This is a genomic window from Cupriavidus sp. FW306-01-F10A (assembly GCF_058782785.1).
The window spans coordinates 1-56,158 of sequence record NZ_JBYSYA010000029.1; the positions used below are offsets into that span (position 1 = coordinate 1).

At 67.1% G+C, this 56,158-nt stretch carries 53 protein-coding genes (1 of these 53 cut by a window edge); 24 read left to right on the forward strand and 29 right to left on the reverse strand.

Features of this window, described 5'->3' with window-relative positions; genetic code table 11:
• The 7 genes from AC3WLF_RS27765 to AC3WLF_RS27795 form a co-directional block, all read right to left on the reverse strand.
• On the reverse strand, positions 1-675 hold a 675-nt coding region (locus AC3WLF_RS27765), incomplete at its 3' end, for a Tle-like phospholipase domain-containing protein (protein ID WP_492359071.1).
• A gap of 48 nt (positions 676-723) precedes the next feature.
• Positions 724-1,497, reverse strand: a complete 774-nt coding sequence (locus AC3WLF_RS27770) for a hypothetical protein (protein ID WP_492359072.1) — start codon at positions 1,495-1,497, stop codon at positions 724-726.
• Between the two features lie 110 nt (positions 1,498-1,607).
• Complete coding sequence (locus AC3WLF_RS27775) at positions 1,608-2,444, reverse strand: hypothetical protein (RefSeq protein ID WP_492353104.1); 837 nt, start codon at positions 2,442-2,444, stop codon at positions 1,608-1,610.
• Positions 2,422-3,204 carry a hypothetical protein gene (locus tag AC3WLF_RS27780; protein WP_492359073.1) on the reverse strand — a complete coding sequence of 261 codons (783 nt, stop codon included), beginning with the start codon at positions 3,202-3,204 and terminating at the stop codon, positions 2,422-2,424. The genes AC3WLF_RS27775 and AC3WLF_RS27780 overlap by 23 nt, the downstream gene beginning before the upstream one ends.
• 684 nt (positions 3,205-3,888) lie before the next feature.
• A complete protein-coding gene (locus AC3WLF_RS27785; protein ID WP_492359074.1) occupies positions 3,889-4,500 on the reverse strand; it encodes a hypothetical protein in 612 nt (203 codons plus the stop codon).
• Entirely contained in the window at positions 4,497-5,360 is an 864-nt protein-coding gene (locus AC3WLF_RS27790) for a hypothetical protein (protein WP_492359075.1), read from the reverse strand. Before AC3WLF_RS27790 ends, AC3WLF_RS27785 begins: the two co-directional genes overlap by 4 nt.
• A 1,102-nt stretch (positions 5,361-6,462) precedes the next feature.
• Complete coding sequence (locus AC3WLF_RS27795) at positions 6,463-7,239, reverse strand: NAD(P)H-dependent oxidoreductase (RefSeq protein WP_492359076.1); 777 nt, start codon at positions 7,237-7,239, stop codon at positions 6,463-6,465.
• An 87-nt stretch (positions 7,240-7,326) separates the two neighbouring features.
• Here AC3WLF_RS27795 and AC3WLF_RS27800 point away from each other — a divergent pair, with 87 nt between their 5' ends.
• Together AC3WLF_RS27800 and AC3WLF_RS27805 are read left to right on the forward strand one after the other, a co-directional pair.
• The gene (locus tag AC3WLF_RS27800) at positions 7,327-8,220 is read left to right on the forward strand and encodes a LysR family transcriptional regulator (RefSeq protein ID WP_492359077.1); all 894 of its coding nucleotides are present in this window, start codon (positions 7,327-7,329) and stop codon (positions 8,218-8,220) included.
• 105 nt (positions 8,221-8,325) lie between these two features.
• Positions 8,326-8,712, forward strand: a complete 387-nt coding sequence (locus tag AC3WLF_RS27805; RefSeq protein WP_010810825.1) for a nuclear transport factor 2 family protein — start codon at positions 8,326-8,328, stop codon at positions 8,710-8,712.
• Between the two features lie 165 nt (positions 8,713-8,877).
• Here AC3WLF_RS27805 and AC3WLF_RS27810 read toward each other — a convergent pair whose 3' ends face one another.
• Positions 8,878-9,303, reverse strand: a complete 426-nt coding sequence (locus tag AC3WLF_RS27810; protein ID WP_018315435.1) for a RidA family protein — start codon at positions 9,301-9,303, stop codon at positions 8,878-8,880.
• Positions 9,304-9,503: 200 nt separating this feature from the next.
• Between AC3WLF_RS27810 and soxR the strand changes: the two genes are divergently transcribed.
• Positions 9,504-10,019 carry a redox-sensitive transcriptional activator SoxR gene (gene soxR / locus AC3WLF_RS27815; protein ID WP_492318354.1) on the forward strand — a complete coding sequence of 172 codons (516 nt, stop codon included), beginning with the start codon at positions 9,504-9,506 and terminating at the stop codon, positions 10,017-10,019.
• Here the strand turns inward: soxR and AC3WLF_RS27820 are convergent.
• The gene (locus AC3WLF_RS27820) at positions 9,982-10,362 is read right to left on the reverse strand and encodes a c-type cytochrome (RefSeq protein WP_492318353.1); all 381 of its coding nucleotides are present in this window, start codon (positions 10,360-10,362) and stop codon (positions 9,982-9,984) included. The genes soxR and AC3WLF_RS27820 overlap by 38 nt on opposite strands.
• A 178-nt stretch (positions 10,363-10,540) precedes the next feature.
• Here AC3WLF_RS27820 and AC3WLF_RS27825 point away from each other — a divergent pair, with 178 nt between their 5' ends.
• Both AC3WLF_RS27825 and AC3WLF_RS27830 read left to right on the forward strand, forming a co-directional pair.
• A complete protein-coding gene (locus AC3WLF_RS27825) occupies positions 10,541-10,954 on the forward strand; it encodes a hypothetical protein (RefSeq protein ID WP_492318352.1) in 414 nt (137 codons plus the stop codon).
• 131 nt (positions 10,955-11,085) lie between these two features.
• Positions 11,086-11,745, forward strand: a complete 660-nt coding sequence (locus AC3WLF_RS27830; RefSeq protein WP_492318351.1) for a DsbA family oxidoreductase — start codon at positions 11,086-11,088, stop codon at positions 11,743-11,745.
• Between the two features lie 78 nt (positions 11,746-11,823).
• On the opposite strand, the gene AC3WLF_RS27835 is transcribed toward AC3WLF_RS27830, so the two are convergent.
• Both AC3WLF_RS27835 and ytfE read right to left on the reverse strand, forming a co-directional pair.
• Positions 11,824-14,112, reverse strand: a complete 2,289-nt coding sequence (locus AC3WLF_RS27835) for a nitric-oxide reductase large subunit (protein ID WP_492359078.1) — start codon at positions 14,110-14,112, stop codon at positions 11,824-11,826.
• A 34-nt stretch (positions 14,113-14,146) separates the two neighbouring features.
• Positions 14,147-14,860 (reverse strand): iron-sulfur cluster repair protein YtfE, encoded by a 714-nt coding sequence (gene ytfE / locus AC3WLF_RS27840; RefSeq protein WP_492318349.1) that lies wholly within the window; start codon positions 14,858-14,860, stop codon positions 14,147-14,149.
• 151 nt (positions 14,861-15,011) lie between these two features.
• Here ytfE and norR point away from each other — a divergent pair, with 151 nt between their 5' ends.
• The 3 genes from norR (at position 15,012) to AC3WLF_RS27855 (ending at position 18,942) form a co-directional block, all read left to right on the forward strand.
• Positions 15,012-16,577 carry a nitric oxide reductase transcriptional regulator NorR gene (gene norR, locus AC3WLF_RS27845; RefSeq protein ID WP_492318348.1) on the forward strand — a complete coding sequence of 522 codons (1,566 nt, stop codon included), beginning with the start codon at positions 15,012-15,014 and terminating at the stop codon, positions 16,575-16,577.
• Positions 16,578-16,729: 152 nt separating this feature from the next.
• Complete coding sequence (locus tag AC3WLF_RS27850; RefSeq protein WP_492318454.1) at positions 16,730-17,158, forward strand: polyhydroxyalkanoate granule-associated phasin; 429 nt, start codon at positions 16,730-16,732, stop codon at positions 17,156-17,158.
• 209 nt (positions 17,159-17,367) lie between these two features.
• Positions 17,368-18,942 carry a histidine kinase N-terminal 7TM domain-containing protein gene (locus AC3WLF_RS27855; RefSeq protein ID WP_492359079.1) on the forward strand — a complete coding sequence of 525 codons (1,575 nt, stop codon included), beginning with the start codon at positions 17,368-17,370 and terminating at the stop codon, positions 18,940-18,942.
• A gap of 9 nt (positions 18,943-18,951) precedes the next feature.
• Here AC3WLF_RS27855 and ubiT read toward each other — a convergent pair whose 3' ends face one another.
• Genes ubiT through ubiU form a run of 3 tightly spaced genes read right to left on the reverse strand, consistent with a single transcriptional unit; the run spans position 18,952 to position 21,439 of the window.
• Complete coding sequence (gene ubiT, locus AC3WLF_RS27860) at positions 18,952-19,416, reverse strand: ubiquinone anaerobic biosynthesis accessory factor UbiT (protein ID WP_492359080.1); 465 nt, start codon at positions 19,414-19,416, stop codon at positions 18,952-18,954.
• The gene (locus AC3WLF_RS27865) at positions 19,413-20,345 is read right to left on the reverse strand and encodes a U32 family peptidase (protein ID WP_492318346.1); all 933 of its coding nucleotides are present in this window, start codon (positions 20,343-20,345) and stop codon (positions 19,413-19,415) included. Before AC3WLF_RS27865 ends, ubiT begins: the two co-directional genes overlap by 4 nt.
• Positions 20,346-20,392: 47 nt before the next feature.
• Entirely contained in the window at positions 20,393-21,439 is a 1,047-nt protein-coding gene (gene ubiU / locus AC3WLF_RS27870; protein ID WP_492318345.1) for a ubiquinone anaerobic biosynthesis protein UbiU, read from the reverse strand.
• 267 nt (positions 21,440-21,706) lie between these two features.
• Here ubiU and AC3WLF_RS27875 point away from each other — a divergent pair, with 267 nt between their 5' ends.
• Positions 21,707-22,876, forward strand: a complete 1,170-nt coding sequence (locus AC3WLF_RS27875) for an NAD(P)H-dependent flavin oxidoreductase (protein ID WP_492318344.1) — start codon at positions 21,707-21,709, stop codon at positions 22,874-22,876.
• A 94-nt stretch (positions 22,877-22,970) separates the two neighbouring features.
• On the opposite strand, the gene AC3WLF_RS27880 is transcribed toward AC3WLF_RS27875, so the two are convergent.
• Positions 22,971-24,365: a hypothetical protein gene (locus AC3WLF_RS27880; RefSeq protein ID WP_492359081.1), complete on the reverse strand. Its 1,395-nt coding sequence runs from the start codon at positions 24,363-24,365 to the stop codon at positions 22,971-22,973.
• Positions 24,366-24,730: 365 nt separating this feature from the next.
• On the opposite strand from AC3WLF_RS27880, the gene AC3WLF_RS27885 reads away from it, so the two are divergent.
• The 4 genes from AC3WLF_RS27885 (at position 24,731) to AC3WLF_RS27900 (ending at position 28,116) form a co-directional block, all read left to right on the forward strand.
• Complete coding sequence (locus AC3WLF_RS27885; protein ID WP_492359082.1) at positions 24,731-26,755, forward strand: type IV pili methyl-accepting chemotaxis transducer N-terminal domain-containing protein; 2,025 nt, start codon at positions 24,731-24,733, stop codon at positions 26,753-26,755.
• Positions 26,752-27,408, forward strand: coding sequence for a response regulator (locus AC3WLF_RS27890; RefSeq protein ID WP_114134071.1), 657 nt, complete (start codon positions 26,752-26,754; stop codon positions 27,406-27,408). The genes AC3WLF_RS27885 and AC3WLF_RS27890 overlap by 4 nt, the downstream gene beginning before the upstream one ends.
• A gap of 201 nt (positions 27,409-27,609) precedes the next feature.
• Complete coding sequence (locus AC3WLF_RS27895) at positions 27,610-27,768, forward strand: DUF3309 family protein (RefSeq protein ID WP_010810653.1); 159 nt, start codon at positions 27,610-27,612, stop codon at positions 27,766-27,768.
• A 159-nt stretch (positions 27,769-27,927) separates the two neighbouring features.
• Positions 27,928-28,116, forward strand: a complete 189-nt coding sequence (locus AC3WLF_RS27900) for a DUF3008 family protein (protein ID WP_010810654.1) — start codon at positions 27,928-27,930, stop codon at positions 28,114-28,116.
• Positions 28,117-28,207: 91 nt separating this feature from the next.
• Here the strand turns inward: AC3WLF_RS27900 and AC3WLF_RS27905 are convergent, their stop codons facing one another.
• From AC3WLF_RS27905 to AC3WLF_RS27915, 3 genes are all read right to left on the reverse strand, one after another.
• Complete coding sequence (locus tag AC3WLF_RS27905) at positions 28,208-28,927, reverse strand: ParB-like protein (RefSeq protein WP_492359083.1); 720 nt, start codon at positions 28,925-28,927, stop codon at positions 28,208-28,210.
• Positions 28,911-29,345, reverse strand: a complete 435-nt coding sequence (locus AC3WLF_RS27910) for a hypothetical protein (RefSeq protein ID WP_492353438.1) — start codon at positions 29,343-29,345, stop codon at positions 28,911-28,913. The genes AC3WLF_RS27905 and AC3WLF_RS27910 overlap by 17 nt, the downstream gene beginning before the upstream one ends.
• Before the next feature lie 172 nt (positions 29,346-29,517).
• Entirely contained in the window at positions 29,518-30,375 is an 858-nt protein-coding gene (locus AC3WLF_RS27915) for an SDR family oxidoreductase (protein ID WP_058697358.1), read from the reverse strand.
• 340 nt (positions 30,376-30,715) lie between these two features.
• On the opposite strand from AC3WLF_RS27915, the gene AC3WLF_RS27920 reads away from it, so the two are divergent.
• Together AC3WLF_RS27920 and AC3WLF_RS27925 are read left to right on the forward strand one after the other, a co-directional pair.
• Positions 30,716-31,783: a BON domain-containing protein gene (locus tag AC3WLF_RS27920; RefSeq protein ID WP_492359084.1), complete on the forward strand. Its 1,068-nt coding sequence runs from the start codon at positions 30,716-30,718 to the stop codon at positions 31,781-31,783.
• Between the two features lie 7 nt (positions 31,784-31,790).
• Positions 31,791-32,426 (forward strand): ParB-like protein, encoded by a 636-nt coding sequence (locus AC3WLF_RS27925; RefSeq protein WP_492359085.1) that lies wholly within the window; start codon positions 31,791-31,793, stop codon positions 32,424-32,426.
• A gap of 49 nt (positions 32,427-32,475) precedes the next feature.
• Here AC3WLF_RS27925 and AC3WLF_RS27930 read toward each other — a convergent pair whose 3' ends face one another.
• From AC3WLF_RS27930 to AC3WLF_RS27960, 7 genes are all read right to left on the reverse strand, one after another.
• A complete protein-coding gene (locus AC3WLF_RS27930) occupies positions 32,476-33,342 on the reverse strand; it encodes an alpha/beta hydrolase family protein (protein WP_492353434.1) in 867 nt (288 codons plus the stop codon).
• Positions 33,329-34,522, reverse strand: a complete 1,194-nt coding sequence (locus tag AC3WLF_RS27935; RefSeq protein ID WP_492353433.1) for a DUF3182 family protein — start codon at positions 34,520-34,522, stop codon at positions 33,329-33,331. Before AC3WLF_RS27935 ends, AC3WLF_RS27930 begins: the two co-directional genes overlap by 14 nt.
• A gap of 54 nt (positions 34,523-34,576) precedes the next feature.
• On the reverse strand, positions 34,577-35,143 hold the full coding sequence (locus AC3WLF_RS27940; protein WP_492359086.1) for a low affinity iron permease family protein: 567 nt from the start codon (positions 35,141-35,143) through the stop codon (positions 34,577-34,579).
• A gap of 766 nt (positions 35,144-35,909) precedes the next feature.
• Positions 35,910-36,383 (reverse strand): PRC-barrel domain-containing protein, encoded by a 474-nt coding sequence (locus AC3WLF_RS27945; protein WP_010810663.1) that lies wholly within the window; start codon positions 36,381-36,383, stop codon positions 35,910-35,912.
• An 86-nt stretch (positions 36,384-36,469) separates the two neighbouring features.
• The gene (locus AC3WLF_RS27950; RefSeq protein ID WP_492318334.1) at positions 36,470-36,844 is read right to left on the reverse strand and encodes a hypothetical protein; all 375 of its coding nucleotides are present in this window, start codon (positions 36,842-36,844) and stop codon (positions 36,470-36,472) included.
• 201 nt (positions 36,845-37,045) lie between these two features.
• A complete protein-coding gene (locus tag AC3WLF_RS27955; RefSeq protein ID WP_492318333.1) occupies positions 37,046-37,852 on the reverse strand; it encodes a sensor histidine kinase in 807 nt (268 codons plus the stop codon).
• Positions 37,853-37,991: 139 nt separating this feature from the next.
• Positions 37,992-39,392, reverse strand: coding sequence for a sigma-54-dependent transcriptional regulator (locus AC3WLF_RS27960; RefSeq protein WP_492318332.1), 1,401 nt, complete (start codon positions 39,390-39,392; stop codon positions 37,992-37,994).
• A gap of 356 nt (positions 39,393-39,748) precedes the next feature.
• On the opposite strand from AC3WLF_RS27960, the gene AC3WLF_RS27965 reads away from it, so the two are divergent.
• A complete protein-coding gene (locus AC3WLF_RS27965; protein WP_492318331.1) occupies positions 39,749-40,810 on the forward strand; it encodes a sigma-54 interaction domain-containing protein in 1,062 nt (353 codons plus the stop codon).
• Here AC3WLF_RS27965 and AC3WLF_RS27970 read toward each other — a convergent pair.
• Entirely contained in the window at positions 40,795-42,801 is a 2,007-nt protein-coding gene (locus AC3WLF_RS27970) for a hybrid sensor histidine kinase/response regulator (protein ID WP_492359087.1), read from the reverse strand. The genes AC3WLF_RS27965 and AC3WLF_RS27970 overlap by 16 nt on opposite strands.
• A 160-nt stretch (positions 42,802-42,961) precedes the next feature.
• On the reverse strand, positions 42,962-43,969 hold the full coding sequence (locus tag AC3WLF_RS27975) for an SDR family oxidoreductase (RefSeq protein ID WP_492350783.1): 1,008 nt from the start codon (positions 43,967-43,969) through the stop codon (positions 42,962-42,964).
• A 255-nt stretch (positions 43,970-44,224) separates the two neighbouring features.
• Between AC3WLF_RS27975 and ligD the strand changes: the two genes are divergently transcribed.
• From ligD to ku, 4 genes are all read left to right on the forward strand, one after another.
• Entirely contained in the window at positions 44,225-46,957 is a 2,733-nt protein-coding gene (ligD, locus tag AC3WLF_RS27980) for a DNA ligase D (protein ID WP_492359088.1), read from the forward strand.
• A gap of 141 nt (positions 46,958-47,098) precedes the next feature.
• Entirely contained in the window at positions 47,099-47,494 is a 396-nt protein-coding gene (locus AC3WLF_RS27985; protein WP_492318327.1) for a hypothetical protein, read from the forward strand.
• Positions 47,495-47,793: 299 nt separating this feature from the next.
• A complete protein-coding gene (locus tag AC3WLF_RS27990; protein WP_492359089.1) occupies positions 47,794-49,803 on the forward strand; it encodes a response regulator in 2,010 nt (669 codons plus the stop codon).
• Positions 49,804-50,017: 214 nt separating this feature from the next.
• A complete protein-coding gene (gene ku / locus AC3WLF_RS27995) occupies positions 50,018-51,037 on the forward strand; it encodes a non-homologous end joining protein Ku (RefSeq protein ID WP_492359090.1) in 1,020 nt (339 codons plus the stop codon).
• Positions 51,038-51,119: 82 nt separating this feature from the next.
• Here ku and AC3WLF_RS28000 read toward each other — a convergent pair whose 3' ends face one another.
• Together AC3WLF_RS28000 and AC3WLF_RS28005 are read right to left on the reverse strand one after the other, a co-directional pair.
• On the reverse strand, positions 51,120-51,560 hold the full coding sequence (locus tag AC3WLF_RS28000; RefSeq protein ID WP_492359091.1) for a BON domain-containing protein: 441 nt from the start codon (positions 51,558-51,560) through the stop codon (positions 51,120-51,122).
• A gap of 287 nt (positions 51,561-51,847) precedes the next feature.
• A complete protein-coding gene (locus AC3WLF_RS28005) occupies positions 51,848-52,186 on the reverse strand; it encodes a hypothetical protein (RefSeq protein ID WP_492350788.1) in 339 nt (112 codons plus the stop codon).
• 158 nt (positions 52,187-52,344) lie between these two features.
• On the opposite strand from AC3WLF_RS28005, the gene AC3WLF_RS28010 reads away from it, so the two are divergent.
• The 4 genes from AC3WLF_RS28010 to AC3WLF_RS28025 all read left to right on the forward strand — a co-directional run.
• A complete protein-coding gene (locus tag AC3WLF_RS28010; protein WP_492359092.1) occupies positions 52,345-53,301 on the forward strand; it encodes an oxygenase MpaB family protein in 957 nt (318 codons plus the stop codon).
• Positions 53,302-54,051: 750 nt separating this feature from the next.
• Positions 54,052-54,378: an RNA chaperone Hfq gene (locus AC3WLF_RS28015; protein ID WP_492350790.1), complete on the forward strand. Its 327-nt coding sequence runs from the start codon at positions 54,052-54,054 to the stop codon at positions 54,376-54,378.
• Positions 54,379-54,593: 215 nt separating this feature from the next.
• Positions 54,594-55,871 carry a FliC/FljB family flagellin gene (locus tag AC3WLF_RS28020; protein ID WP_492350791.1) on the forward strand — a complete coding sequence of 426 codons (1,278 nt, stop codon included), beginning with the start codon at positions 54,594-54,596 and terminating at the stop codon, positions 55,869-55,871.
• Between the two features lie 128 nt (positions 55,872-55,999).
• Positions 56,000-56,158 carry the 5' end (the start) of a flagellar protein FlaG gene (locus tag AC3WLF_RS28025; protein WP_492359093.1) on the forward strand. 207 nt of this gene lie beyond the right edge of the window, so 159 of the gene's 366 nt are visible here — the first part of the coding sequence; its start codon is at positions 56,000-56,002; its stop codon lies beyond the right edge, outside the window.

A 56,158-nucleotide genomic window follows, 5' to 3' on the forward strand; every position in this document is an offset into this window, starting at 1 on the left:
TGCTCCCGCAAGCAGAATGGTCTTGAACGCTTCGGGCATAAATGTGCCCGGTAACATCGTGACTTGTTGATCAGTCAGCTCTGAAAGATAGACACCGGCGGAATCCCGACTGTAGTAGAAGGTTGCAATATCGTTCGGCGTACGAATATCTTGTACGTTGTGTCCAGCGGCAACATATCGCGCCAAAGCCGCCTCATAGCCGCCAACGCCAAAATAGTCGCCATTGATCGTCGCCGATGGGATTGGAAGACTGTTGTAGACCTGTGTATCGAGATTGTTTTTTAGCGCAAACGTCTGCGCCATTCCGCCGCCTAAGCTATGGCCGGTAGTCGAGATCGAATATCCGTCATATGCAGGATTCTCCAAGATGGCATCAAGCGCTTTCTGCGCCTGTGTTTGAATCTTAAAGAATTCACTAGACCCATTATTTAGGACATCAGATGTCCAATTTGATAATGCATCAGAACCTTTGAACGAGAATGTAATTTCTTGTTTGGTCGGATTTACGAATATCTCGAATCGATTCTCTAGGACTCCACTGCTGTTTCGTTGCTCATTCCATCCATCTGTGAACTGAGCTCCGCTAGGTCCGGCGATCCTCGACGGCGCCATCGGAGTCCAACCTGCGGTTAACTCTGCACGGCTGTCCGGATACGCCAGACTCGCGAGGACCATTCCATCTGCTTGATTCGGCATTGTCATGGTAAGGAGCGGAGTCTATATTCAGTTCATTTGGCAATCGCGCTTTGTTCGCTGGACTTCAGCCGCGACATTACACATGGCATCTTTTGTGTGCCAATAATCTTCAAGCTCTTTGTTCTTCTCGATTATCGGCACATACTTGCCATTCGAATCTCTTTTATATCTGCCATCTCTAAAGTCTGGCCAAATCCATACCGCAGGCGATCGATATACCAAGCACTGCGACCCAGGAGAGGAGATGGCAAGATATAGAGGTTGCGCATAGAAACATCGGATTTTCATCCCTCGCTCTATCCATTCCAGTCCTTTCTTCCAGTTTTGTTGCTCGTAGGGCAGGTAGACCCCTTTGGTGTATTGGGGTGCACCACGACCATCGAAAAGCATTAAACCGAGAGCGATCATTGCGTCGCTCGACCCCTTTCCGGCAGCCTTCTCGTAAAGGTTTTTTATTGCCACGGGGTCGCTAATACGATCTTCCCCGATCCACCCTTCCGCATTGGCGAGTGCAAATAGATAATCACCCATCGGATCACCTTTAGCTTGCAGGGCTCGGATCTGTTCAATCTGCTGCGCGCGCAGCTTTGTAATGCGTTCGCGAGTGAGAGCTTGATCAACGCTATTCGCCGTTGAAATAGTGCCACTTACAAATGCTCCACATCCCGCTAGAAATAAGGAGCTGACCATGAATACTTGGCGCACCAGTCGGAAGATGGAAAGGCGACTCCAAGTGCCGATATATGATTTCCAAAATGGAAAGGGCGTTTGCCTGCGTCGGCGCGAACTCGTGAGAAGCATTTACACCCCCGTCTCGAAGGTGGGCACCAAAGAGTCAGCGGCTTCGGTCTTGACGGTGACGATCGATGAGGTAAACCTCGTAGTGAGGCTTGCACGAAAAATGATGTTGCTCATACTGCAAAACTCCTGCTTCGTTCTTGTTTTTGCCAGGGGAGTCTGTCAAAACCCTCGTCACGTTGTTCGCACTGCGCAGAAATGCTGTTACAGCAATGGCGTGGCGCGGCTGCGCGACGTCGATATTGGGCGATTCCCGGGACGCCAATCTGCTCGGCAATTCCATTTGTGTAGCGCTCCCAATAGGTCGTGTTGCGGGAAAGGACACCGGCGCCGTGCTCGGCAAAGTAGTTGTCCAAGGCACCGCCTCGGAGGCCTTGTGCATAGCCATTGGCCTCGACCTTGAGCAGTTGCCGGTCGCTGGCACTCAGGAGCATCTGGTAGCGCTCGGGAATCGGCGCGTCGGGTGCAATGCCATAGGCCGCGCGCAGCGCCTGAAACTCCGCGCGGGCACCCATTACCTCAGTCTGCATGCGCAGCTCGATGTAGCCACTCAAGCGATCTATAGGAGATCGGGACGGGTCGTTCAGGATCTCCATTGACTTCTGGAGTTGCCCAACGCGGGTGTAATGGTCGAGTTCGTGGCTGACGGTTAGGGTGGCCGTCGATGGGAACTTGGCGTTCGGGCCGATGAACCAGTTCGGGTTCAGGGCGATCTCGAACTTACCGTCGTCGTTCGGTATCGGTTTAAAAAATGCCCCGTCCCTCGCGGTGGACACCTCTTGATCGCTTTTTACTCGAACAACTAGATCCGAACCAATGCGGGAGAAATACCCATTAAGTACGGGGTTGCTATTTACTTGCGCAACAAATCCGTCGAGAGCTACCCGGTTAATTCCCTCCGAACGTGCCAGGGTCAAGAATACTGGGTCACCGCTTGAAAACTTCTTCATTCGACACCTTCTTGTTTTCAAACCTCGCGCCAGCACCAATTGCGGCTAGGCAACCATCAGCGAACCACATGGTTACCCCAGCGGTTGACGAGGCAGGGCTGCGAGCAATGAGTCCGCCGCCGGTGCCAATGCCGTGACGGTCCCAACGCTCGCGCGGAACGGGATTCAGTGGCGGCCAAAGTCCCGGGTCGATCGGCAGATCGATGTATCCCTCCACGGCACGACTATCGATGCATTCCAGCTTCCGATCGAGTTCAACCTCGATGCGAGCTCCCCATCTTTCCCTGGGGATATCGTTATCAAAACCCTGATAGACGTAGTAGCCACGCCAGTATCCCCTATCGAACAGTCCGCCTGCTCGGAAGTACTCCTTAAAACTCTGATCTATAGAACCATCGCTCATCCTCGTCCGAAACTCATCGCGCTTCACCGATTTGACGTGAAGGAGATTCAATACTTCTTTGGGATGCGCTAGCAACGCTGGCTCGTAGTAGATTCTCCGCAGAAGATCCAGCAACTCCCTCACCTCCGGCCTTAACCGCTTTGCGCTCTCCTCCTTCGAATAGCCGAGTTTGGTACCCGGAATGACCTCAGGTGGAAGATTCTTGTAGTTCTTTACCCAGGCTGGCGGATAGCCAGGATGAAACTCGACGGTGCTCTTTGCCTGTGGCGCTGGAGGGGATGATGTCGGCTTGGTGGATAATTCGCTGCAACCACCGTTCATGCCGACGGCCACAAGCGTCAATGCTGCGTAAGCCAAGACAGGGAATTTCTGGCAGCTTCCGCTTACCCGCCGTCTCAACCAAGTGCTGGTCCTTTCCCGGGTTGGAAATCGCATGTTTGCATAGTTCCCTATTTTTTCTTCGCTCGCGCGAGCGAAACGCTCTCGGGAACTGACTCCGATGGGTGATGGTTGCGCAGACCAAACAGCAATGCGCCAACGGTTTTGCTGAGCAACATGATCTATGGAATTGGCAAATAGAGGCTTACGCCCCCTTCCTGACGCATGCATCATACCAAATCCACTTTCCGGACCATGTGGGAATATTCCCCAAGAACCATCCGGAGATTCGGAATAAAAATTGTAAGATCAGAAATTAAATTTTTTAATATCGATCAGGGATCGCGTCGGGTGCTGGGCCACAGCAGGATATTGCGGGCGATTGGCCTACTCCCTTATTTATGACAATTTTTTGCATTTGCCCGTGAGATGTACTGCGGCGACGGGCTCCGGAGCACCAGCAGCCCGCAATCGGGGGATGGTCGTTCAGCTTGATGTCGGCCTCGCCCTCGAATGTAGTCGTCGCCGATCCGGTACAGTCGGTACCGGGAATGGAGTTATCTAGGGCGAGTTGCTCGCCAGCATGACGATCCCTATTGGTACCCGGCAAATGGCTTCACCCGGCTCCATGACGCCGCCCTTGCCTTGCCCCCAAGAATTCTTCTAGGGCCTTCTCTGCGCGGGATTCACTGCTCTGCCCGCGTTGAACAGAACTTTGCCAGTCACGGCACCCACTAGGCTATTGAAGCCCTCCACACAAGCAAGCTGATTCGTAGCGTTGCTTGGCGTAATCCATTCGAGACCGGCCGAAAACACCGACTTGCCACTATCGATGGCGGAACCCAGTATCCCTCGTGCGGTACCGGTATCCCACTCTGTGTGGCCGTTGTCGTAATAGATCTTGCCGTCCAGCTTCACCGGATTCGCAGACTGGGGGAACAGCTTGTTGTCGATTGTAAATTGCTGGAACTCGCCGGCTCGCGCATTCAGCGCATCGCGGGTGATCTCCAGTTGGTGACGTTCCAGCGCAGACAGATTGGGCTCGTTACGCAGACGCGCTTCGTACTGCGTCGCCTTTGCATAGTCCTGCTTGGCGTTATTAAGGAAGTCGTTGTATTGCTTGACGGCAGCGAGCTCATTGAGGCGCGCTTGGGATATTCGCTCTGGTGGCGCCTTATGATCCACCAAATCTTGTGCCGTCGCATTCCATCTGGACACGGCGTCCTGTAACTGATTTGCTTGTGCTTTCCACTGTGTCTGGAGTGCTCCCATCATTCATCTCCAAGCCCAAGTGCAACACATTCATTCAAGGACGGGGACCATTTGGCTAGCTGTTCTGCCAATGCCACATTGTGTGAACTGGGGTTCTTAAGCGGATTGGTAAGCTGAAATATCACCGTGTTGAATTCTGAATAAACTACGTATTTTGAAGCCAACTGCTGCCAGCAATAGAGTCGCTGCCAGTCAGCATCATTGATGATTGGCTTGCGCGCGAGATAAATAGCTATAGACGCGGCGCCACCGTAGCCTTCTCGCTCCGATCGAATTTCCGCATCGAACCCTTCAGCAACATTCCGCGGAAATCCATAAATTCCTCTCAGAAAAAAGGAACCCACATTCCGCAAACAGGCGGGATGGCCGAGTTCAGCCCCTCTTCGTAGATAGGCAAAGCCCGTATCAATGTACTTTGCTTCTTTGCCGTTGGGGTCTGTGTCAATCAAGCTCAGGTATAAGCACATAGCCCCCGTATCTCCGCCAGCAGACAATTCGGTAAGTCGCGTCAGTGGGTCCTTAACGGAGTAGCGGATACCGGTGGACGGCTGGAGAACCTGTAACGTGATATACGCCAGTTCGTAGCCGTCATCTGCCATGGCCATCCAGGCGGCCTCGCGCCGGTTGGTTCCATCCTTGCCCATGTACTTTGGCGAGCCCGTGTTCCAGGCGTACAGCTCGTTGAACAGGTCCCGTTCATACCCCGCTCTCCTTTCTCGCGAAAGCTGCTTCGCCTTCTTGTAGTCAAATGGTGGCAGGTCGTGGCGCTCTTGGGCGTGGGCCCAGAGCACGACCGAGGCAAGAAGCATTGCGCCAGCAAGCAACACCGCATCAAGCAACCGACGATTCTTGACGAGTCTCATTGGTGAGCAACCAAACATTCTGCATTGCCCCTTCGATTATCTTTCGTTACTGCAACAACCGCCTTTCATGGATGCACGAGTGCCCCCGCCCACGGCAGACCGGGTCATCGTTGGCTGGCAACCTTCGTTGCTTCTCCACAGCGAAATCGAGTCGACATTCTTGCTCTCCTAGCTTGAGTGAACGCACTCATCCAAGGCCTCCAGCGATCCGAAACTAGGGTGGAGCGCTAGAACACACCTCCGAGAATCCGGGCGCACACATCATACCAAGCCCACTTTCCGGACCATGCAGGAATATTCCCCAAGAACCATCAGAAAATTCGGAATATAAATACTAAAATCAGAATTTAAATTCTCTAATATCGACCAGGGATCGGGTCCGGCGCTGGGCCACAGCAGGATATCGCGGCCGATTTGGCCTACTCCCTTGTTTATGGCAATTTTTCACATTTTCGCGTGAGATGTTCTGCGGCGACTGGCTCTGGAACACCAGCAGCACGCAATCGAGGGGTGGTCATTCAGCTTGATGTCGGCCTCGCCCTCGAATGGGGTCGTCGCCGAGCCGGTACAGTCGGTACCAGGAATGGAGTAGTCGAGGGCGAGTTGCTCGCTAGCATGCGATCCCTATTGGTACCCGGCAAATGGCGTCACCCGGCTTCATGACGCCGCCCTTGCCTTGCCCCCAGACTTCTTCTAGTGCCTTCTCTGCGGCGGGATCCACTGCTCTCCCCGGGTTGGACAGAATTTTCCGGTCACGGAAATTGTTTACATTTTTCTCATGAGATAGCCTGCGGAGGGTTCTGGAACGAACCCCAGCAACTCGCAGTCGCGATGATTGTCGTTCGGCTCGATAGCAGCACCGGCCTCAAAAGTAACGTTGCCGGGCCGGTGCAGTTGATACTGGGATGGCGCTGTCGAGGGCGAACTGCGCGTCAGGAACCTAGGTGCGCGTGTCGATCTAGCGCAAACTCCGGCCAGGGGAAATCGCGCGGCGGTGATGGGGCGGGTAGGTAGGGGATTTGCCCGAGACGCGCACGGTGGCGGCGCGGGCGGATATTCGGGCGGAGAAAGTCCGGCATGGGTGCGGCGAGCGGCCTGCCGCCTATTCCACATGCGCCCCGAACCCCACCGTCCCCGGGGCAACCTCCTCACGCAGCGTCAACTGTGGAATCTGATAGTCCCCCGCGTTCTGCCGCCGGAACGGAATCGGTGCGGTCGTCCCCAGCGCATCCAGCCGCTCGCCCAACTCCTCGCGAATCCGGGCAAAGCGGGCCTCATCAACCTTGCTGGTCCGATACACCAGGTACGGCGGCAGCACGTCAAACCCGGGGTAGTACAGGATGCCGTGGTGGATCGGGAACAAGATGTCGTCGATCGGGCCATTGATCCCGCGCGGGCTGTAGTGCGATTCCCAGCCGCCGGTCGTGACGATCAGCATGGCACGCTTGCCGGCGAGCATGCCCTCGCCATAGCGGTCGCCCCAGCGCTCATCGGAGTGCTCGCCGACGCCGTAGGCAAAACCATAGGCATAGACGCGCTCGACCCAGCCCTTCAGGATGGCCGGCATCGAGAACCACCACAGCGGGAACTGCAGGATGACGGCGTCGGCCCAGCGCAGCTTTTCCTGCTCATGCGCGATGTCATCGCTCTGCAGCCCGTTCTCGAAGGCGTGCTTGGAATCCAGTGACGGATGGAACGGCGTGTCGCCGGGCCGGGCCTTGGTGTCGGCAGCGTCGAGCTGGGACTTCCACTGCATCGCATACAGGTCCGAGACCTGGACCTGGTGCCCGGCATCGCGCAAGCGTTGCACGGCAAAGTCGCGGATCGCACCGTTGAGCGACCTCGGTTCCGGGTGGGCATAGACAAGCAATACGTTCATGACAGCGGCTTCCAATGATTGAGTGAAGCCAGAATAGGCCGTCGTCCGCTATATTAGAAATGAATATCCAATATTCCAGGTATTGTCATGACTAATCTCAGGCGGCTGGACCTGAACCTGCTGGTGACGCTGGATGTGCTGCTGTCCGAGCACAACGTGACCCGCGCGGCCCAGCGGCTGCACCTGTCGCAGCCTTCGGTCAGCGTGCACCTGTCCAGGCTGCGCGATTACTTCGGCGACCCGTTGCTGTTGCCGGGCCCGCGCGGCATGCGTCCCACCGCCAAGGCCGAATCGCTGCGCGGGCCGTTGCGCGAAGCGCTGGGCGCGCTGGAGCATGCGGTTTCGTCCGATAGTCCGTTCGATCCCGCTGCCTCGACCCACACCTGGCGCGTGGCCGCGACGGATTACGGCGAATCGACCATCGTGCTGCCGGCGCTGCAGGCGCTGCGCATGGCGGCGCCCGGCGCGCGCCTGGCCGTGGTCGAGATGGTGCCGCCGCGCATCGCCCGGCAGGCCGAGCGTGCGGAACTGGACCTGGCCTTACACACCACCGATGGCTCGCCGCCGGGCCTGCACCGGCGTGCGCTGTTCACCGAGCGCTATGTGTTGGCGGGCCGCGCCGGCCATCCGCGGCTGAAGCGGCGGCCCACGCTGGCGCAGTTCTGCGCGCTCGACCACGTGATCGTGTCTCCGGACGGCGGCGGCTTTTACGGCGTCACCGACGAGGCGCTAGCACTGACCGGCATGCAGCGGCGGGTGGTGCTTTCGGTGCCCCACTTCCTGTTTGTCACGTCGGCCGTTGCCAGCACCGATCTGGTGGCGATGCTGCCCGAGCGGTTGGTGCGCGGCGTGCCGGGACTGAAGGTGGTGGAACCGCCTGTCGAAGTGCCGGGCTATGAGATGTCGATGTTGTGGCCAGAGCGCGTGCATCGCGATCCGGCGCACCGCTGGCTACGTGAACTCATCGCCACATCGGTCTAAGCGGCGGCGTCCTGCACGTTTGCATACAAAACTGGAATACAATCAGCGCTTTCAACGTGCGGCATGAGGTGGTAACCCGGTGCCGCCCCAGTTTTGGAGGAGACCATGACGTATTCAGAAACGGGCCTGACTTCCCGCCACGTGGCCGCGCTCGCGCCAATCGAGGATTACCTGCAGGGCCATATCACCGGCAAGGCCGAGTTCATGTACAAGGCGTTTGCCGCCGATGCGCGCATCGTCTCGTTCCGTGATGGCAAGCTGCATTCGCTGACGGTCGAGGAATTCGCCTCGGCGCGCTGCCCCGGCCATCCCGCGGCGGACGAGGCGCAGCGCAAGCGCTTTATCACGCAGTTCGATGTGGTGGGCAATGCCGGCGTGGCCAAGGTGGTGCTGGAGTATCCGGGCGTGACCTTCACCGACTACATGACGCTGCTGGAGATCGACGGCGTCTGGAAGATCGTCAACAAGACTTTCAGCGCCGCACCGCGCTGAAGATGGGACAGCCGCTGCGGCAAAGCGCCGCAGCGGTGCAGCCCAGGCCTGCTTTGCGGCTGCAGGCAATCCTGCCTTTGGCATCGGCCCGAAGAACATTGCCTTCATCCGCCCGCGCCCGACCACGCGCGCCACTTCGGCGATCACGCAGTCGTTGAGTTGCGGTCAGCCCGGCAGCACCGCGGTCGCTTCGATCTCGAACAACATGTTGTCCAGCGCCAGCCGCGGCACCGGGATCAGCGTGCAGGCCGGCGTCGGCTTGTCGCCCCACATCTCGCGCAGCGCCGCGCCGAAGGTGCGCAGGCGGTCGTGCGAGTGGTCGACCACCAGCACCGTGAGCTTGGCCACATCGCCCACGTCGGCGCCTGCCGCTTGCAGCGCGATGCGCAGGTTCTGCATGGCGCGTGCCACCTGGCGCGGAAAATCGAGCGGCAGGCAGCCGGCCGCGTCCTCACCGCCCTGCCCCGCGATATAGACGATGCGGGCCGGGCCTTCCACCATGGCCACATGCGAATAGCCGTTGGGCCGCGGGTCGTACAGGCCCTCGGGATTGATGAGGCTCAGCGAGGGATTGGGGCGGGCAACCGGCATGGTGGGCATTGAAGGCAGCGCGGGCATAGCGGGGGAACGCAAGGATGAGGGCGAGAACGGGAACATGGTCATCAGCTCTGTATTTGAGGCGTGGCGAACAGTGGAGTCGCAAGTATCAAACCTCAACCTAGCTTTAGGTCAAGCGCAGCCTTGGTGGTAGCATGGACATTCCTCCGTTCCACTGGTGTCTTCCACTGCCGATGGCTTCCGCGAACAACCTCCCCTCACCGCGCCGACGCCGTGCCGCGCCTTCAGAAGAACTGCTCTCCATCGGCGAAGTCGCCGCGCGCACCGGCATTGCCGTATCCGCCCTGCATTTCTATGAATCGCGCGGCCTGATCGCCAGCACCCGCAGCGGCGGCAACCAGCGCCGCTATGCGCGTGCCGTGCTGCGGCGCCTGGCCGTGATCCGCGTGGCGCAGCGCATGGGGCTGCCGCTGGCGGTGATCTCCGATGCCATGCAGAAGCTGCCGGACGGGCGTGCGCCCACTGCGGCCGACTGGCGCCGGCTGTCGGCCAGCTGGCGCGATGACCTGGATGAACGGATCCGCACGCTCACGCAATTGCGTGACCAGCTGGATGGGTGTATCGGGTGCGGGTGTCTGTCGTTGAAGGATTGCCCGTTGCGGAATCCGCATGACGCGCTGGCCGGGGAAGGGCCAGGGCCGCATTTCCCGCCTACTGCAATGTCTGCAGGTAAGCCAGCAGATCGCTGATCTGCTTGTCGTCGCTGAGACCCCAGAAGCGCATCTTCGTGCCAGGCACGACCTTGCCGGGCGAATGGATGAAGGCACGCAGCGTGTCATGCGACCACACCACCTTTGAAGCGCGCATCGCTTCCGAATACTGGAAATCACTGGTGCCGCCCGCGGCACGGCCGAAGATGCCGTTCAGCTGCGGGCCAAAGCCTGCGCGCGCGTTGCGGCCGACGTGGTGGCACGAGGCGCAGCGCGTGGCGAACAACGCCTTGCCGGCCTGGATATCGGCGGCGGCAGTGGCTGCGGTGGGGATGACGGTGAAGGCGGTCAGGGCCAGCAGGACAAAGGCGGTACGGCGCATGGAGCAGCTAGGGAAGGGAAGAGCTTCGGCAACGGGGTTGCATGATACAGGCGTAGCCAAGAGGTCCCGGCCCTGCAGCAGGGTTACACCACGTCACACTTGCAACATTTCGCGCGCCCCATATTACAGGCCCGCCCCCTACAGTGAGCCCATGTCCAACGCCCCTTGGGAGGCAACCATGAAACGAATCATCGCAATGGCGGTAGCAGGTGGTGCAATGCTGGTGGCCAGCGCCGGGGCGTACGCCGGTGTGAATATCGATATCGGCATCGGCGTGCCGGGCGTGGTGGTGGCCCAGCCGGCGCCGGTCTATCGTCCAGCCCCGGTCTATGCCCCTGCGCCGGTGTATGCGCCGGCTCCGGTTGCCTATGCGCCCAGCCCGGTAGTGGTGGCACCGCGCCCCGTCGTGGTGGCGCCGGTCCCGGTACGCTATGACTATGACCGCGGCTATCGCAGGGACTACCACCGTGGCTACTACCGGGAAGGCTACCGCGAAGGCTATCGGGACCACCGCCGCGACTGGCGCGAGCGCGAATGGGCACACCGTCATGGCGACAATGACGGCCACGGCCACGGGCGCCGCTGGGACTGACGGGTACTGATGGGGCGGGCGCGCGGCCACGGCCGCGGTGCCCGCCTGCAAGGATTCGCCAGTCAGGCTACCCTGTCGGCAGTTTCCAGATCCGGACCGGGGCCATGCCCCTGCCCACGCCAGGAGTAGCCATGCCCCAACCCATCAAGATCGACTTCGTCTCCGACATTGCCTGCCCCTGGTGCGCCATCGGCCTGTCTTCGCTGCAACTCGCGCTGCAGCGCCTTGGCGATGCGGTGGATGCCGAAATCGTCGTGCATCCGTTTGAACTCAACCCGGGGATGCGCCCGGAGGGCGAGGCGATCGTCGATTATCTCGGCAGGAAGTACGGGCGCACCCCGGCGCAGATCGCAGAGACCCAGGCCATGATCCGCGAGCGCGGCGCCGGCGTGGGCTTTCCGTTTGGCGAGCGCACCCATGTCTACAACACCTTCGATGCCCACCGGCTGCTGCACTGGGCGGGCCTGGAAGGCAAGCAGCTGCCGCTGAAGCTGGCGCTGCTGCGCGCTTACCATGCCGACAGCAAGGACCCGAGCAATCACGAGGTGCTGGTCGAAGCCGCGCAGGCCGTTGGCCTGGATGCCGCGGCGGCGCGCAAGGTGCTGGACAGCGATGACTATGCCGATGCGGTGCGCGCGGAAATCCAGGAGTACCAGCGCATGGGCATCCAGTCGGTGCCATCGATCATCTTCAACAACCGCTACCTGGTCACCGGCGGGCAGCCGGTGGAGGCTTTCGAGCAGGCCATCCGGGAAATCGTAGCCGAGGCGCAGCAGGCGGGGAACAGTTGAGCCGCCACGCATCGGCAGGATAAAAAAAGCCCGCCCGGAACCCCGGGCGGGCAAGCACTGCCTCTCGCTCCCTGTCTTTCAACGTGCCGCCGTCTTCATCCGCGCCGGCACCGCATCCGCCGCCACCGGCGTACGATTCGCCAGCCCCAGCACCACCTGCCAGGCAAACGACACCGCGCCGACGATAAACACCACATCGCCGAAGGTGCGCACCCAGCGCAGGGTCTGCAGGATGGGCTGCTGCATGAAAGCCTCGCTGCGCGCATACCAGGTGCCATGCTCGACGCTGGCCAGGAACTGGATGATGCCGATCGGCAGCAGGCTGGTGCCGATCATCAGCACCAGGCCGAGGTTCAGTCCCCAGAAGGCGGTCTTCATCAGCGTTGGGCTGAGCCGGTAGGCCGGACGCACGTAGCGCAGCACCAGCAGCGTGAAGCCCAGCGCCAGGAACCCGTACACCCCGAACAGCGCGGCATGGGCGTGCACTGGCGTGGTGTTCTGCCCCTGGATGTAGTACAGCGCGATCGGCGGGTTGATCATGAAGCCGAACACCCCGGCGCCCAGCATGTTCCAGAACGCCACCGCGACAAAGCACATCAGCGGCCACTTCAGGTCTGCCATCCATGGCGCGCGCCGCTTCAGGCTCCAGTTCTCCCAGGCCTCATGGCCCAGCACGATCAGCGGCACCACTTCCAGCGCGCTGAAGGCGGCGCCCACTGCCATCACGGGCGTGGTGGTGCCGGCAAAGTACAGGTGGTGGAAGGTGCCGGGAATCCCGCCCAGCATGAACAGCGAGGCCGAGGCCAGGCTGGCGGCCGTTGCCATCGGGCGCGACACCAGGCCCAGCGTGGAGAAGATGAAGGCCAGCGCGGTGGTGGCAAAGACTTCGAAGAACCCTTCCACCCACAGGTGCACCACCCACCAGCGCCAGTACTCCATCACCGTCAGGCTGGTGCGCTCGCCGTAGGCCAGGCCCGCGCCGTAGAACAGGCCGATTGCCACTACCGACGAGGTCAGCAGCGCCAGCAGGTTGCGGTCGGTGCCGCGCGCGCGCAGCGCCGGCAGGATGCCGCGCATCATCAGCACCAGCCAGATCAGAATGCCGGCGAACTTGCCGATCTGCCACAGGCGGCCCAGGTCGACATACTCATAGCCCTGGTGGCCCAGCCAGAAGTTCAGGTGGGCCGGCAGCTTCTGCGCGATCGCCAGGTAGTTGCCGGTGAACGAGCCCACCACCACGACCACCAGTGCCCAGAACAGGATGTCCACGCCCAGGCGCTGGTACTTCGGGTCCTTGCCGCCGTTGATCAGCGGCGCGAGGAACAGGCCCGCGGCCAGGAAGCCGGTGGCGATCCAGAACAGCGCGCTCTGGATATGCCAGGTGCGCACCAGTGCGTACGGGAACCACTGCGACACATCGATGCCGTAGAACTTCTGGCCCTCGACGGTGTAGTGCGCGGTAAAGCCGCCCAGCAACACCTGGAATACGAACAGCGCGACCACCAGGAACAGGTACTTGCCGAGCGCGCGCTGCGACGGCGTCAGCGCCACGGCCAGCAGCGGGTCGCGCGCCGGCGCCTGCGGCGGCGCTTCTTCCTTGCCGCGCAGGAAGGCCCACGCCCACACCAGGAAGCCGACACCAGCCAGCAGCACCACCACGCTGATCACCGACCACACCACATTCTCGCTGGTGGGCTGGTTGCCGATCAGCGGCTCGTGCGGCCAGTTGTTGGTATAGGTGGCCTCATGCCCCAGGCGCGCGGTCGAAGCGGCCCACGCGGTCCAGAAGAAGAACTGTGTCAGTTGCTCGCGCCGTTCGGCGCTAGGCAGCGTGTTCTCCTTCATCGCATAGTGCTCGCGCGTGGTGTGCAGCGCCGGCGCGTCGGAGAAGAGCTGGTCGTAGTAGGCCGCGGTATTGGCGATGGCCTGCGCGCGGCGCTTGGACACGGTCAGCACGTTGGTGTCCGGATCCGTGGCATTGCCGCGATATTCGGTGCGCAGCTGTTCGCGCAGCGCGCCTTGCTCCGGCGCGGTGAGCTTGGCGAAAGGACGGCCGTAGGCGTCCTGTGCGGCCAGGTCCAGCCACGCAGTCAGCTCGCGGTGCAGCCAGTCGGCGGTCCAGTCCGGCGCCTGGTAGGCGCCATGGCCCCAGATCGAGCCGAGCTGCATGCCGCCCACGGACTGCCATGCGGTCTGGCCGTCGAGGATGTCGTCGCCGCTGAAGAGCGTGCGCCCGTCGCCCACGACAACCTTGGCCGGAATTGGCGGGGCCTGCCGGTACACCTCGACGCCGTAGTAGCCGAGCAGGGAGAACGTGACCGCCAGCACGGCGATCAGCAGGAACCAGAGTCTGCGGTAGGAACCCATGATGCGAAGTCGTTGGTTATGGTGGCGGGAGAGCTCAGGCGTGCGTCGAGCAACCGCAGCCAGTGGCTTGCGCGGCGGCGGGCGCCGTGGCGATCTCGAACAGCACGTTGTTTTCCAGGTGGATGTGTTCCATCAGGTCTTCGCGCAGCGTGCGCAGGCCCAGGTAGAGCGCGCGCCAGGTATTGCAGGCCGCGCGCGGCAGCGTGATGTCGTTGGTCAGCGCCGCCAGCCGCTGCAAGGCCACGCCGTGGTCGTCATGCTCGGCCCGCATCACCGTGATCGGCCGGCCCGCGGCAGCATGCAGGCCGCGCGACAACATCGGGAACAGCACCTGCTCTTCCTTCTGCATATGCGTTTCCAGCTCGCCCAGCATCTCGCTCAGGTGATCGGCCAGGCCAAGCGGGCAATCGGGCCGGTCACCGTGCACCTGCTCGACGCGCCGCGCCAGGCGGATCAGCTCGGGCAACTGCTCGCGATGGCGCGCATGGAAGCGCGTGAGGATATGGTCGATCAGCTCGGCCGGCACCGCCGTGTTCCAGTCCTGCGCCGACGGCCCTTCGTCCTGCAGCGCGCGCAGTTGGGCGTCGATGGTGCCGACGGCAACCGCATCGAGACCCTTTTGCTGCGCGGCGTCGCGCAGGGTCTGCTTGCCCCCGCAGCAGAAGTCCAGCCCGTAGTCGTGGAAGATCCGGGTGGCACCAGGGATCAGGCGGGCCAGTTGGCCAAGCGAGTGGTCCTGCAAAGTCATGATGGTTGCTCCATGTGTAAGTTATGCCTGCACGACTTACGCGAGGAGCGTGCCTGAAAAAAATCTATCCGGATCAATGGGTTGAAACACTGACGGTAACTAATACCCTATACTTCTCGCGGTACTTATCACCCTGACGGTATTTTTAACCATGCTACCGAGCGCGATGTATCCCGAGTTGCTGGCCGACCTTGTCACCGACCTGCCGCATGCGGTGCGCCTGCAGCGGCTGGTCAGCATGCTGCGCACGCATTTCCGCTGTGGCGCGGTGGCGCTGCTGCGGCTGGAAGAAGACCACCTGCGCCCGGTTGCGGTCGATGGCCTGGTGCGCGATGCGCTGGGCCGGCGCTTTGCGGTCGGCCTGCACCCGCGCCTGGCCGCGATCCTGGCGCGGCGCGGGGTGACCTGCTTCCATCACGACAGCATGCTGCCCGACCCATACGACGGCCTGATCGACGAGCACGTCGGCGAGCCGCTGCCGGTGCACGACTGCATGGGCACCAGCCTGGCCGTGGACGGCCAGCCCTGGGGCGCGCTGACGCTGGATGCGCTGGCGATCGGCACCTTCGATGCCGCGGCCCAGGCCGAGCTGCAGCGGCTGACGGTGATCGTGGAAGCGGCCATCCGCACCACCCGGCTGGAAGGCGAGATCCGCGCACTGCAGCTGGCACGCGGCACGCCCGAGGCCGACGAAGGCACGGCCCAGCATGGCGACATCGGCGGCGAGATCATCGGCCAGAGCGAGGCCATCGCCAACCTGCTGCATGAGCTCGAAGTGGTGGCCGATACCGACCTGCCGGTGCTGCTGCTGGGCGAAACCGGCGTGGGCAAGGAGCTGTTCGCGCACCGGCTGCACCGCCAGTCGCGCCGGCGCGCGCAGCCGCTGGTGCATGTCAACTGCGCGGCGCTGCCGGAGTCGCTGGCTGAAAGCGAGCTGTTCGGCCACGCGCGCGGCGCGTTCTCGGGCGCGACCGGCGAGCGCCCGGGACGCTTCGAGGCCGCCGACGGCGGCACCCTCTTCCTCGATGAAGTCGGCGAACTGCCGCTGGCGATCCAGGCCAAGCTGCTGCGCACGCTGCAGAACGGCGAGATCCAGCGGCTGGGCTCGGACCGCCCGCGCCGCGTCAACGTGCGCGTGATTGCCGCGACCAACCGCAACCTGCGCGAGCATGTGCGCGACGGCTCCTTCCGCGCCGACCTGTACCACCGCCTGTCGGTCTACCCGATCCCGATCCCGCCGCTGCGCGAGCGCGGCAACGACGTGCTGCTGCTGGCCGGGCGCTTCCTGGAGCTGAACCGCGCGCGCCTGGGGCTGCGCAGCCTGCGGCTGTCAGGCGGTGCGCAGGCTGCGCTGCGCAGCTACCGCTGGCCCGGCAACGTGCGCGAGCTGGAACACGTGATCAGCCGCGCGGCGCTGCGTGCCGTCAGCCGCGGCGCGGGCCGCAATGACATCGTGACGCTGGAGCCTGAACTGCTCGACCTCGACGGACTGGAAGTGCCCGCGGCACACCATGCCGGCGCCGGCATGGCCAGCGCGTTCGCCGCCCCGGCGCTTGCCGCAGGCATCACCCTGCGCGACGCGGTCGAGCAAACCCAGCGCGCCTGCATCGAACAGGCATTGAAGGACCAGGGCGGCAATTGGGCGCAGGCAGCGCGCCAGCTGGGTATCGATGCCAGCAACCTGCATAAGCTGGCCAGGCGGCTGGGGTGCAAGTAATTGACACACTAGGGTGCCAGGATGCCGGCATGGCGATGCGCGCCGTTACCGCATAAGCTAGTCCGGGTGTGCCGCCGCCCGTATCGCGGTATCGCCGTGTGCAGCAACTGCCGCCCCGCTGCGCGCACGCCCCACCACCGGAGATCCCCGTGATGATGACCGCAACGCAAGTCTTCTGGCCGCTCGGCTTCTGGCCGTTTCCCACCTTCTTCTCCGGCGCGCACCAGGTCGAGGCCATGCAGGCCGACTTGGCGGACAACTGGCGCCGCATGGCCGAGCTCAACCTGGAGTTCGCCCGCACCATGTATGAAGAATTGCAGTTCGATGCCATGGGCTCGATCCTCGCGCCGCAGCCAGAGGCCTTCTACGCGCGCGAGATTGCCTGCGAGCTGCCGCTGATCGGCGGCCCGCTGCACTATGCGTCGGCCATGCTGGAACTGTACGCGCGGACCCAGCAGAAGTGGATCGATGGCTGGGGCCACCTGCTGACGCGGGGCCTGATGCCTGACTGGCAAGGCATGCAAAAGGACGTCACCGACGTCCCCTTCTGGCTGGTCCGCGAAACCCCGCGGCCGGCATGACCCGGCCGCCCCCGCCTTGCGCCGTCGCGGCGATCATCCCGATCGGTTCGCCCGGCGCCAGGTAGTGGCGCGCGCGCGCCCCTTGCCTGCCACCTGTTGCATCGGCGCACCCACTGCCAAGCCAGCCGCGCAGCCCGGTATCATGCTGGCTGACGAGATCGCGGATCGCCGGAACCAACGCCCGGGTCTCGGGACGCGCTCCGCCTTCAATGCCCTCATATTCCCTGGTTCTCCTGCTTACCGTCGCCGTGGTCGCCTGCATCGGCATGGCCATCGCCACCTGGCCGCGGCGCGACGATCCGACCGTCCAGGCGTTCCTGGTGCTGGCATTCGGCGCGGCGACCTGGAGCGGCGGCCGCCTGCTCGAGATCAGCTCCACGGACCTGGAAGGGCGCATCCTGTGGGCCAAGATCCAGTACCTCGGGATCGTCGCCGTGCCGATCGGCTGGCTGGTGGCGATGGTGCACCTGAGCCGCCCGCGCTATGTGGTGCCCTGGTCCAGGCTGTGGCTGCCCGTGCTGGTGGCGGTGGTCACTGTGGTGATGGTCTTCACCAACGAGCGCCACCGGCTGATCTGGCCGCGCATCACGCTGATGCCTCCCGGGGTATTGCCGGGCGCGGTGTTCGACCACGGCATCGGCTATGCCGCGGTGGCGGCCTGGTCGTACCTGCTGCTGGGGGTGAGCCTGTATTTCCTGGTGACGGCTGAAGTGCCCAATGGGGCCTTGTCGCGGCGGGGCCGCGCCATCCTGGCGTCGGGCCTGGCCCTGCCCCTGGTTGCCAATGTCGCCTACCTCAACCGCTGGACCGGGCCGCTGGGCGGGGACCTGACGCCGGCGACGTTCTCGCTGATGGCGGTGCTGGTCTGGTTCTGCGCGCTGCGCACGCACCTTGACGATATCGGCCACTACGCCCGCCTGCGGGTGTTCGATGCCCTCAGCGAGGGCTGCGTGATCGTCGACAGCCACGGCGTCATCGTCGAATTCAACCCGGCCGCCGCGCAGCTTTGGCCGGCCCTGCGCCGCGGCGACCCCCTGCCCTCCGGCTGGGAAGCCGCGCTGCAGCACTCGCCTGCCGAGACTGCCAGCCTCGCGGCCACGCCCTTCGTGCCGCCGGGCGCGCCCTTCGAGCTCACCGTGGAGCGTGTCGCCCGCCTGGACGGCAGGCAGATCGGCAGCCTGCTGTTTTTGCGCGACATCAGCCGCTTCCAGTCGCGCGAGCTGGCCCTGACCGCGCGGCTCGGCCAGACCGAGGAGCAGTTGTGGCAGGTGCAGGCCGACCTGGACATCGACGCCCTGACCGGCATCCGCAACCGGCGCTACTTCCAGCGCGAGTCGATCGCGGCCGTGACCCGGGCGTGCGAGCGCAACCAGGCGCTGGGCCTGCTGATCCTGGATGTGGACCAGTTCAAGCAATACAACGACCTGCATGGCCACGTGGCCGGCGACGACTGCCTGCGGCAGATTGCCGGCGCCCTGGCCCGCACGCTGTCCGGCGAGCAGTTCTGCGCCCGTCTGGGCGGCGAGGAATTCGCGGCGGTGCTGCCCGGCGCCACGCGTGAAGAGACCCGTGACGTGGCGCGCCGCATGGTGGCCGTTGTGCGCGATCTCGGCATCGCGCACAACGGCACGCCGGTGCAGCCGGTGGTCACCATCAGCGTGGGCGCGGTCTGGACCGTGCCGGAAGCGCCGCGGCTGGAGCCGCTGCTGCACCGCGCCGACAGCGCGATGTACCGGGCCAAGCGCGCGGGACGCAACCGCTTCATGCTGGACGGCGACGCCTGAGCGGTACGGCTACGACGCCGCACCTGCCCGCCCCACGGTGGCGCCGTGCAAGGCCACCAGCCGCGCCGCCGCCTGGCTGACCCATGCGGGCCGCGGCGCGGCGTCGAGCCAGTACTTGACCTCCAGGCCCAGCGCGGTATCGCCGCTGATCACCAGCCGGCGCTGGAAGAACAGCGTGTCGGTATCGGCCTCGCCGCCCAGCAGGCGCAGGTAGTCGACCGCGCAGGCGCGCAGCGTCAGCTCAGGCTCGGCGTCCGCTGCCGCGGCACGAAAGCGCCCGCCTTCGCAGCGGAACGGCACGGCCAGCCCAAGGTCCTGCACCGTCAGCAGGAAGGCGTGTCCGTCCAGTGCGGCCGGTGGCTCCAGCCATCCCGCCCGGCGCGCCAGCTCCAGCGCCGCCATCAGCGGCAGCGCCCTGGCACGGGCGGGCATGCGCCGGTGCACGCCCGCGATCAGCTTGTGCAGCGCGCTCATGCCCGGGCCTCCCAGGCGATGCCCGCGCTGCCGTGCCAGTAGCCGTTGCAGGGCTGGGCGCCGGCCGGGGTGATGCCGCTGCCAGCGGGTGCCTGTTCACCAGCACGAATCGCCGCGAGCTGTTGCACCACCTGCAGCGTGCCGGATGAGTGCGGACTCACACGCAGCATCCCCACGCCCATGCGCGCCATCGCCAACGCCTCTGCGCACAGGTCCAGGCAGGTGGCGCTCTGCGTCTGCACGCCGTTGAGCGTGAAGAACGCCTGCCCCTCGCCGGTGGCGGCCACCAGGCCGTCGGGATAATCCATGCAGCGGAACTCGCAACTGTCCTTGCGCAGGCGATGGTGGCGCGCCGTAAAGCAGCGCGCCGAGAACGCCAGCGGCAGCCGGCCCCAGACAAAGGCTTCCAGGCGCATGCCGGTGGGGCGCGCCGCTGCCAGCGCGGCCAGCGTTCCGCCATCCATCTCCACCGGCGCGACGCAGCCGGCCGCGCCCAGCCCGGCCAGCCACGCCAGCGTATCGGCGTGGTAGACATTGAGGTGGGGGCCGCCGACAAAGGGCCGCCCTGCCATGCAGCGCACCGCGCCCAGATCGTTGGCCTCGACCAGGTAGTCGTCCTGCGCGCAGGCGCGCCGCATCCAGGCGATATCGGTGTCGGACTCCACCAGCACCGGCGTCGACAGCACCACCTCCTTGCCGGCATCGCGCAGCATCTGCGCAATCTCCAGCCATTGCGCATGGCGGACTTCATGGCGGCGCGTACAGACGGTCTCGCCGAGATAGACGCGGTCGACCGGCGCATCGGCGACCGACGCATAGAACTGCATCACGGCCTCGCGCGGCCAGTAGTACAGCAGTGGGCCCAGGGCGATGCCGAAGTCGGGCATCGCTATGGTTTGCGGCATCGCGGCCGCGGCAATCTCTGGCATGGGAAGCTCCGTCATGGCCGGTTCAAGGCAGATCGATGTCATGGGTGTCACCGCCACGGCCGGTCGTAGGCGCCTTGCGTGACCTGGTCGCCTTCGGCATGGCGCCCCAGCGTGCTCTGCCACTCTTGCCGCGGCACGAAGCGCGCCGGATCGGCGCAGGCCGCGTCGATGGCCGCGCGCAGCACGCCGACCACATCGCCCACATAGCGCGGGCTGCGCTGCCGGCCTTCGATTTTGATGGCAGCGATGCCCATGTCGATCAGCGCCGGCAGCAGCGACAGCGCATTGAGGCTGGTGGGCTCTTCCAGCACGTAGCCGCGCTCGCCCTCCACCTCGAAGCGGCCCTTGCACAGCGTGGGATAGCCGGCCGGCTCGCCCGGCGCATAGCTGTCGATCAGGATGCCCGACAGCCGCGCCTGCATGGTCCCGTCCTGCTCGGTCCAGCGCACCGCGTGCGCGGGCGAGCAGACGCCCTTGTTGTTGGGCGAGTCGCCGGTGGCGTAGGAGGACAGCAGGCAGCGCCCCTCGGCCATCACGCACAGGCTGCCGAAGCCGAACACCTCCAGCTCCACGCTGGTCTGGCGCGCCAGCTTGCCGATCTGCGCCAGCGACAGCACGCGCGGCAGCACCACGCGGCGGATATGGAAGCGCTCGCGCATCAGCTCGATGGCGTCGGCATGCGTGGCCGAACCCTGCACCGACAGGTGCAGCCGCAACCCCGGATGGCGCTCGCAGGCATAGCCCATCAGGCCGGCGTCGGCCATGATGACCGCGTCGGCGCCAAGGTCCGCCGCCGCATCGACCGCGCGCTGCCATTGGGCCACCGCGCCCATCTGGGCAAAGGTGTTGATCGCGAACAGCACCTCGGCGCCGCGCGCGTGGGCTTCGGCCACGCCGGTGCGGATGTCGGCCTCGGTAAAGTTCAGGCCGCCGAAGTTGCGCGCGTTGGTGGCATCACGCAGGCCCAGGTAGACCGCGTCGGCGCCGTGCTGCAGCGCCATGCGCAGGGCCGCCAGCGAACCGGCGGGCGCAACGAGCTGGGGCCGGCGCGGCACGTTCGCCGCGGTGGATGGGGCTGGGGAGGCAGGGGTCATCGGTGATGGCGCCGGCGGCGGCGCGAAGATGAAGACAGCGGCCGATGCTAGCCAAGCGCTTGCAGCAGGGGCTTGACCGCGCGCAAACCCACGCCAACGGCACACCGCCCGCGTTGGCCTATGCCGGTTGGCGTAGGCCGATGGCAGGCCACCACCGCGCGCTTGACCTGCGGCAAACGCCGGCCCGTGCCGCTGTGCCACGCTTGCCCGGTCATCCACGCGGCTGGCCGCACGCCGGCCCCGCGCCCATCCTCTTCCGGAGATTTTATGAATCAACCCTGGCTCAAGCTGGCCGGCCGCCGCCTGCTGCCCATCGTGCAGGGCGGCATGGGCATCGGCATCTCGGCCCACCGGCTGGCCGGCGCCGTCGCGCGCGAGAACGGCGTCGGCACCATCGCCAGCATCGACCTGCGCCACCACCACCCCGACCTGATGGAACGCACCCGCGGCAGCCGTGACAAGCCCGCCATCGAAGCCGCCAACCTCGAAGCGCTGGATCGCGAGATCCGTGCCGCGCGCACGGCATCCGAGGGCCGCGGGCTGATCGCCGTCAACGTGATGAAGGCGGTGGGCTCGCACGCCGCGCTGGTGCGGCAATCCTGTGAAAGCGGCGCCGATGCCATCGTCATGGGCGCCGGCCTGCCGCTGGACCTGCCCGAGCTGACCGCCAGCCACCCCAGGGTGGCGCTGATCCCGATCCTGTCCGAGGCGCGCGGCATCGGCCTGGTGCTGCGCCGCTGGATGAAGAAGGGCCGCCTGCCCGATGCCATCGTGGTCGAGCATCCGGCGCATGCCGGCGGCCACCTGGGCGCGGCCACCATCCAGGACCTGTCAGAGCCGCGCTTCTCGTTTTCGCGCGTGCTGGCCGAATGCCGCGAGCTGTTTGCGCAGCTCGGGCTGGCCTGGGACAGCATTCCGCTGATCCTGGCCGGCGGCATCGACAGCCATGCCAAGGTGCGCCACTGGCTGGGCGAGGGCGCCGCCGCGGTGCAGCTGGGCACGGCCTTCGCCGTGACCGAGGAATGCGATGCCCACCCGGCCTTCAAGCAGGTGCTGGCCACGGCGCGGCCCGAGACCCTGCGCGAGTTCACCAGCGTGGCCGGGCTGCCCGCGCGCGCGGTGCTGACGCCGTGGCTGTCGCGCTACCTGTCGAGCGAGTCGCGGTTGCAGCGCCGCGCCAAGCCGCGTGAGTGCCTGGAAGGCTTCGACTGCCTGCAGGCGTGCGGGCTGCGCGACGGCATTGCCCGCATCGGCCAGTTCTGCATCGACCTGAAGCTGGCGCAGGCCGTGCGCGGCGACGTGGAGCGCGGCCTGTTCTTCCGCGGCCGGGGTGCGTTGCCCTTCGGCGAGGCGATCCGGCCGGTGGCGGAGCTGATGCATTACCTGTTGACGGGGGAAAAGCCTGCGGGGCTGACCCAAGCCCCGACACCAGCCTGACGCATGCCTGTTGTGCGTGCCGTAGCCAACGCCGCGCGAACAAGGCTCCCCTCGCCCGCTTGCGGGAGAGGGGTGGGGGAGAAGGCCGGAGTGTCTACGAAGTGAGGCGCGTCGGTATGCCGGCGCCTGCTCTCTCCCCCGGCCCCTCTCCCGCAGGCGGGAGAGGGGAGCAAACCGGCGGCATGGGAACCTTGTCAGCAATGCGCGGCGGTAATCCGCCGCGCTTCCTCATCTCCCGCATGCATCGCAACGCTCCCAGCAGTTGCCACCCCAGCCACGCATTGGCCCCCGCCAGCAGCACGCCGCCAGCGCGGGCCAGCGGCGCCGGCGCCAGCGGCACCGCCAGCAGCAGGACGTAGGCAGCCAGCAGCAGCCATGCCTGCCGCCGTTGCCGGCCCGGCACGATGATGGCCTGCATGGCCGGCACCCGCGCGCGCGGCGGCAGCAGCCGGCGCAGGTGCAGCCAGGCCAGGAACGGCACGATCTTGCCGAGCATGGCCGTGACCGGCAGCACGCCCACGCCGACCAGCGCCATGGTGCCGGCCCACCATGCCAGCGGCAGCCCGGTGGCGGGCAGCACCACGGCCGCGGCCCCCAGCAGCGCTGCGCCTGCCATGCTGGCGCATGCCACCGGCCAGAGCAGCCACAGCGGATCATGGCGCCGCCGCGCGCACAGCGTGCCGGCCAGCCCGCATGCGCCCACCACCGCCACGAACGCCAGCCACACGAGCAGCACGCCATGCGCCAGTGCCCGGTGATCCGGCCACAGCATTGCCGCGGCGCTGAACAGCGCCAGCGGCAACCAGTGCGCCATGGGCAGCCAGCGCCCGATCGCCGCCGGCAGGCGCGGCGTCTGCCAGAACATCGGCAGCACAGTGGTGGCCACGCCGGTCACCAGCGCGGCCAGCCAGCCGCCCAGCGCCCACGCCATATGCAGGCCGAGCCAGCGCGCCACCGGCACGCGCCACCAGCCGCCGAAGGCGCCGGCCAGCACCATGCCGCACAGCACCGCGACCATCAGCGGCGCGCCGATGCCGGCAAGGGTGCGCGTGGTGGCATCCACTGCGGCCACGCGCCGGCCCGCAGCCAGCAGAATGGCGCCGGCCAGCAACAGGATCACCGCCACGGCCGCCGCCGCCTGCATCGCCACAGGTTCGCCGCCGAGCAGGCCGATGGCCAGGGCGGTGGCCACGCCCGCGCCGGCCGCGGCCATGAACGGCGCAAGCAGCCCCGCACCCGGCACGGCCACGCCGGCCACCACCGGCATCATCTGGAACAGCGCGCCCACCATGACCGGCAGCAGCATGCCCAGCGCCAGCACATGGACCGCCACCAGCGCCAGTGGCGCAAAGCGGTCCGGCAAGCCGCCGGGGGGACCGGCAGCAAGCAATACCCCGGCCGCGGCGCCAAGCCACGGCGCCGGCATCAGGCAGCCGAACACCGCTGCCAGGCGCGGGGCGCGTTCGTAGTCGAAACTGGCTGCCTTCAAGCGCTTCTCCCATCCATGTTGACCGGATGCTCGTGTCCTGTTCTGCGGAACAGGACACTACGCCAGGCCAGGTGGTGGGGATTTGACCGCAGCCAAGTCCGACGATGTATCCCCGCGCCATGCGGTGGGAGCGATATGTCACGACGTGACAGGCCTGGTGTGTGGGCGGCATTCCCCGCAATTGACAAGCCGATGCGCCGCCGGCCGCACATGCCAGACGCCGAAGCCGGGTTTTCTTGATCTTGCGCAGGAAGCCCCGCGTGCTGCGCAGGGAAAATTGCCCTCGATGCCAGCGCGCAGCCATGCACGCGCCGGCCGCCGGGCCACCACCCGGCTTCCCCCGACTGGTAGCCCCCGATACCGCCATGTTCCGAACCGATCCTCCAGCCGCCAGCGCCGCGGCGGACTCCCGCGCTGCCGGCCTGCCGGCGCTGCGCGACCGCCTCTCCACCCGCATCATCTCGCTCTCGCTGGCCGTGCTGCTGGTGGTGCTGGGCATGATTGCCGGCACGCTGTGGCTGTCATGGAAGCTGGAAGGCGCGGGGGCCGCCATCAATGACGCCGGCAGCCTGCGCATGCGCGCCAACCGCGTGGCGATCGAACTGACGCTGGCACAGGCAGGCCAGGACAATGCACTGGCCGAGCAGGTGCAGGCGCTGGACGCCACGCTGGCCCTGCTCAGGAAAGGCGACGCGGCGCGCCCGCTGTTCCTGCCGGACGAACCCGCCATCCATGCCCAGATGACCCGCGTCACGCAGGGCTGGCAACAACGGCTGCGCCCGCTGGCGGTAGCCGGAACGGGCGACGCCGCCGTCCCGGCACGCTATATCGCCGCACTGCCCGGCTTCGTCGCGCAGGCCGATCGCCTGGTCGGCATGATCGAGCATGACAGCGCGCGCAAGACCGACTGGCTGCGCTTGTCGCAGATCGCGCTGGCGGCAATGGCCTGCGTCGGCACCGTGGCCGTGATCTACCTGCTCTACCTGTGGATCATCCTGCCGGTGCTGCGGCTGCAGGACGGCCTGCGGCGCATGGCCGCGCGCGAGTTCTCGCTGCGCCTGCCGGTGGAAAGCCGCGACGAGTTCGGCACCCTCAGCGAAGGCTTCAACCGCATGGCCGGCGAACTGCAGGGGCTGTACCACGACCTGGAGACGCGCGTGGCGCAGAAGACCGCCGAGCTGGAACGCCAGAACCGCGACCTGGAGACGCTCTACGACATGGCCGCCTTCCTGAACCAGGCCGCCGATGCCGAGGCCATGGCGCGCGGCTTCCTGGAACGCGTGATGCGCCAGTTCGATGCCGATGGCGGCAGCGTGCGCGTGCTGGACAGCCGCCACGGCAGGATGCACCTGCTGGCAGCCGCCGGCCTGCCGGCGGCGCTGGCCGAATCCGAATCCTGCGCGGCGGCCAACGCCTGCCATTGCGGCGACGCCACGCGCGAGGCCGTGGTCGCCATCGTCGACCTGCGCGCGGCGCAGCGCCAGGGCGCCGCCGGGGATGTCACGCCCTGCAGCCGCAACGGCTTCCAGTCGCTGGCGGCCTTCCGCATCGAAAGCCAGCGCGGCGCCACGGGCGTGTTCGCGCTGCACTTCCGCACGCCACGCGCGCTGCCCCCGTCAGACCGCCAGATGCTGGAAACACTGGGCCAGCACCTTGGCACCGCGCTGGAACACCTGCGCCTGTCCGCGACCGCGCGCCAGCTGGCGGTGGTGGAAGAGCGCAACCTGGTGGCGCAGGGCCTGCACGACAGCATTGCCCAGGGCCTGAACTACCTGAACCTGCAGGTGCAGCTGCTCGACGCCGCGGTCGAGCGCGACGACCTGGCCGAGACCCGCGAGATCGTGCCGATGCTGCGCCACGGCGTGGAAGAGAGCTACCAGGATGTGCGCGAACTGCTGAACAACTTCCGCTCGCGGCTCGGCACCGGCGAGCTGCGACCGGCGGTGGAAGAGACCGTGGGCCGCTTCCGGCGCCAGTGCCGCACCGAGGCCACGCTCGCCATTGACGAGAGCGGCGGCGCCTGGCCGCTGGCGCCGGAGCAGCAGCTGCAGGTGCTGTTCATCCTGCAGGAGGCGCTCTCCAATGTGCGCAAGCACGCCATGGCGGAGCACGTGGCGGTGGCGCTCAGCCACGGCCGCGATTTCCGGCTGGTGGTGCAGGACGACGGCGAGGGCTTCGATCCGGAGCAAATCGCCACGCGCGCCGAAGCGCATATCGGCCTGAACATCATGCGCGAGCGCGCGGCGCGGCTGGGGGCGCAGCTGCACGTGCAGGCCCGCCCCGGCCACGGCGTGCGCATCGAACTGGTGCTGCCCGCCGGCCGCTCTTCCGGCGCCCTCGAGTTCGCCGACACCCGCCCCGCCCCCACGACCACCGAGACCCAGCCATGACCATCCGCATCCTGCTGATCGACGACCACACCCTGTTCCGCTCGGGCATCCGTGCGCTGCTGCAGCGGCAGGCCGACTTCGAGATCGTCGACGAAGCCGCCGACGGCGTGGAAGGCATCAAGCGCGCCAAGCAGCACCGTCCCGACGTGATCCTGCTGGACCTGAACATGCCCGGCCTGTCCGGCCTGGAAGCCCTGCAGCTGCTGGTGGAAGACCTGCCGCAGACCGCCGTGATCGTGCTGACCGTGTCCGAGGAAGCCGAGGAACTGGCCGCCGCGCTGCGCGGCGGCGCGCGCGGCTACCTGATCAAGAATATCGAGACCGAGGCGCTGATCGCCGGCATCCGCCGTGCCGCGGCCGGCGAACCGGTCATCTCCGACAGCATGACCGCCAAGCTGGTGGCCCAGTTCCGCGCTCCGGCACCGGTGGCCGCGGCGCGCCAGGACGAAGCGCCGCGGCTGACCGCGCGCGAGCGCGAGATCGTGCAGGGCCTGGCGCGCGGCGAAAGCAACAAGGAGATCGCGCGCGACCTGGGCGTGGCGGAAAGCACGGTGAAGATCCACGTGCAGAACATCCTGAAGAAGCTGAACCTGGCCAGCCGCGTGCAGGTGGCCGTCTATGCCGTCGAGCACGGGCTGAACGCAGCGTGCTGAACGCGGCGCAGTGTCCGCCACGACAGCCCTGCATGTTGCACGCCCGACACCCCAACGTCGTCCGATTCCTACAGCGATTTCAGCCCTAGTCCGGGGGGACGCCGGCGCCCCCTGATCTAGGCTGAACTGTAAGCAGTTGGCTCTCCGAGGCCACCCCGGTCCGGAAGCCCGGCTTGCCAGATCCACAACAAGGAGCACGCCATGGGAATCGGCACCATTCTCCTGATCATCCTGATCCTGCTGCTGATCGGCGCACTGCCGGCCTGGCCCTACAGTTCCGGCTGGGGCTACTGGCCTAGCGGCGGCCTGGGCCTGATCGTCCTGATCGTGGTGCTGCTCGTGGTGCTTGGCCGGATCTAGCGTTCCTGGCCAGCCTGCGGGCAACGCACGCCGGCTGGCGCACGCAGCGGCGCCAGCGCGGGGCTACCCTTGTCGCTGCCGCGCCGGCGCCCTATAACGAAGCGCGGGCGTGTGCCACCGCATCGCCCGGTTCCTTCCCCCATTTGCAAGGAGACCCAGATGCCAGCCAAATCCAAGGCGCAACAGCAGGCCGCGGGAGCGGCGCTCTCCGCAAAGCGCGGCGAAAAGAAGGCCGGATCGCTCAAGGGACCTTCCCGCTCGATGTATAAATCGATGAGCGAAAAGGAACTCGACAAGATGGCTTCGACCAAGACCAAGGGCATGCCGAAGCACAAGTCAGACAGTTGATCCGGGACCAGCGTCAGCGATGCTGTCGGGTTGCTCCCCTCTCCCACCTGCGGGAGAGGAGAGCAACCAAGCGGTCTGCCAGGCTGCCTGCCTATCTGGCACCGCCCTTCTTTCCCCCGACCCTCCCCCTCACCGGCCCGCCGCAATAGCCGGGCAAACGTCTTGCGCGGGCGCTGCGCGCCAGCCGGATCGACTCCGCCAGCGCCAGCCCGAATCCCGCAACGCTGCCCAGGTCCTGTTCCACCCGCTCGCGCAGGAAGGCGGCCCAGGAGAAATCGCCGGCAGCGCTGCCAGGCTTGCGGCAGGCCCCGGCCTCGCGCGCAAAGGCAGCCAGGCTGCGATAGGGATCGTCGCGCATGCCCCGCACAGTGGGCGGCAGCGCCTTCGGGCCCAGCAGCTCGCCGTGCTCGTCATAGGGATGGACATGGCCGAGACGGCGCATCCGTTTCCAGAACGCCGACGGGCTCAGGCGGCTGAAGTCATGCAGCACGCGCACGGGTGCCTGCTCGTAGCCGAGATCCAGCCACGCCCGCGCCCAGTGATGGTGATCGATGATATAGAGGCTGCCGCCCGGCCCGGCCACGGTCTTGACGCGATGGCGGCGCATGAAGCGCCGCAGCGCCGCGTGGTCCTCCGGGTTCGCGTGGCGCTGCGTGACATCCATCTTGTAGCTGACGTGGGCATAACCCAGCGTCAGCTGGGTCGGGCGCAGGCGAGCCAGTTCGGCAACGGCGTTGCCTCGCGCGCTGCGCGGCGTGCCTGGTTCAGCGCTGCCGGCCGCGGCGGCGCGGCGCTCAGTCGTTCTCGGCACGCTTCTGGTCGACGAAGTGCTCAAGCTCGCTGCCCGGGTCTTCGTTGCCGGTGCTCTCTTCGGCAACCGCCTCGCGTGCGAGCGGGCGTGGCCAGTACTCACCCTCGCCGCCGCGTATGGGCTCGCCGTGGCGGGCGGGATTGAAATCCGTCCACTGGCCGCATTCCCAGTTGCCTTGCGCGCATTCCAGCGCGCTCGCCCCGGCTTCACGCAGCACGTCCACGGCAACGGAATCGAGGCCGTTGTTGACGCATGCCGCCAGCATGACGCGGTCCACCGCGCCGCTTTCCGGCGTACTGTCCGGCCCCACCGACATGATGGATACGTCCCACACGGAGAAGCCGCGCGAGAACAGGGTACGTGCCACGTCTTCGGCGCTGGCAATCGAATCGAAACGTCCGGCTACGATCGATGACATGATGACTGACTCCAATGATGGTGGCGATGGTCATGACTGCTCTCATCCACATTGCAAGAGCCACGCCTGCGCCTGCTGTGCGGCACGCCGCGCGCACGGCCTGCATGGCGCGCACGCCGGCGTGCAATATTTGCAAAGGCGGCCCCGGAACTACATGCCCCGCCCTGGCGCCTCAGCCGTTGACGACCTCGCCGCCGTTGATGTGCAGGATCTGCCCGGTGATATAGCTGGCCGCGTCGGACGCCAGGAAAACAAAGCCCGCCGCCACCTCGAACGGTTGTCCCGGGCGCCCCATCGGCGTCTTCTTGCCAAATTCGGCCACTTCCTCCGCGGTGAAGGTCGACGGGATCAGCGGTGTCCAGATCGGGCCCGGCGCAACGCCGTTGACACGGATGCCGCGCTCGACCACCTGCAGCGCCAGGGAACGCGTGAAAGACACGATCGCACCCTTGGTGGCGGAATAATCCAGCAGGTGCTTGCTGCCGCGGTACGCGGTCACCGAAGTGGTGTTCAGTATTGACGCGCCCGACTTCAGGTGCGGCAGCACCGCGCGCGTCAGGTGGAACATCGCAAACACATTGGTGCGGAAGGTGGCCTCCACCTGGCTGGCGTCGACCTCTTCCAGCGAGGCCTTGGGGTGTTGCTCGGCGGCGTTGTTGACCAGGATGTCGAGCTTGCCGTACTGCTGCAACGCCTGTCGCGCCACGGCCTCGGCATGCGCGCGGTCAGCGAGGTCGCCGGCGATCGCCAGGCATTTGCGGCCCGCCCCCTCCACCAGCTCGACGGTCTCGCGCGCATCGGCATGCTCATCGAGATAGGCGATGGCGACATCGGCGCCTTCACGCGCAAAGGCCACCGCAATGGCCCGGCCGATGCCGCTGTCGCCGCCGGTGATCAGCGCCGCGCGCCCGCGCAGCCGGCCGCTGCCGACATAGTCGTCGGCGCCGCTGTCCGGCTGCGGCCGCATGGCGGACTCCAGGCCAGGTTGGCGCGACTGGTGCTGGGGCGGGATGCTGGTCGGTGTGGACATGGCTGGCTCCTGTCTGCGCGGCCGCATCGCGGCCCTTGCAGGTGCCGCGCAAATTCCATGCCGCAAACGGCGAGCCCGGGCCACGCCGCGGCAGCCGCGTCGCGGCCGCGGCGTGGCCCGGGCTGACACGCCGCCCGTAACCCTTACATTGCCCGGCAATCCTTACAGCGCCCCGGGCGGCCAGCCCGCCTGGCCCCGCGCACGCGTCGGGGCACGGATATTGCGGCCATTGCAGGCATGAACGTCACCGGCCCGGCGCGCCTGCGGCAGTTGCCGCACGGGCCCGCCGCACCAGGCAGTGCGGCGGAAGACGCCCGGGCCCCACAGCCAGGAGGCAACCATGTTCAACTTCCGCAACGAGCGCAGCCGCAGCGGCCCCCGCAGCGGCAGCGAAACGCAGCGCCGCGAGCGCGGCCCGGCGCAACGGACGCGCGACCAGGGCCGGGGCAGCGGCTCGGAGGACTGGGGACAGGAATGGGGCGAGGACTGGCGCGGCGACAGCAGCGGCCAATCCGCGCCTCCGGGCCGCGAACGCGAGTCCGAGCGCCATGGCGGCCCGTGGTACCAGCAGGACACGCCTGCCGGCCAGCGCCGCGGCAGTTGGGGCGAACAGGGCTATGGCGCTGCCGACACGGGCGGCACCGGCCATCCGTACAGCAGCGGCTACGGTGGCTACCGGCCGGCCCCGCAGGACAGCGGCTATCGCAGCGAAGAACGCGAATCGGGCTATGGCTACCGCGATGAAGACCGCTTCGGCCCGCGCGGACGCCGCAGCGAACTCAGCGATGAGGATGACCCGCGCCAGCCTGGCCGCGGCTGGCACGGTGGTGAAGAAGAATGGGGTGAACGCGGTGGCCGCGCCATGCACTGGCGCGAAGGCATGGAACGCGACCGCGCGCAGCGCGCCGGGCAGCCGAGCTATGGCGGCGGCTATTTTGGCGATGCCGGCAGCGGTGGCCAGTCGTACAGTGGCGGCCAGCGTGTGTACCCGGATGATCCGGGCTATCGGCGCCACGCGTCCTATACGGCGCAAGCGGGAGCGCCAGGCGGCCAGCGCGCCGGGCGCCGTCCGGTCGGCCCCAAGGGCTACCGCCGCGCCGATGAGCGCGTGCGCGAGGATGTGTGCGAACGTCTGGCGATGAACCCCTATGTCGATGTCCACGACGTCAGCGTGGAAGTGGCCAACGGCGTGGTGACGCTGGACGGCACCGTGCGCGAGCGCCGCGAGAAGTACGTGATCGAGGACATTGCCGATGCCGTGTTCGGCGTCACTGAGGTGAACAATCACCTGCGCGTGCAGCGCCAGCCAGGCGCCGCGTGGGCGGCGGGCTCCGAGGTCGGCGGCGACGATGCGGCCGGCACCGATACTTCGGGGATCTCGCCCGAGCGCACGCTGAACAAGAGTTGATGCGCCCATGCGCCGCCAGCCTCGCAAGCTGTGCCCGGGCAGCAAGCTGATGGTGCCGCTGGATGCCCTGCGTCCCACCCAGATCACGGTAGGCGGCTACCATGTCGCGCAGAAGGTCCATGTCACCCGGCGCGTGCCGCCGGAGGACCGCGCCGCGTTCCTGGACCGGCACCGCGTACACCTGGTGATCGGTCCGGAACAGGCCCTGTACGTGGTCGACCACCATCACTGGGTGCGCGCCTGGCACGATCTCGGGCTCACCCATGTGCCGGGCGTAGTGCGCGCCGACCTGAGCGACATGAACCTGCCGGCGTTCTGGCGCCACATGGTGGCTGAGCACATGGTCCACCCATACGACGAGCACGGGCGCCGCCGTCCGCTGACGGAACTGCCTGCCGGCATCCACGACATGCGCGACGACCCCTATCGCAGCCTCGAGGCCTTCGTGCAGCTGGCCGGCGGCTATCGCAAGGTCAAGACCGCCTATATGGATTTCCGCTGGGCCGACTATTTCCGCCGCCACGTGGCGGGCCCGTTCGACACCCCGCATCACTTTGCCATCGCGCTGGCGCAGGCGTTCCGGCTGGCCCACGCCGCGGGCGCGCGCGGCCTGCCCGGCTACATCGGCCCACTGGGGTGCTGAGCCGGTTCAGTTGTCCTGGCCTGCTGCCATCGACATGGCGCAAGCCACGCTATTGCGCGCCGGATACCGCCGCCGGCGCACTGGCGGACTCGGCCTGCGGCATGCCAAGCTCGTCGGTGGCCGCCTGCGGCGCGGGCCGCTCCGCGGGCGGCTCGGCGCGCTCGGCGCTGACCGGGCCGGCGCGCGCGACGGTGATCATCTCGCGCAGCCAGTTGACCAGCAGGCTGCTGTAGCCGCGCTGGCTTTCCTCTTCCGTCAGGCCGTGGTCGGCACCCTTGATCACGCGGTAGGTCATGGAGTTGGCATGCACGCAGGCATCCACGTAGCTCATCACCGCGGCGTGCGGCACCACCTGGTCGTGCTCGGATTCGATCACCAGCACGTCGCCGGCAAATTCCGCGCAAGCGCGCAGAGCGCGGTTGCTCTCGGGCGGCACCACGCTGCGCCGGTAGGCCACCAGGTCCTGTTCGCGATGCAGCTGGCGCTTGGGCAGTTCCCAGCCCGAGTCCATGTACAGCGCCGGCGCGCGGAACGCCATCCAGCGCACCTGGCGCAGCGTGCTCAGCAGCGCAGCCAGGTAGCCGCCGTAGCTGCTGCCCACCACCGCGATGGCGTTGCGGTCCACTTCGGGCTGGCGCACCAGCACATCGTAGGCGGCCACCACGTCGGCCAGGTTGCGCATGCGGCTGACGGTCTCGTATTGCGCCTGGGTGCCGGCGTGCCCGGTCAGGTCGAAGGTCAGGCAGACGCAGCCCAGCCCCGCCACCTTGCGCGCGCGGGCCAGGTACTGCTGCTGGCTGCCGCCCCAGCCGTGGACAAACAGCACGCCCGGCAGCCTGGTTTGCGGGCTGATCAGGGTGCCGGCAATGGTGCCGCCTTCGCTTTCTATCTGCAGCAGGTCTTCATGCGTTGCCATCGGATTCAGGCTCCAGTCGTGCGTATTTAGTCAACGGACCGGCGTGCCGGTCCTCTCCCTGGAAGTAGATCTCGGCGTCGTCCGGCACGCGCACGCCCTTGCCATAGACCTCGCGCGTGGCAGCCACCGCGCGGGCGCGGCGCGGATCCTCGCGCAGCGCGGCCAGCGCCGCCAGTTCGGCGCCGGTCGCGCCGCCCACCCGCCAGGACTGTTCCAGCACGCCCCCAAGCACTTGCCCGTGGCCGGCGCTGCCCGCGGGCGAGCCGAAGGCGACGTCGTAGTTGCAGCGCGACAGCACCATGCTCCCGGCATCGCCATAGCACGCGAGCGCGGCTTCGTGGTACACCATCGCGGCCCGCACCGCGGCCAGCGTGCGGGCGTCGAACGGGTGCTGCAGCAGCGCCTCGAGGCCGCCGCGCACCATTGTCAGCGTCGAGCCGCCATAGACCTTCTGCCCGTGGTTGTTGGCAGTGAGCCCTTGCGTGCCGCAATAGCTGGCCCGCAGGCCCGCCAGTTCCACCTGCCCCACGCTGTAGGTCTGCGGCGCATCCAGGTCGCGCTCCGCCACCAGGCCATGGGCTTCCACCACGTCGGGCGCCATCGCGGCAAGTGCCTCGTCCAGCGAGCGTTCGTCGTGGACCACGCGCTGGCCCAGCCCGCCGACGCCGTACGGTTCTTTCAGCCGTACCGGCCCCAGCGCCAGCAGGCGCATTGCCGCGATCCGCGCGTCGCCGAGCGTGAAGGCGGTGAAGCCCGGCAGGGTGGCGCCCACCACGCGTCGCACAAAGTCCTCGGACCAGCCCCGCGGCGCTGCCGCGCCGGGCGCCACCAGGCCGTGCGTGATCGCCTTGGTGGCCACGAAGGCGTAAGGCACCACCCCGCCAAACAGGTCGCCCGCGTCCCGCACGCCGAGGTCCTGGGCCAGCTTGCGCCCCACCAGCGTCTGCGCGGGCACCAGGTACGGCACAGGCAGCCCCGCATCAGGAGCGGCGTAGGCGCCTGCGAAGGTCAGACCCGCAATGTCGGCGACCTTGCGGGCAATATTGGCAAGGGTCGTGCCATGGTGGCTGTCGGCCTTGCCCAGGGTCTCGCAACCGTAGACCATCACCGCACGCCCGCGCGCCGGCGGGTTGCCCGGGGCGGCGCGCTTTCGATGCGTTGCCTTGCTCGGTTCGGACACGGGCGGCTCCTTGCTGGTGGCTGTCGCTCGATGGGATGGGAGGGGCCGCATGGGCTAAGAGCTGGGCGCTACGGTGGGTGAGCGGCTCCCGGCATCGCTGCCGGCCAGCCGGCGCCCGCGCGCTGCGCGCGCCTGCCGCTTGGCGGCGTGGTTCTCGCGCGCCTCGTCCAGCGAATGGCTCGACTTGATACCGTCTTCCTTGTCAGCCAGCTCGGCCAGGTGGCGATAGAAGGTCACCAGCTGGCGCAGCTCTTCCTCGTCCAGGTCTTCGATCGACACCAGCATATTGCTGGCTTCGCGGTGCGAGGCGAGCAGTTCATTGAGCTTCAGGTGGACCGCGACCGCGTCCTTGTTCTGGCTCTGCTGGATCAGGAACACCATCAGGAAGGTGACGATGGTGGTGCCGGTGTTGATGACCAGTTGCCAGGTCTCGGAATAGGAAAACAATGGGCCGGTGATGGCCCACGCGGCCACCACGCCGACGGCCAGCACGAATGCGACGGGCGATCCGGCCTGGCGCGTGGCGGCGCCGGCGAAGCGGTCAAAGGCATGCAGCACGCCATGCTTGCCGGACCCGGATCGATGGTCAATGCCTGGCGGGATTGGGCTGGAATTGTTCATTGTTGGCGCTCCCACAGAGGGTGGCTGTTTGTGATTGGCGTCATTTGGTTGGTTTATGGCGCTTGGCGGGCGAGGCTTTATTGGCTTGACGGTATCCGGTCGCTTATCGTCCTTGGCGGGCGTGGCTGTTTCGCCGGCGCAGCCGGCGACCTACTTTCTGTCCGAGCGACAGAAAGTAGGCAAAGAGCGCGTCGCCTATGCGGCTAAATTACACGGCGTCGGTCATATGGGCGGCGGTGCTTGCCGTTTGGATGTGGTCGCGGTTCGACCCTGCTAAGCCATGTGAGTGTGTGCCAGTGCCTGCGATAACCGGCTTTTGAACGATCCCCAAGTCGGGCGGTGGCCCGCGCTCTCAAGCGATATCGCATTAACGCCTTCGGCTGCGCTCCGCGCAAGCGCCCAATGACCGTCAGCGCATTTTGAGCCTGCGTAGCAGCCGTAGGCGTTCTCGCGATTCGGCTGGCAGCAGGCGGCCTACGCCCTGCATGGGGATCGTTCAATAGTGGGTTAACGCAGGCACTGGCACACACTCACATGGCGTAGCAGGGTCGAACGGGCACCCACGCCTAACGGCAAGCACCACCGTGCGAACCACCAACACCGTGAAATTGATTGCCAGCCGCACAGGCGACGCGTTTTTTGGTTACTTTTTGTCGCTCGGACAAAAAGTGACTCGCCGGCTACGCCGGCGAAACAGCCACGCCCGCCAAGAACGACATGCGACCGTATGCCGTCAAGGCTAAGTGCCATCACCCCAAACTCCCCATCACCTCCTCCTCTCATCCCAAGGGTCATACCGATCCGCCTCCCAATAAGGCGAAATCCCGTAATACTGGTGAATGCTGGTAGCCCACTGCGAATCCGCCATGCTGGGCCAGTGGTCCTTGTCAAACCCCGGCGCGGCCTTGAGCCGATCCCTTTCAACACCAAGCACAAAACACTTGCGCCGCGTATCGAGCGTCAGCGCCGACCACGGCAAGGCGAAGAGTTTTTCACCAATGCCAAGGAAGCCGCCCATGGCCAGCACTGCGTAGGCCACGCGCCCGCCCAGCACGTCGATCATGATGTGGTCGATGGTGCCGATATCGTCGCCGGCGGGGTCAACCACCTTGTTGCCCTCGAGCGTGTCGGCTGCCATCACGAATGGGCCAGGGCCCGGGGAATCGCGGTCGATGCCGCCGACGATGGATGCGCCGTGCGGCGGCCGTTCTTCAGGGGGTTCAGGTTGAACTCGGGTCATGGCTATCTCCGTTTGGCGGGCCGCGGCGCGGGGCCCTGGGTAGGGTCCCGCCGCGGCACCTGGACTCAGGGTTGCGGAAATGCGCTTCAGCGCTTGCTGGCCGACCCCTTGCGCTGGCCTGCCGGCTTGGCGCCCACGGGCTGCTCTTCACTGCCCCGTTTGAGCTTCCAGTCGACATCGTCGCGCGCGGTCTGCGTCTTCTTCTCGGCGTGCATGGCTGCGCTCGGCGAGATCGGGTCGCTGGCCGGGAACGTCATCTCCAGCGAGTCGTCCACGGCGGCCTGGTAGGTCTTGGCTTCCTTGCCCCGTTGCTTGTCGCCTGCGGCGGCCTTGCTGCCTGCGCGGGCCTTGCCCGCGGATGGCCCGCTCATGCGGGCAGCCCGGGACTTGTCGGATTTCGCGCCGGACGGCTTGTGAGCAACCTGCGCGGCCTTGTCGGATTTGCGGCTGGCTTTGGGCATGGTTGTACCCTCCTTGGTTGGGTCATTCATCCATGCAAGGCGCGGGCCAGAAACGGGAAAAGACAGGAGCGTGGCGGGGGAGCGGTGCGGGCGCTGCCGTGACGCCGCAGGTATGGCAAGTGCAACCACGGCCGGCCGGCAAGCGCTACGCGTAGCGCACGCGACAGGCCGGTAAAAACTACATGGATGCGCGGCGCCGCGTCAGGCGCTCATGTGGCGCGGGAACCTGACGGCGATGCAGACCCTGATCCGGTCGTTATCGCAGCCATCGCTTTCCGCGCTCAGCGCCGCCCCGTGCATTTCGACCATGCGGCGCGTCAGCAGCAGCGCGCTGCTCTGCCGGGCCGGGGTCGCGCCGTCCGGCGCCGCCCGGCGCCCGAAGAAATCGGTCAGCGCGGCCAGCCGGCTGGCGCTGCGCTGCTGGTCCAGCGGCGGGCTCTCGGTGATGCGCAGCTTTACGTGATCCGGCTCGCTCAACACCTGCACGGCGACCGTGCCGCCGGCCGGCGCGCGCCAGATGCAATGCACCAGCAGGTGCCGCAGCAGCGGGGCCAGCCGCTCGGCGTCGCCATCGATCAGATAGGCCGATTCGGACGAGTCGGCGGCACCGTCGGTGGCGACCGGCGACAGCAGCACGCCACGGGCTTCGGCAGTGGTACGCCGGTCGGCAATGGCCTGGGCCGTGAGCGCCAGCAGGTCCAGGCGCTGCCAGCGCGGTGCGCTCTCGTCGGCCAGCAGCCGCACGGCCTCTTCCATCTCCTCGATCAGCGCCAGCTGCTGCTGCATGCCGGAGCGAATCCCGTCCAGCGCGCGCTGCGCGGGCGCCGGCGTGGCATCGAAAGCACGGTCCAGCACGTAGGCCCAGCTCTGGATGGCGTTCAGCGACGAACGCAGGTCATGCGCCGATTGCTCGATCAGCGCGCTCACCTCTTGCACGCTGCGCACGGCGCCGGCCGGCGAAGAAAGCGGAGCGTCCGGCATCGCGGATTGCGGGGGTTGCTGCGTCATGTGCGGCTCGGCATTGGCACGTCCCCGGCCGGATTGGCCGGGTTGGATGCGTTGGAGGAAGCAAGAAACGTGCTGCACAGGGCGCTGCGGCCCACTGGCACGGGCCGATCCCCGCAAACGCAGGCGCTGCCTCACGCCGTCAGCCGGTAGCCGACGAACCGGTGTCGTTGCGCGAGGCGCGTAGCCACTCGGGCAATTCGCCGCGGGCGGCATAATCTTCCAGCCGGTTGTACAAAGTCTTCAGGCTGATGCCGAGGATCTCGGCCGCGTGCTTCTTCACCCCCGCGCATTGCTCCAGCGTGGCGAAGATCAGCTGCCGGTCGGCATCGGCCAGGGACATGCCCACCGGCACCGACACCACCGCCGCGCCCGGCGCCTGCGTGGCCGCGACCTGCAGCGGCACCTGCACTTCGGTGATGAGGTCGTCGTCGGACATGATGAAGGCGCGCTGCACGAAGTTGCGCAGCTCGCGCACATTGCCGGGCCAGGCGTGCAGGCGCAGGCTGTCCAGCACATTGGGCGCGAAGCGGCGCCGGGTGCCCTGCTCGGCATTGAGCTGGTCCAGCATCAGGTTGGCGATCTGGATCACGTCGTCGCCGCGCGCGCGCAGCGGCGGCAGTTCTACCGGGAACACGTTCAGCCGGTGGAACAGGTCCGCGCGCAGCTTGCCGTCGGCCACCGCATCTTCAGGGTTGCGGTTGGTGGCGGCCAGCACGCGCACATCGGCATGGCATTCGCGGTTGGTGCCCACGCGCATGAAGGTGCCGGTCTCCAGCACGCGCAGCAGCTTGACCTGCAGCTCGGCGGGCATCTCGGTGATCTCGTCCAGGAACAGGGTGCCGCCGTCGGCGCGCTCGAAATAGCCCTTGTGCTGGCGGTCCGCGCCGGTAAAGCTGCCGCGCTCGTGGCCGAACATCTCGCTTTCGATCAGCGTGGGCGAGATCGCGCCGCAGTTGACCGCCAGGAACGGCTGGCGCCGCCGCGACGAGAGCTCGTGCACGGTCTGCGCGGCCAGTTCCTTGCCGGTGCCGCTTTCGCCGATCAGCAGTACCGTGGCTTCAGTCGGGGCCACGCGCGCAAGCTGGTCGTAGACCACCTGCATCACTTCGGAACTGCCCATCAGCCGGCCGAAACGACCGTAGCGGCGCAACTCACCGCGCAGCGAATGGATCTCGGCGCGCAACTCGCCGGTGGTGGCCAGGCGCCTGAGCACGGTCTGCAGCCGCGCCACGTTGATGGGCTTGACCAGGTAATCGGTGGCACCGGCGCGCAGCGCTTCGACCGCGCTTTCCACGCTGGCATAGCCGGTCGTGAGGATCACTTCGACGCCCGAGGCGCCAACCTCGTCGAACAGCTCCATGCCGTTGCCGTCCGGCAGGCGCAGGTCCGCCACAATCGCCTCCGGCATGCGCCAGCCGATCTGCAGCCGTGCCTCGCGCAGGGTGCCCGCCGTGGCGGAGCTGAAGCCTTCCATGGCCACGATCTCGGCTAGCGCGGCACATGCGTTTTCGTCGTCATCGACAATCAGGATGTGGGGCATACGATCCGTCAGTGAGACCTATTGGAAACTTGGGCGAAATCCGCTGGCGCCTCCGTTCGCGGGCCACGGCGGTCATGCTGCCGGGCTCGGGCACGCCTGCCGCCACGCTCCATGCAAGGCGTGGCGCGACAGGCACAGGGGCGGCACGGGTTTCGACTGCGACATTGTCAGTCGGTTGCACAAGTCCACTGCGTAATGCCAGTCTAAGCGCGGGCAGGCACGGTCGTTGCCGGTGTCCGTCTGACACAGCTGTCGGATGTTTCCGCGCGGGCTCAGACACCTATGGCAAGCCCCTGCGCCAAAGGCTAGCATAGGAACTTCTCACGACAAGCCCGCCCCCGACCGAGGCCTTCATTGTGCCCGTGACCGCCAGCACATCGCGGCGCACCAACGCCGCTCTCTCTGGCCAGCCCGCCAGCCACGCCGCCAGCACATCCGAGCCGGCGCGCGAGCCAGCGCCGCGCCGTGCCATACCCTCGCAGGTCTCGCTGCTGTGGGAAAGCGCGTCGCCCGCCATGCAACGCCTGCTGGCCCAGATCGAGCGCGTGGCGCCCACCGATGTCACCATGCTTGCGGTAGGCGAAAGCGGCTCCGGCAAGGAAGTGGTGGCGCGCGCGGTGCATGAGCGCAGCGCGCGCCGCAAGGGTCCCTTCATTGCGGTCAACTGCGGCGCAATCCAGCCCACGTTGATCGAGTCAGAACTGTTCGGACACGAGAAAGGCGGCTTTACCGGCGCGATCGAGCAGAAGGCAGGCTACTTCGAGCAGGCCCATGGGGGCACGCTGTTTCTCGACGAAGTCACTGAAATGCCGCTCGATATGCAGATCAAGTTGTTGCGGGTGCTGGAAGGCCGCACCTTCCACCGCGTCGGCGGCGACACGCCCATCGCCACCGACGTGCGCATCCTGGCAGCCACCAACCGCGACCCGGTCGAGGCAGCACGTGCCGGCCAGTTGCGCGAAGACCTGCTGTACCGGCTGGCCGTGTTCCCGCTGCATATCCCGCCGCTGCGCGAGCGGCCCGACGATATCGTGCCGCTGGCACGCCACTTCCTGGCCGAGTACAACGCCATGGAGCGCACCGACAAGGCCTTCTCGGCCGCCTCGCTGGAGCGGCTGGTGCGCTATGACTGGCCGGGCAATGTGCGCGAGCTGAAGAACGCCGTCTACCGCGCCTTTATCCTGGCCGACAAGGTCGTGGAGATCGGCAACCCCAACCTGGCCACGCAGCCGCCGCGGCCCACCACAGTGGACGGCGTGGTCAGCGTGCGCGTCGGCACCACGCTGGCCGACACCCAGCGCGAAATCATCATGGCCACGCTGGCGCGCTTTGACGGCGACAAGCGCCAGGCCGCGCGCGCGCTCGGCATCAGCCTGAAGACGCTGTACAACCGGCTGGACGCCTACCGCTCCTTGTAAGGCCGCGGCGCAGCCAGCGCGCGCGACAGGGCCTCGATCGCCAGCGGCTTGGTCAGGTAGGCATGGAAGCCGGCCAGTTCGCTGCGCCGCTGGTCTTCGGCAGTGCAGCGCCCGGTCAGCGCCAGGAACTGCACCGCGTGCGGGGCGCACGCCTGGCGCAATGCCGGCAGGACTTCAAAGCCCGACATGTCGGGCATTTCCAGGTCGAGCAGCACGCAATCCGGGCGGAATTCGGCAACCAGGTCCAGTGCCTGCTGGCCGCCATGGGCCGCGCGCGCCTCATGGCCGAGCAGGCCCAGCAGCTCGGCCATGCTGTCGGCCGAATCGGCATTGTCATCCACCACCAGCACGCGGCGCCGCGGCACCGGCCCCGGCGGCTGCGTGCCGGCCTCGCGCCGGCGCGCGCTGACGCGCGGCAGGATCACGGTGAAGGTGCTGCCCGTGCCCGCGCCACCGCTGTCGGCCTGGATCGCGCCGCCGTGCGCTTCCACCACGGCCTTGGCCAGTGCCAGCCCGATGCCCAGGCCGCTGCGGCTGCCGGCGTCGGCCTCCTGCGCGAACAGGTTGAAGATGCGGTCCAGCGCCGCCGGCGCGAGACCCCGGCCAGTATCCGACACGGCGGTGATCACGCGCGCTGACTCCACGCTCACATGCACGCTGACGGTACCGCCGCGCGGGGTGTACTTGACCGCATTGCTGAGCAGGTTCAGCAGCACCTGCCCCAGCCGCGCGGCGTCGGCGCGCACATAGGGCGAGCTTGCCGGGAGCGCCAACACGAGCCGCTGGCCGGCGGCTTCCAGCACCGGGCGGATTGCCTCGATGCTGGTGGTTACCACGTCGTTGTACGAGGTGGGCGTCAGCTCCATCTTCAGCTTGCCGGCGGTCACGCGGCCTACGTCGAGCAGGTCGTTCACCAGCCGCTCCAGCTGGTGCAGCTGGCGGTCGATGATCCCGGCGCAGCGGCGCACGCGCGTGTCGGCATCCGGGGTCAGCTCGATCACTTCGACCGCGTTGCGCACCGCCGCCAGCGGATTGCGCAGTTCATGCGCCAGGATGGCCAGGAACGATTGCAGCCGGCGGCTGCCGGCCTCCAGCATTTCCAGCCGCAGCGCATCGCTCAGGTCGCGCACGGTCCACAGCAGGCTGGTCGGGCAGCCGGCGGCGTCGCGCACCAGCACCATGCGCGTATGGCAACGCACCACCGAGCCGTCCTTGCGTGCCACGCGCTCTTCGCCGGCCCACTGGCCGCAGGCGCGCGCGGCTTCCAGCGCCGCGCCGTCGCGCCCCGCGGCGGCATCCTGGCGGGAATAGAGCAGTGCCAGCGGCTGGCCGACGGCTTCGGCCTCGACGTAGCCGGCCAGCGCCTGCGCGCCGACGTTCCAGCTGCGGATGGTGCCGTCCAGGTCAAGTTCGCACACCGCGGTGCCGGGCAGGTTTTCGGCCAGCAGCCGCATCCGGGTATCGGCCAGCCGGGCATGCTCGGATGCGGCCTGCTGCACGGTAATGTCGCGGCACGACACGATAAAGCCGGCGGCCTGGCCTGCCGCGGACTCCACGGACGAGGCATCGCCATGCCTGGCCGCCACGTCCGGCCCGTCGGCAGCACCAATGGCCCGCATGAGGCAGGACGCCTGCAGCAGGCTGCCGTCGCGCCGCACGCGCCAGCCCTGGTCGCGCGCGCTGCCTCCGAGTGCGGCCGCCTGCAGCCATTGCTGCGGCAGGCCGGCAGCGACATCGTCAGGACGATGCAGGCAGGAAAGGTGACAACCGGTGATTTCCTCGGCGCTGTAGCCGAACACGCGCCGCGCGGCATCCGGCCACATCGCAATGCACCCGTGCGCATCGGTCTCGAACACGGCGCAGTCTTCCACCGCGTCGAGCAGGCGCCGGTACTGTGCCGCCAGCAGGAGGCCGGCATCGTCCGCCAGGGTGCCGTCCGGATCGCCGACGGGTGACGTACGGACGCCTTTTGCCGCATGCGGCTCGGACATGTGCACACCTTCTGTGTGATGGGGTGAAGTCAGCAGGCCCCGTGCGCGCGCGGCCTGGCGCCGCCGCGCTGCGGAGGGCCGAATGCCCGCAAATGCGGGCATTCGAGTCAATGATAGGTGTTCTCGGCGCATGCGCCACCCATGTGCGCGGCACCGGACACTAGCGCCTGTGCCGCAACTGGTACACCGCGGCAACCGCGGCGGAGGCGCCCACCACCAGCGCAGTGGCCAGCATCGGGTGCCGCGCCGTGGTGGTGTAGGGACAGGAGTGCAGCGCGTGGTGGCTGCCGCTGCGTTCCTGCAGGCCGCTGCCGCTGCCATACAGCGCGTTGTCCTCGAGCGGGCCCGCGGGGTGGGCCGTCTGTTGCGCGCGGCCCATGAAGCGGCGCATGAAGCGGTCGAAGGTGTGCGGCGCGTGGTACGCCGCGGCCGAGAACGCCTTGGCGGCCGCACCAACGAAAAGCTCGCGGCGCGGGTTCGCGGCGGCAAACAGGATCGCGTCGGCCGCCAGCGCCGGGTCATACAGCGGCGGCGGCATGCGCGGCTCGACATCGAGGAAGTTCTTGGCGTGCATCGCCAGCGGCGTTTCCAGTCCGGCAGGCTTGATCAGCGTCACGCTGACCGGCGCCTGCTCCTGCTCCAGTTCCAGCCGCAGCGAATCGGTAAAACCCTTGATCGCGTGCTGCGAGGCCGCGTAGGCGCTTTGCAGCGGCAGCGGGCCGTCCGCCGCCTCGCTGCCCATGTTGATGATGGCGCCGCCGTGCTCGCGCAGGTGCGCGGCCGCCGCCAGCGAGCCATGCACGGTGCCCCAGTAGTTGGTATCGAACAGCCGCCGCTGGTCTTCCAGCGGCACGTCGCAATGGCGGCCGAAGATAGTCACGCCGGCGTTGTTGATCCAGGTATCGAAGCCACCGAAGCGCTCGATCGCAGCCTGCGCCACCTTGCCAACCTCTTCATGCTTGCCGACATCGGCCACCACGGTGATGACTTCATTGCCATGCTCGCGCAGCTCTTCGGCCAGCTGGTGCAGCGAGCCCTCGCTGCGCGCCACCAGCACCAGCCGCGCGCCCTGCTGCGCCGCCTTGCGCGCCGTCACCAGGCCCACGCCGCTGCTGGCACCGGTCAGGACGATGACCTGCGAGCCAATGTTCTTCAGGGTTGGTTTCATCGCCGCTTCTCCTCGGGGAGGCCCGGCACGGTGCCGGGCATGCCGCTGGGGAGTCGCAAGGAGCGTTCCTGTCCGGGGCGGCCCTGGCTGGCGGCGCCGCGGCAGGCGGGCTGCCGCAGATTTACAACACCCGGTAAGAACCACATGGCGCGGCGCGCGCATGGGGCTGCCGCCGGGCGCTGTAGGACGGGCGCCGATTTCAGCGGCGGCATGTGCTGCCTAAGCTGGATACATCCCACCTAACCGGCGACAGCCATGGCCAAGACCACGCGACCGACAGCGCCAAAGGATCCAGGCAAACGCCGCGCCGCGGCAAAAGGCGCCGGCAAGCCCAGCGGCAAGCGCGCCAGCACGGCCCCCCCGGCGGCACGCGGCGCGCCAGCCGCCAAGGCCGCTCCCGCCGCGCTCGATAAATACCGCCGCATGCGCGACTTCGGCGCCACGCCTGAGCCCAGCGGCGCCGCGCGCACCCGCGGCAAACCGCGCAAGCGCGCCGGCGAGCTGTCCTTCGTGATCCAGAAGCATGCGGCGCGTCGGCTGCACTACGACTTTCGCCTCGAACTCGGCGGCGCCCTGAAAAGCTGGGCCGTGCCCAAGGGCCCGAGCCTGGACCCGGCCGACAAGCGCATGGCCATCCATGTCGAGGATCACCCGCTGGACTATGCCGGCTTCGAGGGCGTGATCCCCGCCGGCCACTATGGCGCCGGCACGGTCATCGTCTGGGACCGCGGCACCTGGTTGCCGGTGGGCGATGCCGAGGCCGGCTACCGCGCCGGCAAGCTGAAGTTCGAGCTGCGCGGTGAAAAGCTGCACGGTCACTGGACCCTGGTGCGCATGCACGGCAGCCGGCAGAAGGAGCAGGACGCCTGGCTGCTGATCAAAGAGCGCGACGAGACCGCCGTGCCGGCATCGGAGTTCGATGTGGTCGAGGCCTTGCCGGACAGCGTGCTGGGCGGCACGCAGCGCAAACCCGCGGCAAAGCGCGCCAAGTCCGCGCAGCCGCCTGACGAAGCCGCACCAGATGCACACGGCACGGCGAAGTCCCTGAAGCCGCCGCGCGGCGCGCCGCGCGCGGCCTTGCCGCTGGCGCTGGCGCCGCAGCTGGCCACGCTGGTGGAGCAGCCTCCGTCCGACGCGCAGGCGTGGCGCTACGAGATCAAGTTCGACGGCTACCGGCTGCTGGCCCGCATCGACGGCAAGGATGTGCGCCTGTTCACGCGCCAGGGCAACGACTGGACCAGCAAGCTGCGTGTGCTGGCGCGCGACGTCGGCACACTCGGCCTGCCCGACGGCTGGCTCGATGGCGAGATCGTGGTGCTCGGCAAGCATGGCGCAACCGACTTCCAGGCGCTGCAGAATGCCTTCGATACCGCGCGCGTCGAGGGCATCCAGTATTTCGTGTTCGACCTGCCCTACTTTGCCGGCCATGACCTGCGCAAGCTGCCGCTGGTGGAGCGGCGCGCCCTGCTGCGCCGGATCTTCGCGCACAACACCTCGCCGCGCCTGCAGTTCAGCGAGGACTTCGAGGCCGGCCCTGCCGACATGCTTGAGGCAGCCTGCCGCATGAAGCTTGAAGGCGTGATCGGCAAGCGCGCCGACGCCGCCTATGTCAGCGCGCGCACCAGTACCTGGATCAAGCTGAAATGCACCTTGCGCCAGGAGTTCGTGGTGGCGGGCTTCACCGACCCGAAAGGCAGCCGCGCCGGCATCGGCTCGCTGCTGCTTGGCGTGCACGACAGCGGCGGGCGGCTGCGCTACGCGGGCAATGTCGGCACCGGCTTCGACACACGCACGCTGGGCGCGCTGCGCACGCAACTGGACGCGTTGCGCGCCGATTCCGCGCCCTTTGAGAGCGTGCCGGCAGGCGTGAAAGGGCACTGGGTGCGGCCAAAGCTGGTGGCCGAGGTCTCGTTCGGCAGCTGGACCCGCGAGGGCCGCGTGCGCCATTCCGTCTTCCACGGCCTGCGCACCGACAAGCCCGCGCGCGCGGTGTCGGTGGAGCGGCCGGCAACGCCGGCGGCCAAAGGCAAGCCCGCGGCAACCACGGCAAAGCATGCCGGCACACGGCCGAAGGCCGCGGCAAAGCGCACCACCGCCGCCGGCGGCAAGGTCGCGATCAGCCATGCCGAGCGCGTCATCGACACGGCATCCGGCCTGACCAAGGGCGACCTGGTGCGCTACTACGAACGCGCCGCGCCGCTGATCCTGCCGCACCTGCGCGGGCGACCGATCGCGATGGTGCGCGCGCCGTCGGGCGTGGGCGGCGAGCAGTTCTTCCAGCGGCATAGCGACACGCTGCGGGTCGACGGCCTCAACGTGCTCGATCCGGGCCTGTGGCCGGGGCATCCCGCGCTGCTGGAAATCGCGTCGGCCGAAGCCCTGGTGGCCGCGGCACAGCTCAACGTGGTGGAGTTCCACACCTGGAACGCCAGCAAGCGCAGCATCGACCGCCCCAACCGCATCATCTTCGACCTGGACCCGGGCGAAGGCGTGCCCTGGGCACAAATGCAGGAAGCCGCCGCGCTGATGAAGGCGCTGCTCGATGAACTCGGCCTCGCCAGCTTCCTGAAGACCAGCGGCGGCAAGGGGCTGCACGTGGTGGTGCCGATCACGCCGCGTGCCGGCTGGGACGAGGTGAAGGCGTTCGCGCATGACGCGGTGCGCCATGTCGCCGCCACCGTGCCGCAGCGCTTCGTGGCCAAGAGCGGTCCAAGCAACCGCGTTGGCAAGATTTTCATCGATTACCTGCGCAATGGCATAGGCGCCACCACGGTGGCGGCATTCTCGGCGCGGGCACGCCCGGGGCTGGGGGTATCGATGCCGGTGTGGTGGGAGGAACTCGATAGCCTGCAAGGCGCCGCGCAGTGGACCGTGGCCAATGCCGGCCCGAGGCTCGACGCCGTTGCGGCCGACGACCCATGGGCGGACTACGCCGAAACCCGGCAGGCGATCACGCGCGCCGCGGCGCGACTGGCACGCGCCCGATAGCCTCCCGTTCCCGCCGGAAATCCGCAGCAGAAGCCAAGCGGCACATTTCTTGCCGCATCCCGGTCATGGCACACGGCCCGGCACACCCGCCGCGTGTGCCTCGTTGCACTGCTGCCAGTGCAGCAACGACATGGAGACGTGATGATGAGCCAACTCAGGATCGCCGCGAAGATTCGAGCCGCCGCTGCCGCGCCACGCAACCGGCGCGCCTTGCGCCACCTGCTGGTTTCCTGCGCGATGCTGTCCTTCGCCGCCAGCCCGGTGCAGGCACGCCTGCCGGCACCGACGCCCGAGCAGCAGCAGGCCGCCGAAGCCAAAAAGACCAAGGAAGCCGAAGCGGCCAAACAGCAGGCCGAGGCATTAAGCCGGGTCCAGGACCGGATCGCTGCGCGCTTTGGCAAGGGCGCCACCGGCGGCGGTACTACCGAGCCCGGCAAGATCCCGCAGAAAGCTGCCGAAGCGGCCGGCTCGGCCGGACCGCACGGCGGCACCTCCCCCAGCGCCGAAGCGCATGGCGGCGAGGCGGCCCGCCGCTGAAGCGCGACGCCACGCGGTTGCCGCGCTGCGTGCCGGGCGACGCCTGCCCGGCACGCCTCTTGCCACTCTGCCAGCGCAACAGCCTGGCAAAGACCGCAGGCGTGCTGATGCATAAGGGGGAATGGCGATGGACGACTTCTGTGCGCATGTAATAACTACAACCGGCAGCCGCGCCGGCGCGGCAAAGCTTGCAAGCGGTGCGGCGCGGCCGGCGCGGTTTTACACGGCGCCGCCGCGGACCATCCCGGGCCCTGAGCAGACCTCCGCGCGGGCGCGCAAGCGCCTGTCAGCGTGATGCCATGACGCCGCATGCCGCCAACCCGGCCCCGCTGATCCTGAATGTCGATGACCGCGAGGGGCCGCGCTACGTCAAGAGCCGCATCCTCCATCGCGGCGAGTATTCCGTGATCGAGGCCGCCACCGGCCATTCGGCGCTGTCGCTGGTGCGACAGCATGCGCCGGTGCTGGTCCTGCTGGCCTCACGCCTGCCCGATATCAGCGGGCTGGAAGTTTGCCGGCTGCTCAAGGCCGATCCACAGACCGCGCACACGCTGGTGCTGCTGACCTCGCCAGGGCTGGCGCAATCGCGCCAGCGCGTAGAGGCGCTGAACTGCGGCGCCGACGGCTACCTGGTCGAGCCTGCCGAGCCGGAAGAGGTGTTGTCGAGCATCCAGGCGCTGCTGCGGCTGCGCGGGGCCGAGGACGCCTATCACCGCACCTCGCGGGCACTGCATGAGCATGAAGACATGTTCCGCCAGCTGGCTGAATCGCTGGCCGACGTGGTCTGGATCCTCGACCCGGCCGAGCCCCGCTTGCTGTTCGCCAGCCCCTCGCTCGCCACGTTGTGCGGCCATGCGCCCGAGCAGCTGACGCAAGAGCCGCGCCGCTGCCTGGAGCGCGTGGCGTCGGCCGACCGTGCGCGCGTGGAAGCGGCGTTCGCCAGCATGCTGAGCGATGGCAGGCTGGACCTCGAGTTCCGCCTTGCGCGCCCGGACGGCGAGCTGCGCGATATCCGCGCGCGCGCGTTCCCGGTACGCGGCGCGGAAGGCCCGCCGGCCGACGACCGCACGCCGCCGTTGCGCATTGCCGGCACCTGCCAGGACGTGACGCTGCAAGACCGTGCCGGCCGCGCGCTGCACGACGAGGAACGGCGCAAGGACCAGTTCCTGGCCATGCTGGCGCACGAACTGCGCAATCCGCTGGCGCCGCTGCGCAGCGCCGCGGACCTGTTGCAGCAGCTCTCGCCCTCGCGCGAGGACATGTTCCGCGCGCGCGACATCATCGGCCGGCAGCTGCACCACCTGACCCGGCTGGTGGACGAGCTGCTCGACATCTCGCGCTTCAACCAGGGCCGCATCACGCTGCGCGAGGACCTGGTGGAACTGCGCACCGCGCTCAATACCGCGGTGGAAGCCGTGCGCCCCACGATGGACGCCTGCGGCCATACGCTGCGCCTGTCGCTGCCCGAGCAGCCCCTGCCGGTACGTGGAGACCTGGTGCGCCTGACGCAGATCTTCAGCAACCTGCTGCAGAACGCCGCGGCCTACACGCCCGCCGGCGGCCAGATCTTCGTCGATGCCAGTCTTGAGGACGGCGCGGCGGACACCGCGCCCGATGCCGCGTCCGGCGCCCGCGTCACCGTGCGCGTGCGCGACAACGGCGCCGGCCTGTCCGAGGCACTGCAGCGGCAGCTGTTCGACCCGCTGGCCCCGCGCGACGACGGCACCCAGCCAGAACCGCCGCGCAGCGCGTTCCAGCAGGACGGTCCCGGCATCGGCCTGACGCTGGTGCAAAAGCTGGTGCGCCTGCATGGCGGCACCATTCGCGCCGACAGCCCCGGCCCCGGACAGGGCAGCACCTTCACGGTGACGCTGCCGGTGGAGCCGTGGCAGAAGTGGCACCCAGGCTCCGGCCGCGCCGCGCCGCACCGGGGCATACCCCGCCGAATCATGGTGGTGGACGACAACCCTGACGCGCTCGAGGCCATGATGATGACGCTGCAGACGCTCGGCCATACGGTGGTGACCGCCGCCGACGGCCCCAGCGCGCTGGCGCGCGCCACCGATGCCCGGCCGGAGGTGGTGCTGCTGGACCTGGGCATGCCCGCCATGGACGGCTTCGAGACCGCGCGCCGCCTGCGCGCGCTGCCCGAGATGCGCGGCGCCACGCTGGTGGCGCTGACCGGCTTCGGCCAGCCCGAGGACCGCCGCCGCGCGCTGGAAGCCGGCTTCGACCAGCACCTGGTCAAGCCGGCCGACCTGGACGCGCTGACACGGCTGCTGGACGCACTCAGCGCGGACCATCCCTAGCGCGATGCCGATGCCAGCCGCCGCTCCCATCCACCCTTGAACAAGGAAGCTCCGTGCATACCACGCCCGATCCCGACATCCCGCCGCGCAAGCCTGAAACCCCGCCGCCGGAACCTCCGCCGGGCCCGCCCGAACCGGTGGCAGACCCGCCTCCGGGCGATCTGCCGCCCCCGCCGCCGCAACGTGCCCGTGCGGCTGGCAAAGGAGCCCTCACGTGTCACGCATCATCTGGAAAGGCGCCATAACCTTTGGCCTGGTCAATATCCCGGTGGTATTGCGGCCCGCGTCGCGCAGCCAGACGCTGGACCTTGACCTGCTCGACGTGCGCGACATGGCGCCGGTGGGCTACCAGCGCATCAACAAGAGCACCGGCAAGCCGGTCGACAAGGAGCATATCGTCAAGGGCTACCAGTACGCCAAGGACGAATACGTGCTGCTGAACGAGGAAGACTTCCGCCAGGCTAATGTCGAGGCCACGCAGACAGTGGATATCGTCAGCTTTGTCGACGCGCAGAGCATCCCGCCGTACTACTTCGACACGCCCTATTACCTCGAGCCCGACAAGCGCGGCGAGCGCGGCTACGCGCTGCTGCACGAAACCATGCGCCGCACCGGGCGTGCCGCGCTGGCGCTGGTGGTGCTGCGCGCCCGCCAGCACCTGGCCGCGATGCTGGTGCACGGCGACGCGCTGGTGCTCAACACCATGCGCTTTGCCGACGAGGTGCTGCCCATCTCCGAACTGCGCCTGCCCAAGGCGGCCACCGGCAAACCTACCGGCGCGCATGCGCGCGAGATCGAGATGGCCACCAAGCTGGTCGAGGACATGAGCGAAGACTGGGAGCCGGAACAGTACCGCGACAGCTATCGTGACGACCTGATGGCGCGCATCGAAGAAAAGATCGACTCCGGCAAGACCCACCAGCTGACCCCGCCTGCGGAAGAGGAAGAAGCGCCGCGCCAGGGCGCCAAGGTCATCGACATGGTGGCGCTGCTGCGTCAGAGCCTGGGCCAGCGCGGCAAGGAAGACAAGGAAGACGCCACGCCCGCGCGCCGCAAGGCCCCTGCGCGGCATGCCGCCGCCAGGAAGCAGCCGGCTGCCAAGCGGGCTGCGCCCCCGCCTGCCAAGCGCGCCAGCACCGCCGCCAAGACCAAGCGTGCACCGGCCAAGCGCGAGTCGCACGCGCCGGCCGCGCGCAAGAGTTCAAGCACTACGCGCAGGAAGCACGCGGCTTAGGCAGGTGGCCAAATTCCGATTGCGTTCTCCCTCTCCCGCGCGCGGGAGAGGGGAGCAAACCCTCAGCATCGGACAAACCCGCTTACCGCGATGACACCTTCAGGTTGTCATTGACCGACGTCACGCCCTCGACGTTGCGGATCGCGTCGAGCGCCACGTCGTGCTGCTGCTGGCTCGGCACCGTGCCGCTCACGTCGACCGTGCCCTGCCTGGTCTTCACATGGATGCCGGTGGACTTGAGGTCCTTGGTCGTGAGCAGCTTGGTCTTGATCCTGGCGGTGATGGCACCGTCCTCGACGGCCCGCTTGGCCTTGTCGGCGCTCATGTCCGGGGCGGCGCCCCGGTCAGGGTCGGCACGGCCGGGCATGCCCGGCGCGGAATTGACGGGTGCCACAGGGGTATCGTCGGCCGCAACCAGGATCAGGCCGCTCTTGTCGAGCGCCAGGGTGTTGCCGGCCACCGCCAGCGCTGCAGCAACACAGGCCATCCGCACGGCGCGCGCGGGGATTCGGGAAAAACGCATGGCTGCCTCCTGTTTCGGGTCACCAGCGCATCCGTTGCCGGCCTTGCCTGGCACGCGGAACCACTGGTAAGGCATATTTCAGCAAGCTCCATACCTGCCAGCCAGGCCGCACCAGGCGTCCGCGACCGTATCCAGGGTGTGTAAATCGGGCCGCCCGTTGTAAAAGCGCCCGCCGCGTGATGTGCTGCATCCCCCGCTACAGGCCATTGCTGGCGGCACCCCGGTCCTTCCATGCTTGGCATGGCGATTGCGAAACAGGGGATGCGGCAGTTCGCCGCGTCAAGGAGCTAGCAATGGGACAGCAGCAACAGCCGGGTCAATCGCAGTCGGGCCAGAAGCCGCAGGAACAGAAGCAGCAGGAACAATCTGGCCAGCGCGGCAGCCAGCAGCAGCCGGGACAACAACAAGGCGGCGGTCAGATGGGTAACCAGGACCGCAAGCAGGACCAACAACAGCAGCAGGATCGCGGCAGCTCGCAACCGGGCCAGCAAAGCGGCCAACGCAGCGGCCAGCAAAGCGGCCAGGGCGGGCAACAGGGTGGCCAGCAAGGCGGACAACGCCAGCCGTAAGTAAGCCGCACCAGCCACGACAACAGGCAGCTTTCCGGGTATGTGCGGCAGCAACATGCGGTGCGGCCGCAGGGGCATACGCCGGAGATTGACAGGCCGGGACTCCCGCAAGGGGGCTCCGGCCCTTTTTGCGGCAAGAGCAGCGGCTTGACCCCGCGCACATCGCCCCGCATCCCGTGTATGCTGGCCCTGACTTCCCGATTCAGGCACCGGCCTTGTCCAGCTTTACCGACCCCGCCGCCGGCCGCTCTGCGCAGCCACGACGCGGCCCGCTGAACCATCTCTCCACCAGGCTGCGCGAGCGCGCCGGCGCGCACGTGCGCGCGCTGACCCGCAGCAATTCCGGCCTGACCCTCGACTACGACAACCCGCCGGGCGATCCCGGCCTGTTCGGGCCCGACGCGGTCTGCTGGCGCGTGCATGCCGACTTTCCGGCAATGCTCGCGGGCGGCGTCAGTGCGCTGCTGCTGCAGACGCTGCATCCGCTGGCGCTGGCCGGGGTCTGGGACCACTCCAGCTTTCGCACCGACATGCAGGGGCGCCTGGGGCGCACCGCGCAGTTCATCGCCGGCACCACCTACGGCAGCCGTGCCGATGCCATGGCGCTGATCGGGCGCGTACGGCGCATCCATGCCGGCGTGGTCGGCGTGGCCCCGGACGGGCGGCACTATGCCGCCTCCGACCCGGCGTTGCTGACGTGGGTGCACGTGGCCGAGGTCTCGAGCTTCCTGGCTGGCTACCTGCGCTATGTCGGACCACTGAGCGGCACCGAGCAGGATCGCTACTACGACGAGGTTGCGCGCATCGCCCAGATGCTGGGCGCAGCCGACGTGCCGTGCTCGCGCGCCGAAGTCACGGCCTACCTGGAGGCCATGCGGCCTGCGCTGCTGGCCAGCGAACGCACCAGCGAAGTAGTGCGGCTGGTGCGGAAGATGCCGGTGGCCAACCCGCTGCTGCAGCCGGCGGTGCGGATCATGGCCGACGCGGGCATCGCACTGCTGCCGCCGTGGGCACGGCAACAGCTCGGCCTGGACGGCCCTTCGATACGGCGCCCGGCAGCACTCGCGGGCATGCATGTGCTGGCACCGGCGCTGCGCTGGGTGCTGGGCGCCGGCCTGGCAGCGCGCGCACGGCGGCGCGTGGCCCGCGGCACCGCCACGACGGTCGGCTGAGGGCCGCGCCGACTATCGGCGTTCAGCGGACACTTCTTGAAGGGAAATGAGAATTAGTGGCAAAAACCCTCGCATTTCGGAGGATTGCACGGCGCGAAAGTGGCGTTTAATCGCCTTGGGCATTCCGAACGGCCGGTCGGATTTACCAGCCGCACCAGCCACAGCGCCACAGAGCGCGATTCAAACGACGCAGGCAAAAAAAGAAGCCTACGCGCGGGGTGCTCGTAGGCTTTCCAGGACTGCTCGAGCTGAAAGGCTCTTGCCAAGAATATAAACGCGCTTACATGAGGTGTAAATCCTGTTTCTATCAGGGGATTCCCTCATGACGATATGAGATTGTTTGCGCACTTTTGGCGGTTTTAGCCCTGACGCTACATCAGGGCATTTTTCGCATGGGCTGGCAATTTCCTCGCGGGCCGGCCCAGACCGGCGCCTGCCGGCCCAACGCTCTAACCGCAGTATGCGGCAGCGCACAATCTGTTACAATATCGCAGCTTCGAGAGCAACAACTTTTATAGAGCAAAGCCTCTATTCCAGGAACGGCGTGCGGTTCGTCAACGCTTGAAAAAACTTTGCTACTCTCGGCGCTGAAGTACTCCCCTTCTCTTCTGGCAGCGCCAACCGCCGGCATCAGCGCCGTTACCGAGAGCGGATGTTTCTCTTGCCGCCCTGGCCACGCTGCACCTCAAGCCGCCGGCCAACGGACTGTTATCAGCCGCCAGAACCCTAGCGGGCTCTTCCGGAGTCGTTGTGAAGAAGAAGGAAACCCGGCCCAAGTCACGCAGCCGGAAACAACTGCAACACCAACAATTTGCGGCATACAGCACCAGCCAGGCCCCGGTGATCGTCCACCTGTCCACCGGCGCCCGGCTGCAGGGCCTCGTCCTGGCGTCAGACGACTACGTGGTGCTGCTTGGCCGGCAGCCGGACGACATCCGGCCCACGGTGGTCTACAAGCGGGCGATCTGCCTGGTCACGCTGGCCAATGCGCCGGACGCGCCGGCGGTGGCGCCGGATTTGGCTCCAGAGCCGGACTTCCTGCCGATCTACATCCCTCGCACCAGCAAGCGCCGCTAGGCCAACGCCCGCCCCACGCGCCTTCCTGCCCTGCCGCGCGGGGCCTCAGCCCGCCCTGCCGGCACCCCGCGAAACTATCGCGGAGATCACTCTAAACCTTTGCCTTGCCCGGTCGATAACCCAAGCAACGGAGGCACTCTACGCCCTGCAAAGCAGGCCGCCAACGTTACGGCACTAGCCGGAATGCCCAAAACTTTGCATATAGGAGTCGTACCATGGCGCAAGTCATTAACACCAATTCGTTGTCTCTGATGACTCAGAACAACCTGAATACGTCGCAATCGTCGCTGAACACGGCGATCCAGCGCCTGTCGTCGGGCCTGCGCATCAACAGCGCCAAGGACGATGCTGCCGGCCAGGCCATCGCCAACCGCTTCACCTCCAACATCCGCGGCCTGACGCAAGCCCAGCGTAATGCCAACGATGGCATCTCGCTGGCGCAAACGACGGAAGGCGCGCTGACCGAAGTTAACAACAACCTGCAACGCATCCGTGAACTGAGCGTGCAGGCCGCCACGGGCTCGAACTCGGCTTCCGACCTGAAGTCGATCCAGGACGAAATCAAGCAGCGCCTGGACGAAATCGACCGCACTTCGGCCCAGACCGACTTCAACGGTGTGAAGGTGCTGTCCGGCAACGCCAAGCCGCTGACCGTGCAAGTGGGCGCCAATGACGGCGAAACGATCACCATCAACCTGAAGGAAATCAGCTCGAAGACCCTGGGCCTGTCTGGCTTCTCGGTGGCACGTTCGCAGCCGAAGGTCGGCGACGCCGTGACGGAAGTGGGTGCGTCCGGCGCATTGCAAAACGTCAACATGAGTGCCGTGGAAACCGGCCTCGGCGTCGCGGCTGGCTCGACGAGCCTGCACCGTGTATTGGATTCGAACGGTAACGCTACCGCCCAATACGTCGCCAAGTCCGGCGATGACATGTACGCCGTGAACGTTGCCGACGCAACTGGCGCCGTAACGCTGACCAAGACGGCCAACACGATCACGTACCAGGACGGCTCGCTGCAGGCTGCCGCCGCCGCGTACAACATCAAGGTGGCAGCCGATGCCAACGGTGCCGCCGTTGGCTACATCACCATCCAAGGCCACAACTTCGAGACGAACAGCCTGACCAACACCACCGCCACGCTGACGGACGTTGACGGCGCAGGCACCGACGGTATCGCCATCGTTCTGGGCACTACCACCGAGTACAAGGGCACGGCTTCGAACAACCCGAAGGCTCTGCTGGACTCCGCCCTGAAGATCGTGGACGACCTGCGCAGCTCGCTGGGTGCCGTGCAGAACCGTTTTGACTCGGTGATCTCGAACCTGGGCACGACCATCACCAACCTGTCGTCCTCGCGCTCGCGCATCCAAGACGCAGACTACGCCACGGAAGTGTCGAACATGACCCGCGGCAACATCCTGCAACAGGCTGGTACCTCGGTGCTGGCGCAAGCCAACCAGACCACGCAAGGCGTGCTGTCGCTGCTGCGTTAATCGCGCCGCAACCCTCCGCAGAAAGCCGGGCCACTTCGGCCCGGCTTTTTGCCGGAGTGCTAAGCAAGCGGACCACCACTTGCTTAGCACTTCCCCGTGTCGACTACGACGACTGACGAGACCCGACCATGGCCATACCCTCCGCTGCTTCCGCAGTCTCCTCTGCTCAGCCTCGCACCTTCGCGGGCACGGCGCCGCAGGCACCAGTCCGCAACGCCGCTGGTACTGCGAGCGCGGCTGGCGGCTTCCCGGCCAACAGCGTGGAAACCCTGCCGGAAGACATGTCG

Excerpts from the sequence above, each read along its gene's own strand:
- AC3WLF_RS27770 (WP_492359072.1), bottom strand. The coding sequence starts at position 1,497 with ATGCTTCTCACGAGTTCGCGCCGACGCAGGCAAACGCCCTTTCCATTT.
- AC3WLF_RS27775 (WP_492353104.1), bottom strand. The coding sequence starts at position 2,444 with ATGAAGAAGTTTTCAAGCGGTGACCCAGTATTCTTGACCCTGGCACGT.
- AC3WLF_RS27785 (WP_492359074.1), bottom strand. The coding sequence starts at position 4,500 with ATGATGGGAGCACTCCAGACACAGTGGAAAGCACAAGCAAATCAGTTA.
- AC3WLF_RS27790 (WP_492359075.1), bottom strand. The coding sequence starts at position 5,360 with ATGAGACTCGTCAAGAATCGTCGGTTGCTTGATGCGGTGTTGCTTGCT.
- AC3WLF_RS27795 (WP_492359076.1), bottom strand. The coding sequence starts at position 7,239 with ATGAACGTATTGCTTGTCTATGCCCACCCGGAACCGAGGTCGCTCAAC.
- AC3WLF_RS27800 (WP_492359077.1), top strand. The coding sequence starts at position 7,327 with ATGACTAATCTCAGGCGGCTGGACCTGAACCTGCTGGTGACGCTGGAT.
- AC3WLF_RS27805 (WP_010810825.1), top strand. The coding sequence starts at position 8,326 with ATGACGTATTCAGAAACGGGCCTGACTTCCCGCCACGTGGCCGCGCTC.
- AC3WLF_RS27810 (WP_018315435.1), bottom strand. The coding sequence starts at position 9,303 with ATGCCGGTTGCCCGCCCCAATCCCTCGCTGAGCCTCATCAATCCCGAG.
- soxR (WP_492318354.1), top strand. The coding sequence starts at position 9,504 with ATGGCTTCCGCGAACAACCTCCCCTCACCGCGCCGACGCCGTGCCGCG.
- AC3WLF_RS27820 (WP_492318353.1), bottom strand. The coding sequence starts at position 10,362 with ATGCGCCGTACCGCCTTTGTCCTGCTGGCCCTGACCGCCTTCACCGTC.
- AC3WLF_RS27825 (WP_492318352.1), top strand. The coding sequence starts at position 10,541 with ATGAAACGAATCATCGCAATGGCGGTAGCAGGTGGTGCAATGCTGGTG.
- AC3WLF_RS27830 (WP_492318351.1), top strand. The coding sequence starts at position 11,086 with ATGCCCCAACCCATCAAGATCGACTTCGTCTCCGACATTGCCTGCCCC.
- AC3WLF_RS27835 (WP_492359078.1), bottom strand. The coding sequence starts at position 14,112 with ATGGGTTCCTACCGCAGACTCTGGTTCCTGCTGATCGCCGTGCTGGCG.
- ytfE (WP_492318349.1), bottom strand. The coding sequence starts at position 14,860 with ATGACTTTGCAGGACCACTCGCTTGGCCAACTGGCCCGCCTGATCCCT.
- norR (WP_492318348.1), top strand. The coding sequence starts at position 15,012 with ATGCTACCGAGCGCGATGTATCCCGAGTTGCTGGCCGACCTTGTCACC.
- AC3WLF_RS27850 (WP_492318454.1), top strand. The coding sequence starts at position 16,730 with ATGATGACCGCAACGCAAGTCTTCTGGCCGCTCGGCTTCTGGCCGTTT.
- AC3WLF_RS27855 (WP_492359079.1), top strand. The coding sequence starts at position 17,368 with ATGCCCTCATATTCCCTGGTTCTCCTGCTTACCGTCGCCGTGGTCGCC.
- ubiT (WP_492359080.1), bottom strand. The coding sequence starts at position 19,416 with ATGAGCGCGCTGCACAAGCTGATCGCGGGCGTGCACCGGCGCATGCCC.
- AC3WLF_RS27865 (WP_492318346.1), bottom strand. The coding sequence starts at position 20,345 with ATGCCAGAGATTGCCGCGGCCGCGATGCCGCAAACCATAGCGATGCCC.
- ubiU (WP_492318345.1), bottom strand. The coding sequence starts at position 21,439 with ATGACCCCTGCCTCCCCAGCCCCATCCACCGCGGCGAACGTGCCGCGC.
- AC3WLF_RS27875 (WP_492318344.1), top strand. The coding sequence starts at position 21,707 with ATGAATCAACCCTGGCTCAAGCTGGCCGGCCGCCGCCTGCTGCCCATC.
- AC3WLF_RS27885 (WP_492359082.1), top strand. The coding sequence starts at position 24,731 with ATGTTCCGAACCGATCCTCCAGCCGCCAGCGCCGCGGCGGACTCCCGC.
- AC3WLF_RS27890 (WP_114134071.1), top strand. The coding sequence starts at position 26,752 with ATGACCATCCGCATCCTGCTGATCGACGACCACACCCTGTTCCGCTCG.
- AC3WLF_RS27895 (WP_010810653.1), top strand. The coding sequence starts at position 27,610 with ATGGGAATCGGCACCATTCTCCTGATCATCCTGATCCTGCTGCTGATC.
- AC3WLF_RS27900 (WP_010810654.1), top strand. The coding sequence starts at position 27,928 with ATGCCAGCCAAATCCAAGGCGCAACAGCAGGCCGCGGGAGCGGCGCTC.
- AC3WLF_RS27910 (WP_492353438.1), bottom strand. The coding sequence starts at position 29,345 with ATGTCATCGATCGTAGCCGGACGTTTCGATTCGATTGCCAGCGCCGAA.
- AC3WLF_RS27915 (WP_058697358.1), bottom strand. The coding sequence starts at position 30,375 with ATGTCCACACCGACCAGCATCCCGCCCCAGCACCAGTCGCGCCAACCT.
- AC3WLF_RS27920 (WP_492359084.1), top strand. The coding sequence starts at position 30,716 with ATGTTCAACTTCCGCAACGAGCGCAGCCGCAGCGGCCCCCGCAGCGGC.
- AC3WLF_RS27925 (WP_492359085.1), top strand. The coding sequence starts at position 31,791 with ATGCGCCGCCAGCCTCGCAAGCTGTGCCCGGGCAGCAAGCTGATGGTG.
- AC3WLF_RS27930 (WP_492353434.1), bottom strand. The coding sequence starts at position 33,342 with ATGGCAACGCATGAAGACCTGCTGCAGATAGAAAGCGAAGGCGGCACC.
- AC3WLF_RS27940 (WP_492359086.1), bottom strand. The coding sequence starts at position 35,143 with ATGAACAATTCCAGCCCAATCCCGCCAGGCATTGACCATCGATCCGGG.
- AC3WLF_RS27945 (WP_010810663.1), bottom strand. The coding sequence starts at position 36,383 with ATGACCCGAGTTCAACCTGAACCCCCTGAAGAACGGCCGCCGCACGGC.
- AC3WLF_RS27950 (WP_492318334.1), bottom strand. The coding sequence starts at position 36,844 with ATGCCCAAAGCCAGCCGCAAATCCGACAAGGCCGCGCAGGTTGCTCAC.
- AC3WLF_RS27955 (WP_492318333.1), bottom strand. The coding sequence starts at position 37,852 with ATGACGCAGCAACCCCCGCAATCCGCGATGCCGGACGCTCCGCTTTCT.
- AC3WLF_RS27960 (WP_492318332.1), bottom strand. The coding sequence starts at position 39,392 with ATGCCCCACATCCTGATTGTCGATGACGACGAAAACGCATGTGCCGCG.
- AC3WLF_RS27970 (WP_492359087.1), bottom strand. The coding sequence starts at position 42,801 with ATGTCCGAGCCGCATGCGGCAAAAGGCGTCCGTACGTCACCCGTCGGC.
- AC3WLF_RS27975 (WP_492350783.1), bottom strand. The coding sequence starts at position 43,969 with ATGAAACCAACCCTGAAGAACATTGGCTCGCAGGTCATCGTCCTGACC.
- ligD (WP_492359088.1), top strand. The coding sequence starts at position 44,225 with ATGGCCAAGACCACGCGACCGACAGCGCCAAAGGATCCAGGCAAACGC.
- AC3WLF_RS27985 (WP_492318327.1), top strand. The coding sequence starts at position 47,099 with ATGATGAGCCAACTCAGGATCGCCGCGAAGATTCGAGCCGCCGCTGCC.
- AC3WLF_RS27990 (WP_492359089.1), top strand. The coding sequence starts at position 47,794 with ATGACGCCGCATGCCGCCAACCCGGCCCCGCTGATCCTGAATGTCGAT.
- AC3WLF_RS28000 (WP_492359091.1), bottom strand. The coding sequence starts at position 51,560 with ATGCGTTTTTCCCGAATCCCCGCGCGCGCCGTGCGGATGGCCTGTGTT.
- AC3WLF_RS28005 (WP_492350788.1), bottom strand. The coding sequence starts at position 52,186 with ATGTTGCTGCCGCACATACCCGGAAAGCTGCCTGTTGTCGTGGCTGGT.
- AC3WLF_RS28020 (WP_492350791.1), top strand. The coding sequence starts at position 54,594 with ATGGCGCAAGTCATTAACACCAATTCGTTGTCTCTGATGACTCAGAAC.